This window comes from Rhizobium favelukesii (assembly GCF_000577275.2).
In the GTDB taxonomy this organism is placed as follows: domain Bacteria; phylum Pseudomonadota; class Alphaproteobacteria; order Rhizobiales; family Rhizobiaceae; genus Rhizobium; species Rhizobium favelukesii.
The window spans coordinates 2,415,118-2,470,271 of sequence record NZ_HG916852.1; the positions used below are offsets into that span (position 1 = coordinate 2,415,118).

Sequence of the window (55,154 nt, forward strand, 5' to 3'; positions counted from 1 at the left end):
GATAGTAGGAGCCCAAACGCGTTTGCTGCAGGCATAGAGCTGTCGCGCGAAACCCTGCCACCTCAGGTCCGAAAGGCTCTTAGCTCGTAGCGGGTTTTGCTTTTTAGCCAGCAGGCATCGTCCCCAGCGTGGATTTCAGACCATCGACGACGAACTGCGTGGCCAGCGCAGCCAGGATGACGCCGAGAAGGCGCGTCAGAATTGCGCGCCCTGTAACGCCGAGGAAGCGATCGAGCCTGTCGGCGATGAGCAGCGCGAGAAACAGTAGTAGCAAGCTCGACGCAATGACGACGATCAATTGCGCACGCTCGAATGAGCCCTGCATCGACCCGGCAATCAGGATCGTTGCCGAAATGGCGCCAGGTCCGGCGATCAGAGGAATCGCCAACGGAAAGACCGAAATATTATGGATGTGATCGACGGTGATCGCCGCCGTGCTCGTTTTCTCCTTGCGGTCCTGTCGCTTCTCGAACACCATTTCAAACGCGATCCAAAACAACAGAAGACCACCGGCGATGCGGAAGGCTCCGATCGATATGCCGAGCACCCCGAGCACGCTGGCCCCGAACAGGGCGAAGACGGCGAGAATGACAAAGGCGATGATCGAGCCTCGCAGCGCCACCTGCTTTCGCTGACTACGGCTCATGCCGGTGGTGAGCCCGAGAAAAATCGGTGCGAGGCCGGGCGGATCGATCGTGACAAGCAGCGTCGTAAAAGCGTTGATCAGTTGGTCGGCGCTTGCCATTGTCTCTCCATGAGCCCATATAAACGCTTGGTTTTGGGCGATTGTGATGCGGAGAAATCAATTTGGCAAATGGCGCTGCCTGGATGGCGCAAATGGCGGCGTTATAAGACCAGATTGCCCTCATAACACCGCAAAAGACTGTTCAAAACCCTCGCCAAAATTGGCTTAAGAACAGCCTTTCCGCTATAAATCTTCAAGTGATTCTAGAAGAGATCGTGATCCGTTTTGACTGAGCAAACACCCCCCGGCGGCGGGAAGCTCCCGCCAGGCATCGAGCCCATCTCCATCATGGAGGAAATGCAGCGGTCGTATCTCGATTACGCAATGAGCGTTATCGTGAGCCGCGCCCTGCCTGATGTGCGCGACGGCCTGAAGCCAGTGCACCGGCGCATCCTTTACGGCATGTCCGAACTCGGCATCGACTGGAACAAGAAATACGTCAAGTGCGCCCGCGTTACCGGGGACGTGATGGGTAAATACCATCCGCACGGCAACTCGGCGATTTACGACGCGCTGGCGCGCATGGCGCAGGACTGGTCTCTTCGCCTGCCGTTGATCGACGGCCAGGGTAATTTCGGCTCCGTCGACGGCGATCCGCCGGCGGCCGAACGCTACACCGAATGCCGTCTGGAAAAGGCAGCGCACTCGCTGCTCGACGACCTCGACAAGGAAACGGTCGATTTCCGCGACAACTATGACGGCACGCTCTCCGAACCTGTTGTCGTTCCCGCGAAGTTCCCGAACCTTCTGGTCAACGGGGCAGGCGGCATCGCTGTCGGCATGGCGACGAACATTCCGCCGCACAATCTAGTCGAAGTCATCGACGGCTGTATCGCGCTGATCGACAATCCGGCGATTGAACTGCCCGAGATCATGCAGATCATTCCGGGTCCGGACTTCCCGACCGGCGCGAAGATCCTCGGCCGCGCCGGCATCCGTTCGGCTTATGAAACCGGCCGCGGCTCGGTAATCATGCGCGGCGTTGCCGCGATCGAGCCGATGCGCGGCGATCGCGAACAGATCATCATCACCGAGATCCCGTATCAGGTGAACAAGTCGACGATGATCGAGAAGATGGCCGAACTGGTGCGCGACAAGCGCATCGAAGGCATCTCCGACCTTCGCGATGAATCCGACCGCCAGGGCTATCGCGTCGTCGTCGAACTGAAGCGCGATGCTAATGCCGACGTCATCCTGAACCAGCTCTACCGCTACACGCCGCTGCAGACCTCATTTGGCTGCAACGTGGTGGCGCTGAACGGCGGCAAGCCTGAACAGTTGACGCTGCTCGATATGCTGCGTGCCTTCGTCTCCTTCCGCGAGGAAGTCGTTAGCCGGAGAACGAAATTCCTGCTGCGCAAGGCGCGCGAGCGAGCCCACGTCTTGGTCGGCTTGGCGATTGCCGTTGCCAACATCGACGAGGTCATCCGCGTCATCCGGCAGGCGCCGGACCCGCAGACTGCGCGCGAGCAGTTGATGACGCGCCGCTGGCCGGCATCCGACGTCGAAAGCCTGATCCGCCTGATCGATGACCCGCGTCACCGCATCAACGAGGACATGACGTATAACCTCTCGGAAGAGCAGGCGCGCGCCATCCTCGAGTTGCGTTTGGCCCGTCTGACCGCTCTCGGCCGCGACGAAATCGGCGACGAACTCAACAAAATCGGCGAAGAGATCAAGGACTACCTGGAAATTCTGTCTTCGCGGATCCGTATCCAGACGATCGTTAAGGACGAGCTTGCAGCCGTTCGCGACGAATTCGGCACGCCGCGCCGCACCGAGATCATGGACGGCGGTCTTGAGATGGACGATGAGGATCTCATCGCCCGCGAAGACATGGTCGTGACCGTCTCGCATCTCGGCTACATCAAGCGGGTGCCACTGACGACCTATCGCGCCCAGCGCCGTGGCGGCAAGGGCCGTTCCGGCATGACAACGCGCGACGCGGATTTTGTTAGCCAGCTATTCGTTCTCAACACGCATACGCCGGTTCTGTTCTTCTCCTCGCGCGGTATCGTCTACAAGGAGAAGGTCTATCGTTTGCCAATCGGCACGCCGACCTCGCGCGGCAAGGCGCTGATCAACATGCTGCCGCTGGAGTCCGGCGAGCGCATCACCACCATCCTGCCGTTGCCGGAGGACGAGGATAGCTGGGACAAGCTCGACGTGATGTTCTCGACGACGCGCGGGACTGTTCGGCGCAACAAGCTTTCCGACTTCGTCCAGGTCAACCGCAACGGCAAGATCGCGATGAAGCTCGAGGAAGAGGGCGACGAAATCCTCTCCGTCGAGACCTGCACAGAGCATGACGACGTCCTTCTAACGACCGCGCTCGGCCAGTGCATTCGCTTCCCCGTCGATGACGTCCGCGTCTTCGCCGGCCGCAACTCGATCGGCGTTCGCGGCATCAACCTCGGTGACGGCGACCGCATCATTTCGATGACGATTGTCGGACACGTGGACGCCGAGCCCTGGGAGCGCGCAGCCTATCTGAAACGAGCCGCAAGCGAGCGACGCCTCACGACAGGTGACGCCGAAGAAATCTCGCTGGTCGGCGAAGAAGTGACCGAGGAAGGTCAGCTGAGCGACGAACGCTATGAGGAACTGAAAGCACGCGAGCAGTACGTCCTGACAGTTTCTGAAAAGGGCTTCGGAAAGCGCTCCTCTTCCTACGACTTCCGGATTTCCGGTCGCGGCGGCAAGGGTATCCGCGCCACCGACACCTCGAAGACGGCCGAGATTGGCGAGCTTGTGGCCGCCTTCCCGGTCAACGACGGCGACCAGATCATGCTGGTATCGGACGGCGGCCAGCTAATCCGCGTTCCCGTAGGCGGTATCCGCGTGGCGAGCCGGGCGACGAAGGGCGTTACCATCTTCTCAACTGCCAAGGATGAGAAAGTCGTATCGGTCGAGCGCATCAGCGAGCCGGAAGAAGAGGCCGAAGACGTAGCCGAGAACGGTGACGACATCGCTGCGATCCCGGAAAGCGCGCCTGACACAGAAGCTTGATATGGTGTTATTCTGACCTTGAAAAACCGGGCAGTTCCGCTGCCCGGTTTTCTTTTTGTCTGAACCCCGGAGGCGCTGCCGCTACCATCTCGATTGGCAGCGTTGCAGTCGAATGGAGAGCAGATTGATCCGGATCCTCGGTATTGGCGACGTTGCTATTTAAACGCTGCGGACCAGCCCGCGGCCTTTGCGCAGTGCGGAGGACTGGGAGGTGCTCACGGAGGATGCATGGCTTAAACGGCTGATCGACGGGCCGGTGTTCGTGGCCTTCAGGCATGATGATCCTGTTGGCATTATGAGGCTGAGCCGGCAACGTGCCAGCAAGATGGCACACCGCGCAAGGCTGATCATGGTCTACGTGTGTCGCAGCGAAAGGGGCGGCGGCTGCGCCAATCACTGTTGGAGGCGACGGTGGACTATGCACGAGAGAACGGTATCCGGCAGCTGGAGCTCGCGGTCAGCGGTGAGAATATGGCTGCCATACGGTGTTATGAGCGCGAAGGCTTCCATGAGGCCGGACGAATTCCCGGCGGTTTTATGCATGACAGCAGAGAGATCGATGACATCATCATGGTGCGGCGCATCGAGGATTAGAAAGCCTCGCGTGGACATCGTGGAACGCGGATCGCTGGCACCATCATTAGATCAGGAAAAGGCCGGACGAACGCCGTTCATCCGGCCTTCAATGGCTGTGACGTTCAATCCCAGAAGGGCGACAGCGGTTAGAACCAGCTGTGCTTTCCATCGATCTTCTTCGTTTCTTCGCTTTCATGGCGAAGAGCGGTGATGGTGGAAGCCACGGACACGACAAACATGATGCTGATAAGGGCGGTGAGCACAGTCAATATCGTGAACATGAGCAATCCTCCTGGGTTTTGCGTTCACGTTCGTTAGTATTGGCTCGTTATCGCCGCGCGTGCCGACGCATAGGGGCCATATACCTTGGACGCATCCACTTTGTGATCGTAGAGCGCGACAGTCGCTGCAAGCATACCAGTCATCATTACCATCCAAACAGCATTAATCATGGTAATCTTGTTGGGCATATCTTTTTCCTTGTGCGGCGTATCGCGTTACGCTGGTTGAGTGAACGCATGCGTGCGAAAATGGTTCCGGGGCATTGATCGGTCGTTTACCAAGGCCGATCTGAAGCGACTTTGAATACCTCGTTCATCTGGCGTTCAGAATCCTTAATCGATTTAAACGCCACGTTTCCTGTCGCATGCACAATTGTGTAGTGTTCCCGCACGCTTGGCCGAACCCAACTTGCATCCTGAAGATCTTTCACGTAGCCGTAGAAAAATTCCGCGAGCAGCGAGACGAGGACAGCGAAAACAACGAGGATGATCAGCATGAACGTTTCCGGGGAGGGCCGATGCCGGAATGACATCGGTATTGACGCTCTTCGTTATAGTGAGCTCACCTGAAGCCGCCTTGAATGCTGCGTTCATCGGCTGTTCAGTGATGGGCTATGACTTGCAGGCAGGCTTTATCCATGACAAAAGGCGTCGAAACAAACGGCTAGGCCAATGACGACAGCTTTTTATCCGGGGTCTTTCGATCCGATCACCAACGGACATCTGGATGTGCTTATCCAGGCGCTGAGCGTTGCATCCAAGGTTATCGTTGCGATCGGCGTTCATCCGGGCAAGACGCCGCTCTTTTCCTTTGACGAGAAGGCGGATCTTATTCGTAGTTCGCTCGCGGAAGCACTGCCCGAAAAAGCCGGCGATATCTCCGTTGTCGCCTTTGATAATCTCGTCGTCGACGCGGCGCGGTCCCACGGCGCGGCACTGCTCATCCGCGGCCTGCGGGACGGCACCGACCTCGACTACGAGATGCAGATGGCGGGCATGAACCGGCAGATGGCGCCAGATATCCAGACCATCTTCCTGCCGGCTGGAACGGCCTCCCGGCCCATAACCGCCACATTGGTCAGGCAAATCGCGGCAATGGGAGGCGACGTCAGTGCATTCGTGCCGGCGCCCGTCTTGAAGGCCCTTCAATCCAAGCGCAAATCCTAGGCGACCTTTGTCGCCGCAACGGAGCCAACATGAAACTTTTCTATCTCGCGTTTGCAGGCGTGCTTTATCTTGCCTCGTTCGCCGGCGACGCGTTCGCACAGTCCGGCGATACGCTGACGATCCAGCTGAAGAATGGCCCGGTCGTAATCCAGCTTATGCCGGAGGTCGCGCCGAAGCATGTCGCCCAGATCGAGGCGCTTGCTAAGAAGGGCGAGTATGACAACGTTGCCTTCCATCGCGTCATCGAAGGCTTCATGGCCCAGACCGGCGACGTGAAGTTTGGCAACATGGAAAAGGGCTTCGATGCAAGCCTCGCCGGTACCGGCGGGTCCGATATGCCTGATCTGCCGGCCGAATTCTCGAAGACGCCTTTCGTTCGCGGTACGGTCGGCATGGCCCGTTCGCAGGATCCGAACTCGGCAAATTCTCAGTTCTTCATCATGTTCGCTGACGGTTCTTTCCTCAACGGCCAATACACGGTCGTCGGTAAGGTCGTTTCCGGCATGGAGAACGTCGACAAGATCAAGCGCGGCGAAGGCCAGAATGGCGAAGTCAGCAATCCCGACCGGATGATCAAGGTCACTGTCGGCAAGAAATAAGCGTCAAGACACATAGGAGAAGAAGAATGGCCGAGATCAAGGACCCCGAAAACACCGTCATCCTGGAAACCACCAAGGGCAACGTTGTCATCCAGCTGCTGCCGGAAGTGGCACCGGAACACGTCGCCCGCATCAAGGAACTCGCTCGCGAGAAGGCCTATGACGGCGTCGTCTTCCATCGCGTCATCAACGACTTCATGGCGCAGACCGGCGACGTCAAGTTCGGCAAGAAGGGCGGCGATAGCTTCAACCCCAGCCGCGCCGGCATGGGCGGTTCTGAGAAGCCCGACCTCAAGGCGGAGTTCTCGGCGGTCAGCCACGTTCGCGGTACGTGCTCGATGGCACGCTCGCAGAATCCGAACTCGGCAAACTCGCAGTTCTTCATCTGCTTCACGGACGCTCCGTGGCTGAACAAACAGTACTCCGTCTGGGGCCAGGTCATCGAAGGCATGGATAACGTCGACAAGATCAAGAAGGGCGAGCCGGTTGTCGATCCGGACTCGATTGTCTCGATGCGGGTTGCCGCTGACGTCTGATTGTGATTTTTGCTGAAACCCGCCGTTGCGCGAAAGCGTGGGGCGGGTTTCGCTTTGCCCGGATTTGAGTGATGCGCGTAGACCTCTTTGATTTCGACCTGCCGGACGAGCGGATTGCGCTGCGGCCTGCCGACCCGCGCGACAGTGCGCGCCTGCTCGTCGTGGATCCGGCCGGCGAGGTACAGCTGTCCGACCATCGCATCAGCGATCTGCCCGATTTCCTGAGGGCAGGGGACGCGCTCGTCTTCAACGACACCAAGGTGATCCCAGCACAGCTCGAGGGCGTCCGCCATCGCGAAGGCGCCGGCGGTCAACAGGTTTCGGCGACGCTGCACATGCGCATCGGCGCCGGCCGCTGGAAAGCCTTCGCGAAGCCGGGCAAGCGCATCAAGATCGGCGATCGCATCTCCTTCGGCCATGATGGCAACAGCTGCCTGCTCGGCAAGCTTGAGTGCACCGTCGAGGAGAAGAGCGAGGGCGGCGAAGTGACGCTCGCCTTTGATCTATCCGGGCCGATGCTCGACGAGGCCATCCATTCCGTCGGACATATTCCGTTGCCACCCTATATCGCTGCCAAGCGCGCCGAGGATGAGCGCGATCGCGTCGACTATCAGACGATTTATGCTCGCGAGGAGGGCGCAGTGGCCGCTCCCACGGCCGGCCTGCACTTCACGCCCGCGCTTTTCGAAGCCATCGACAAATCAGGTGTCGAGCGGCATTTCGTGACTCTGCATGTCGGCGCCGGCACCTTCCTGCCGGTTAAGGCCGACGACACCGACGAACACAAGATGCATCTGGAAAGCGGCTATGTCAGCGCCGAGACGGCGGCAAGCCTCAATGCCGTCAGGGCGAGGGGCGGGCGCATCGTCTGCGTCGGCACCACATCGCTGCGGCTGATCGAAAGTGCTGCGCAGGAAAACGGCGAGATCCGCGCTTGGGCCGGCGCCACGGGCATCTTCATCACGCCGGGCTACCGCTTCAAGGCGGTTGACATGCTGATGACGAACTTCCATTTGCCTCGCTCGACGCTGTTTATGCTTGTTTCGGCCTTTGCCGGCTTCGAGACCATGCATGCGGCCTACCGGCACGCGATTTCGACAGGCTACCGCTTTTATTCCTATGGCGACTCCAGCCTTCTTTTCCGGAAAGACTAGATGACCGAGAACTTCCAGTTCACCCTCAAGAAGACCGATGCAGGTGCCCGACTGGGCGAAGTCTCGATGCCGCGCGGCACGGTCCGTACCCCTGCCTTCATGCCCGTTGGCACCGTCGGCACGGTCAAGGCGATGTATCTCGACCAAGTTCGCGAAACGGGCGCCGACATCATCCTCGGTAATACCTACCATCTCATGCTGCGCCCGACGGCCGAGCGTGTGGCTCGCCTCGGCGGCCTTCATAAGCTTATCCGTTGGGAGCATCCGATCCTGACTGATTCAGGTGGGTTCCAGGTGATGTCGCTCTCCGGTCTGCGCAAGCTCGACGAGCAGGGGGTGACTTTCAAGTCGCACGTCGACGGCAGCCTGCATCACATGTCGCCGGAGCGCTCGATCGAGATCCAGGGACTGCTCGGTTCCGATATTCAGATGCAGCTCGACGAATGCGTCGCGTTGCCGGCCGAGCCGCGCGAGATCGAGCGCGCCATGGAGCTTTCGCTGCGCTGGGCCGAACGATGCAAGGTCGCCTTCGGTAACCAGCCGGGCAAGGCTATGTTCGGCATCGTGCAGGGCGGGGATGTACCCTCGCTGCGGATCCGTTCCGCCGAAGCGCTGAGTGAACTCGATCTCAAGGGCTATGCGGTCGGAGGCCTCGCCGTCGGTGAACCGCAGGACGTCATGCTGAAGATGCTTGAGGAGACGCTGCCAGTTCTGCCGACAGAGAAGCCGCGCTATCTCATGGGCGTCGGCACGCCTGATGACATCCTGAAGTCCGTCGCGCGCGGCATCGACATGTTCGACTGCGTGATGCCGACCCGCTCCGGCCGGCACGGGCTTGCCTTCACCCGCCGAGGCAAAGTCAACATCCGAAATGCCCGCCACGCCGAGGATATGCGCCCGCTCGACGACCAGTCGAACTGCCCGGCCTCGCGCGACTACTCGCGCGCCTATCTGCATCATCTCGTCCGCGCCAACGAGGCGCTCGGCGGCATGCTGCTCTCCTGGCATAATCTTGCCTACTATCAGGAACTGATGCAGGGCATCCGTAAGGCCATTGCCGAAGGGCGCTTTGCCGACTTCATGGCGGAAACGCAGGAAGAATGGGCGAGGGGTGACCTGGAGCCCGTCTGAGACCGGATAGGCTCGCGGCGAAGGCATCATGGCGCACCGCAAGCCGCCTCACCGCCGCTCAGATGCCTTTGCTCTCGGTGTTCGGCACGATATGGACGCCGTTGATCTTGTAGCTTCCGTCGGGTTGACGCGCGATCTGGTAGATTGCGGTCCAATCCTTGCCGTCGCGGCCTGATATCAGAACCTCGTGGTAGATCATTGCGCCGTTGTCGATCGAGCGGCTGCGCCCGAAGGCATAGTTGCCTGGGTGATAGACCGGCTCGTAACTCTTCTTGACCATGGCGAAGAAGACATTCTTGTCGGGATAGATCGCCTTGATCCCAGGCGCGGCGTAGGAATAGGCCGCGTCGACGTCGTCGTTCAGGAACGCTTTGATCTGCGCCTCGATCATCGCGCGGGTCGTGTCGATCGGGTCCTCGGCGCGAGCGGTTGCGACAAGAGCGAGGAACGCGGCACACAGAATGAAAACTGCGAGAAAGGCGCGCATGGCAACGGCTCCGGCTGTCCTAGAGAACTCTAGGGCAGTCTACGCGCAAAGAAAGAGCATAGATCAGCAAGCGGGCGCGCTTCTTACGCTCGCGTCGCGAGACCCATATGCCGGCCTCTGTCATCCATTGCCGCAGCGTCTCCTTAGCGACCGAAATATGATGCAGTTCAATCAGCTTCTCGCGCGCTAGTGTCGGACCGAAATCCGGATAGCGGTCGCGGATCAGATCCAGCGCCGCATTGCGAAACTCCTCGCTGTGGCGCCGGTTGCTCGGCTGCGATCGCTTCTTCGAAACGAGGCCAGCTGGACCATCCCGGTCATAGGCCTGTAGTAGCCGATGGACCTGACTTCGACTAAGCGCGAGCAGCTCGGCGGCCTGGACGACGCTCAGGCGTTCATCACGGATCTTCTGAATGACTTCGAGGCGATGCAATTCTTTCTGCGACATGGTGATCATAAAGGACATGACGACTCCGACCGCTCATGGTCTCGACCAGGCTGAAGATCGTCATCCTTGCTCCCAACGTTGGCTTTGACCAGCGCGTCGAGAGGCAAGACTGTCGCATCTCTAACTGGCCCAACTGTCGCATTACTAAATAGCCCTGGAGAAGCTAACCCAAGTGCATCATGCCTGTTTTGCAGGATAGGGGATCACCCATCTTCGCGCAAATGCGCCATAAACACCTCGGTTGGCGTCCTGTATCCGAGGCATTTGCGCGGTTGATCGTTGATATGGCGCGTCAGATGGAGAAGGTCGCGTTGCGACACAATTGCCAGATCTGTGGTACCTGGCAGGTAGCGTCGAATGCGCTTGTTGGTGTTCTCGACGGTCCCTTTTTGCCAAGGCGCACTTGGGTCGCAAAACCAACTGCACGCACCGATCCCTTCTTCCAAAGCCCTGAACCCGGCAAACTCGGTACCGCGATCAAAGGTGAAGCTCTGACGCGCGTAGGCCGGTAAGGGAGAAAACGCTTTGATGATCTTGTCCATGATCGGGCGCGAGTGCCGGCTCGGATTCTTGATGAGAACAGTATAGCGGCTCTTGCGCTCGACGAGGGAGGTGACATTGGCATGGCCGAGTGGACGTTCGAAGATGAGGAGGTCGCCCTCCCAATGCCCAAACTGCGATCTATCTCCAATAAAATCAGGCCGTTGGGATATGCGGTGCGTGGCTGGAAACGCACCGTCCCGCGGCTTCCTGGAGCGCAGTGGACGACGTTTGCGGCGCGCTTCTGGCAGATACTGATAGAGACCAAGCCCATAATCTTCCTTGCTGTAGATGAAGCGATAGATTGTCTCCTTGCAAACGCGAACACGACTGACGCCGTCCGACAGCAGGCGTCCGGCAATCTGTTCGGGGGACCAGCGAGCTTCCAACTGGTTGATGATCTCTGTTCGCAAATTCGGGTGACGCCGCAGCTTTTTCAGCCGGCGACGTCGGTCCTGCGCAATGTCGTTCGCAACCGTGCTGTAGTAGCCGTCGTAGTCCGGCAGTTCACGATCGCGAAACGTGTTGCGCTTGATCTCGCGGTAAATCGTCGAGCGATGACGGCCAAGCCGACGTGCCATCTCGCTTACCGGAACTTTTGCCGCCACCAAGTGATGCAGGCGTCGGCGATCGGCGAGGGTGATCTGCGTATAGCATCCAGACATGCCAAAATCTCCATAGTGAAGCCATTGTAATCATTGGCATGTCGCACTTGGAAATAGAATGTACCCCCTTACATTCATAAATCGGATAAGATAGATTATGGAACTTCTGAGCCATTTTGTATTTGTTGCATTTGTTGCGTTTTCTTAAAATGGCCTGTTATGGGATCGTTTGAAGTCCATTCTGGCGTTGCGTTTGTGGGGCTCGCGGACCGCGGACACATGTGATGTCGAACATGTCGCGAGGCTGCTAGTTTCCTAGACGCCGCACGGCTTCTGGCCGGCCCGGACAGTACCGCGGATTTCGCCTTCCATGTCGAAGCGCTGTCCTCGAGCATCTGGTTCGAGATGTCACAAGGCTTACATCTCGGTTACCTCGTAGCGGCGCCTTCGCACCGCTCGTCCGACCTACTCCTCAGCGACTCGTGGCATCATGATCGCGGCCGTATGATGGACGCGGCCACGCCAGTTGATGTGAAATCTTGCGGGGCGTCAGGCGTTGCGAGTTCCGCCAGTTCGACATCGAAGCTCATCTGGTCGTAAGCCGGAACGACATGGTCCGGCGTTTCGGCCATAACCGTGTCGTAGTCGAGCGGCGTATGCATATGGGTCAGGATCGCCCGCTTCGGCCTCAGGCGATCGATCCAGTCGAGCGACTGCTCGAGTGATAGGTGGCTCGGGTGATAACGGTATTGCAAGGCATCGATGATGAGAACGTCGAGTTCCTGAAGCTTTTCGACAGTTTCAGGTGGAAAGTCACTGATATCACTGCAATAAGCGACATTGCCGACACGAATGCCGAGCGAGTGAATGTCGCCGTGCTGCTGCAGGTGCGGCCAGATGGAGATGGTTCCACCCGCGCCGCTGATCCGCAGCGGCACGTCGAGGCTTTCGATAACTTTCGCTTCGACGATCGGCGGATAGTTACTGCCGGGCGGCGTTTCGATGCAATAACCGAAACCCTGTCGAATGCGGTCCATGGTATCCGGCGTCGCGTGGATCGGAACCCGCTGCTGCGCGCCGTAGAAGTAGCCGCGTAGATCGTCGAGGCCATGAATGTGATCAGCATGCGCATGCGTATAGAGGACGGCGTCGATATGAGTGACGCGCGCGGCGATCATCTGCTCGCGAAAGTCCGGCCCTGTGTCGACAACGACGGTCGTGACGCCACCATTGTCGTCAAATTGCTGTACCATGAACGCCGCGCGGGTACGCCGGTTTTTCGGATTGGTTGGATCGCAGGCCCCCCAATCGCCGGTGATGCGCGGAACGCCGGGCGACGACGAACAGCCGAGAATGGTGAAACGCCGTCTGTAACCCACGCTGTCAGATCCTCGGCATCTTTGAGAAAATGCGGAATGCGTTTTCCGTCGTGATCCGTGCCATCTCGGCATAGCTGAGGCCGAGCGTCTCGGCCAGAACCTCGGCCGTGTTCACGACATAGGACGGCTCATTGCGCTTGCCGCGCCAGCGCTTCGGCGCGAGGTAGGGCGCATCGGTCTCGACAAGCAGGCGATCGTGCGGGACCGTCTTGGCAACGTCGCGAAGCTCCTCCGACTTCGGGAAGGTCAGGATGCCGGAAAAGGAGACGTAGCCGCCGAGTTCAACGCCGACCCTTGCGAGTTCGGCGCCCGACGAGAAGCAGTGAAGGATGAACGGGAACGCCCCCCTGCCCGTTTCCTCGGTCAGGATCGCCGCCATGTCTTCGTCGGCGCTGCGGCTATGGATGACCAGCGGGAGCTGCGTCTCGCGCGATGCGTCGATGTGGCGCCGCAATCCGGTCTTCTGGTCTTCCGGTTTCTGCGTGTCGTAGAAATAGTCGAGACCGGCTTCACCGATCGCCACGATCTTCTCATGGGCGTTGGCCAGCCGCACGAGATCGTCCGTCTGGATATCGAGCTCGTCGCCGGCGTTGTTCGGATGGGTGCCTACGGAGCAGAAGACCGACGGATATTTCTCAGTGATGGCGAGCAGTCCGTCGAGCTTGCGCACGCGTGTCGAAATCGTCACCATCTGCTTGACGCCAGCATCGTGAGCGCGCTTGACGATCTCGTCGCGCTCCTCCTCGAAGTCGGCGAAATCAAGATGGCAATGCGTATCGATCAGCATGACGTCCTCACGCTTCCGGCGCGATGTAACGCGGGAAGACCGGCTTCGGTGCTTCGAGCGGCGTGCCGACGACAAGGCGACCTGCTTCGCCGAGTGCCCCGAAGTCGCGCCTGTCCGCAGGCGCCGCGACGAGATCCAGAAGCTTGCCCGCAGATCCCGGCATAAAGGGCTGCAGCAGGATCGCGATCTGGCGAACGACCTCGGCGGTCACGTAGAGCACGGTGCCCATGCGCGCCGGATCTGTTTTCTTCAGCGCCCAGGGTTCCTGACCTGCGAAATAGCGATCGGTCTCCGAGACGACTGCTATGATCGAGGCCAGCGCGCGATGAATGAGCTGCTTGCCCATATCGTCGCGCGTCGAAGCGAGCAGCGCATCAGCCTGCGCCAGCATGGTCCTGTCTTCATCCGTCAGCGGACCGCATTCCGGGATCTTGCCGTCGCAATTCTTGACGATCATCGACAGCGAGCGGCTGGCGAGGTTTCCGATGCCGTTGGCGAGGTCGGAATTGATGCGGGTGCCGATCGCCTCTTCGCTGTAGCTGCCGTCCTGGCCGAAGGAAACTTCGCGCAGGAAGAAGTAGCGCACCTGATCGAGGCCAAAATGATTCACCAGATTGACCGGATCGACGACGTTGCCGAGCGACTTCGACATCTTCTCGCCCTTGTTGAGCAAGAAGCCGTGCGCGAAGACGCGCTTCGGCAGCGGCAGCTTCGCCGACATCAGAAAGGCCGGCCAGTAGACCGCGTGGAAGCGGATGATGTCCTTGCCGATGATGTGAACGTCCGCCGGCCAGTACTTCGCCCGGGGGCCGTTCTTGTTTTCGATGTATCCGGTCGCGGTGATGTAGTTGGTCAGGGCGTCGACCCAGACATACATGACATGTGACGGATCGTCCGGTACCTTGATGCCCCAATCGAAGGTCGTGCGCGAGATCGAGAGATCCTTGAGCCCTGACTTGACGAAAGAGATGACCTCGTTGCGGCGCTCGGCCGGCCCGATGAAATCCGGGTTGGCTTCATAGTGCGCCAGCAGCTTGTCCTGATACTCCGAAAGCTTGAAGAAGTAGCTTGCCTCTTCCACCCATTCGACAGGCGTGCCTTGCGGTCCGTAGCGCACGCCATCGGCGCGCAGTTCGGTCTCGTTTTCCTGATAGTAAGCCTCGTCGCGAACCGCGTACCAACCTGCATAAGAATCTTTGTAGATGTCGCCGTTCTCGGCCATCAGGTTCCAGATCTCACGCGAAGTCTCGTGATGACGCTCCTGCGTCGTGCGAATGAAATCGTCATTCGACGCGTTGAGAAGTTTCGCCATCGACTCGAATTCGCCGGAGTTGCGATCGGCAAGCTCCTGCGCCGAGATGCCTTCGGCGCGCGCCGTCTGCTGCATCTTCTGGCCATGCTCGTCGGTGCCCGTCAGAAAAAAGACATCCTTGCCGTCGAGGCGCTGGTAGCGCGCCATGGCATCCGTCGCGATCAGCTCGTAGGCATGGCCAATATGCGGCTTGCCGTTCGGGTAGGAAATCGCGGTGGTGATGTAGAAGGGTGTCTTGTCGGTCATGGCGGCCATTCTTGTCCGGCTTACTCTATAAAATTTGTCAGCCGCTCTTAGCGCATGTCATGGCGAAGCGAAATACCAAGTTTCGAAAGCATCGGCGATTTGCCGATCGCGGGCGTCCTGCACTTGACTCGATTTTAGGCGCATTCTACCCAAAGAAAACTCAAAGACGGGGCATCAGTGACGTGACATCCCCAGCACTCGGCAGCATCATTTCACGCGCAGGCTCGAGGTCGACCGTTTGACCACCCTTTCCAGTTTCGATCCCCTCTATTCGCTCTCGGGGCTTCTCGTCGGCGCTCTTGTCGGAATCACAGGCGTCGGCGGCGGATCACTGATGACGCCCTTGCTGGTGCTTGTCTTCGGCATTCATCCAGCCACAGCCGTCGGAACTGATCTGCTCTACGCTGCCGTCACCAAGACGGCCGGGACGGCAGTGCACGGCATGCACGGCAGGGTGAATTGGCGTGTTGTCGGCTGTCTTGCTGCCGGCAGCGTTCCAGCCGCCCTGCTGATGCTCTGGCTGATGGCAGGTGTCGACCGCAAGAGTGTCGACGTCGCCCACACGATCACGACAGCCCTTGGCTGGCTGCTTGTCATGACCGCATTCATGCTGGTCTTTCGCAAGCAGGTCCTGGCACTTGCGCTTCGCTCCATTGGGGAGCGCTCTTCGCCCAAGCCGATCACGATCGCCATCTGGACGACCGTGCTTGGCCTGGTGCTCGGGATCCTCGTGACCCTGACATCGGTGGGCGCAGGAGCGCTTGGCGTGACGGTGCTGCTCGTGCTTTACCCGCGCCTTGATGTTCGCGAGATCGTCGGCTCCGACATCGTCCACGCAGTGCCGCTGACGCTGATCGGTGGCATGGGCTACTGGATGATCGGCGAGATCGACTGGGGAATGCTCTTTGCCCTTCTGGTGGGCTCGATCCCCGGGATCATCGCCGGCAGCCTGATCGCGCCGAAGCTCCATGAACGGACAATCCGCATTGTACTCGCGCTGACGCTTGCCGTTGTCGCATGGAAGCTGCTCGTTACCTGATCAAGGACCGGGCTGCTTGATGTCTCCGAGGATGCTGAGGATCGTCTGCTTGCGATCCAGATTGTAGGCGTCCGAAACGCTTAGTCGCTCGCCTATGTCGGAATGCAGGCGGGCGAGCCGCTCCGCTGCAGCAACCTGGCCCGCAATCGCAGCGGCCCGTGCCTTGCGCGTCAGGTCTTCGGCGACATGGCTGGTGAAGAACTCAAAGATTGTATCGCTATCCTTGCCGGAAAGCGCATCCGCCAGCCGATGCATCGCCCTGCGGGCAGACGCTCCTTGCGCTTGCAGAACCTCGTTGTAAGCCTCGATGATCTCACCGCCGCCATAGTTCACCAGCTTCAGCGCTTCGCCTACGCTGCCGTTCGCAGCCGCAAACAGGTCGGGATCGCCGGCCTCGATGCCGAGATGTGCGAGCGCGGCGCCGAGGGCGCCGTCTTCAAGCGGCGCAAGCTTCAGTGGCAGGCACCGCGAGCGAATTGTCGGCAGCAGCTTGCCGGGCGCATGCGAAATGAGCAGGAACAGGGCGCGCTTCGGCGGCTCTTCAAGGATTTTCAGAATCGCATTCGCGGCATTGCGGTTCATGTCATCGGCCGGGTCGATAATGACGATGCGCCAATTGCCGGTGCCCGACGTTTGCGAGAAGAAGCGCCCTGCCCGTCTCACCTCATCGATCGTGATGGCAGATTTGACCTTCCCCGTCTTCTCATCAACGGGCCGCGCCAGGTAAAGCAGGTTATGCGATGCGCCCGAGGCGATCTGGCGGCTCACCGGCGAGGCCGGATCGGGATCCGCCAGCAGCTCCGGCGAACTAGCCGGATTGGGATGCGTCAAGACATGGTTTGCAAAGCGGAATGCCAGCGTTGCCTTGCCGATACCCGGTGGCCCCTCGAGCAGGATTGCGTGGTGGCCTTTGCCCGAGCGGTATGACTGCGCGAGGAATGCCTCGGCGTCTTCATGACCAAATAGCTTCATGTTCTCGGCTGGCCAAATGGCGCCGTCGAGCAATCCCGGCCGTTCATCACTCATGAGCTGCTTCCGCTACCTTCGCCGCAGCAGGATGCGACAGACGTTGCCAGATGATCTCGACAATCTCCGCGGCGATCGCTTCCTCGGTCTGCATCGCATCGATCACGCGGCAACGGTTGGGCTCCCGGGCAGCGATATCGAGAAAGGCTTCCCGGCGCTTCTCGTGGGTTTCCAGCTCTTCCTTCTCGAAGCGATCGGGGCTCACATCGCCAGCCGCACCGCGCCTGCGGGCCCGCTCCAGACCAGCCCGTGCCGGCAGATCGAGGATCAGCGTGCAATCCGGGACGATGCCGTTGACGGCGGCGCGCTGCAGCGCCTCGATGAATTCCGATTCGAGATTTCCGGTCACACCCTGATAGACGCGGGAAGAATCCATGAAACGATCGCAAAGAACCACCTTGCCACTCATGAGAGCCGGCCGGATGACTTCCTCTACGTGATCATTGCGTGCTGCTGCAAAAAGGATTGCCTCCATGCGTGTTCCGAAGGCTTCGGCAGCACCCGACAAAAGCACATGACGCACGGCTTCCGCACCTGGCGACCCGCCCGGCTCTCGCGTCAGCAGCACCTCATAGCCGCGACCACGAAGAGCCTCGGCAAGGCGACGGATTTGCGTCGACTTTCCCGCACCCTCCCCGCCTTCAAACGTTACGAACAATCCAGTACCGGATGGCAATGACTACTTCCTGCATTACGGCGCTCGCCCGCACCACTGCTGTACATCTACCGGAAGGCGGCGAAAAGCGAAACCGCCCGGCGACAACTCTCACCCTGAACGGCGAACATGGCGATCACGTGGGTTCGGGCTTATCCCACAGCCAGGAGAACAGCAACGTTTCGCCGAGCTCCATCAGAGCATCGACGGCGCGGCTGCTCAAAGAGCCGACCGCCACGGTCTCCTTCGTATAAAGCGGCACTTCACGCAACAGGCGGCCAGCCGCAAAGATGCGCAGCGTCCCTATTTCATGACCTGCCTCCACCGGGGCCATCAACGGCCAACGATAGACGATGCGCGCCGACAACCGCTCTGGATTGTTGATCGGGATATAGACGCTCACCGGTGTTTTCGCCACGAGATCGACGCTGCGCGACGTTCCACCGTAGACGCTGGCTTGGCCGATCACCTCAGCGTCGGCGAAAATCTGGCGGCTCTCGAACGCGGTGAGCCCCCATTCGAGCACGCGTTTGGCCTCTTCGGTGCGCTCCTTGTCGGAGGCAATGCCGCCCAGTGCCATAAAAAGCCGCCTGCCGTCGCGTTCGGCTGAAGCAACGATGGAATACCCTTCTCCCTCGGCAAAGCCGATCGCCAGGCCATCGACCCCCATGCCGAAACCGAGCAGCGGGTTACGGTTGCGCTGGAAAATCCTGTTCCATTCGAAATCGGGCTGCGCGAAATAGGGATAGAGGTTCGGGTAGGACTTTCGCAGTTCCGCGGCCAGCGTCACCATGTCAAGCGCAGTCGTCTTGCTCTTGCCGTCAGGCAGCCCGGTCGAATTCCCGAAGACAGATCGCTCCATGCCGAGCGTTTTGGCGCGCCGCATCATGGCCGCCGCAAAGGCCGGCTCACCACCGCTCATTCCTTCGGCGAGAATGATGCAGCTATCATTGGCGCCCTGAATGGCGACGCCCTTGATGAGATCCTCGACGCGGACATTCGACTTGAGCGCAGCAAACATTGTCGCCGTGCGCGACGGCGCGCCGCCCGTTCGCCAGGCGTATTCGGAAACGGGATATTGCGTATCGAGTGTGATCTGGTTCTTTGAGAGCGCGTCGAAGACGAGATCCACCGTCATCAGTTTCGCGAGCGACGCTGGCGAGAAGGCCTCATTCTCGTTCTTGGCAAGAAGCACGGTGCCGGTGGACGCCTCGATCATGTAGGCTTGCGCTGCCTTGGTAACAAATGACGCGTTGGTATCACTGTTTGCGGCAACGGCACCCGTTGCAAAAGGCAGAAGACAAACACAGAGGCGAACTAAACGCTTCAACACCGAAAACCCCACAGCACGGGCGACCTTGACGATGCTAACGGCGGACCGAGAGCGACGCAATGGCCGTCGCTACTCGCCGTGCGCGGCGGCCGCCTTCTGCCGCTTGAAGGACGCCAGGATGGAGTCCTGCTGCCCGTCGTTGCGAACCATCACTGCATCGAAAGCGAGTTCGACGGTAGCGGTCTTGGCACCCTCGTCCTGATACCCCATCGCGAGAGAACGCTGCCCTCCATAGGGACGTTCATATGGCAAAGGACCAAATTCCGGCAGAACGAGCATCTGCCCGGTCGTCGGCTCCGCCAACGGCGCGACGCCGCCAAAGGATGGAGAGCGCATCGGCGTCGGAACGGGCGCGGCATTGTAGCTGGCGCTCGGGGTCGAGCCGGCATAGGACGTCGCCGAGACCGGCACCGGGACACTCTCCGGTTCAGGCGTGAAGCCGCCGAAGCTCTGGAGTTGGTCTGCGGTTATGCGCTTGCTGTTGGAGGCAACCATGACGCCGGTGGCGATCTGCCCGCCGCCCGGGTTGATGCCCGGAATGCGGCTGCCCTTCGGCACATAGGAAGCCATCAGGTAGGGCATGTCGTGACCATCCATGCGGGCACGGCCAACATACTGGACGCGGACTTTTCCGGTACCACTATGCTGCAGGTCAAGCATATCCGCCGTCTTGTTGGACAGGTCGATGATGCGCCCTTCGTGATAGGGGCCACGATCGTTGACACGAACGATAATTGACGAACCATTTTCCGTATTCGTCACACGCGCATAGCTCGGCAGAGGAAACGTCGGATGCGCGGCGGAAAGGTGCATCTGGTCATAGACTTCGCCGTTTGCCGTCAGGCGACCATGAAAGGCCGAGCCGTACCATGATGCAATTCCGACCTTGCTGTACGAAAAATCTTCCTTGGGGTAATACCACTTACCCTTCACCACATATGGGTTTCCGACGAGATAACGGCCGCCGCCTTTCGGGATATTGTTGCCGGTGGCGACGCGCGGACTGGCCTTAACGCCGTATTCCTTCTCCGAGAAATATTCCTTGCCGTGAGTGCGTTTTGTCGGAGCCGGCGCCGTGCCACAAGCCGTCACCGTTGCGCAGATGAGCGACAGCCCAACCCATCGCATTCCCGTTGCGAATGACGCCGCCCCGTAGTCTCTTTTCATATGTCCCACGCCGCTCAAGACCGTTATGGTTAAGAAATCTGCCCCGATCTGGGCCAGACACCCCTAATCCCACCAACCTAACGAGACTTTAATCATGCGGCTTTCATGGCGAATTTGCGAAGCATTTCCCCGAGATAGGGAAAATTCTAACTAATATGGTTAATAGGTCACTAATTTAACACTCTAAGGAACACGCTCGGCGCGCGCCCAGCAGGCAGGTCGGCAAGGGAGCTCCTTTCCGTCGTAATCCGCCGAGCCGATAGAACCTGTTGACCTGCCCCCGAACGGCTTAAACGCTGCGTGGTCTGAGTTAACCGCGATGGGCGACAGTAGTAGAGGCGGCTCCGAAAGCCGCGTCTGCCGAGATCAGTGTCAATGCCAACGTGCAGGCGCCGACGTGAATGCGAAGCCCTTTCAGCCAGAACGAACGCTCAAAGTCTTCTCGCATCAATCGGCGACTGGGCTGGCGCACTCTAGAATATGATTGTCAAGCGGTCCTGGCATCCCGCCTTCGTACCTCAACCTGAGAAGCAGCACATCGTATCCTCTTTGCGCAGACCATGGCTAAATGCACGCCACTTTTGTCAATCTGTCGACCGATCCCCGGAACCTTTGGAGCTCCTTTTTTGTTTTCTACTCAGGAGGAGAATGTCATGTCGTCGAACGAGGCATTCAAAAGCCGGCTGACCGAGCTGGGGATCGTCTCACCCAAGCACGCGAAGGTCCGAGGGTTGAACAAACAACAACAAGAGCTAGTTTACGCCTACCGGCTGGGGAAGCTCGACGAAAAAACGTTCCAATTTCACCTTTTAGAAGATCCAGCGTTGGCCGAGTGGGTGCGACGGGTACTAGAAGCTGCAAGTCATGACCCCCTGAGAAAATGAATCGCTGACTCGTTCCCCAAACAGCACGAAGGTCGGCTCGCCAATGGGCACTGCTTGCGCGCCGTGAGGATCCGGACATTTCCATTGTTCAGGTGGAGGGCAATCCGATAGCCATCCCATTTCACTTCATAGGTCCAATCTTGACCGATCGGCGGGCGCGGCTTGAGAAGCGCGAGGCACGGTTCAACGTGAGCCGGCATTGGATCAAGGGGATGTTTCGGCTGGGAGGGGTCGCGCGGCTTCCGTGCTCGACTGCGAAGCGGCTTCTCATCTGCAATGAGGGACTTGGAACGAGGAGGCTTTTGACATCAAATAATTACGTCAGGCAAATCTTAAAAAGATAAAGAATGCGACACGACCCGAACCAGTACGATTCGAAATATAGGCGGCGAGCGCGTACGAGCGGCTGTAGTCTGTCGGAACAACGACCCGCCTGCATGGTTCCCTCCACGTTGCAATGACGCAACGACTAAGCTCGACTTTGTACATTATGCAGCGAAGCAAAGTGCTTGTGTCATCCGCTTGAGGCGGCTTGGTTGAGTTTCAGGAATGTCCGGGTCTGGCGGGTGCTGTCGATAAATATCCTGATCCCACAGGATCATGCGAACCGCACCGATGGCATCGGAGAAGGTGAACTCTGTTTTCTTGTACCAGGCGGCGGCATAGGGAAGGACGCCATGACCGAGCAGATCGCATGCCCAGAGTGTGACGAGGCTGTAGAGCGCCAGCAGCGACGGGGTCGTGCGCATGATGGCTTTGTCGTTCCACTGCCGTTGGGTTTCCACGCCAAGATGCGCTCGCGTTTCGGCGAAGGTGACCTCGATCTGCCAGCGCCGAACGAAATAGGCAATGATCTGAGCGGGCTCAAGGTTGACGTTGGTGCTCATGAACGCCTGGGGTTCACGACGGCCTGATGGATCGCGAACGAGAACCCAGCGAATTGGTCTTGGGGGCGTTCCACGCCGATACCAGAGGCCGGTTCCTGATGTGACATCAAGGGTTTTGTCGGTTTGCTTGCCGTACCAGGACGATGCGACGATGCGCTGCCACTCGGTCTTTGCGTCTTTGAGGAGCGTTTTCAGTTTCGGCAATGGCCTGCCTTTTTGCGCCGGTCGCCCGAGCGTATGTTCGTGCCGTTGATCTGGTGGAGCAAAGAGACTGGCATCCAGACGCAACCGCGTGATGAGAGTGGCCGTGTCGGGAAGAGCCGCAGCCAGTGTATGAACGGCAAAGCTGCTATCGCCGACAAAGATGATTTCGCGGCCCGGCAGCCAGCGGCAAAGCTGCAAGACGCCTTGCCTTGCCCAATCAGTCAGCAGCTTGTGCTTTCGGCCCTTCTTCTGATCATGGCGCTCAGAGGGACACAGGATCGTCAGCACCGGCAGGGCTTTAATACATTTTGCCCATGGGACAGGTGAAAGAACCATGAAGCTCAACCATCTCAAGCCGCTGGCTTTGACAAAGTGGCCATGGCTGGAGCGCACCGGGTCACGATAAATTCCACGCGCGGCGATGCGTTGGCCCCAACGCCGTTCGATTGTATCATCCATGCCAATCACGACAGGGCCCTCGGGCACGAGCCGGGCAACAATGATGGACAGCAGACGGGCCGCCAACGTGCGAGGGTTCCAGCGGGCTCGGTTGAGGAGTTGATGATAGGCGGCAAAATTACTTACCTCCGCGCGTCCGGTGATGCGCAGGCAGGCCGTCACCGTTCGCTTGCCAGGCGAAAGGAGCGCACCCATCACCAGGACCAGCAGATGCTCCCAGCTTGGCGCGGTAAACCAGAAACGAAACGGCGACAGCCATTTGCGAAGGATGTGGGGGACCGCGTCTCCCGGCTCACGGCTACAATCATGTTGTTCGCTCATCCATTCGTTCGAATCCGATCAAACGAATGGCGCAAGGCCGGGACCCTGCGGCGAATTGATTCACCCAGGGCTGCTCAGATGCCCCCGAAATCACCACCGATTTTGTACAAAGTCGAGCTAAGGAGGCGGCATGAAAGAGGCCGCGGCCGCTGAGAGAACGGATCACTGAGATGCAGGTGATGATCGAGGGACAGTCACACTTCCAGCCTAACGAAAAAAATGGTCGGCTTCCGCTGCATCGAACGCGCTTGTTTCAGTTTAGAACAATTCTTCGACAACCTCGACATGGAGTGGGAACAAATTGCAGTGTGCAGCGTTTACGGCTGGCTTGAGAAATGAAACCCCTCAAGCCCAACTCTCGACTCGGCCCCCGCAACCGCGACTGCGGGGTCTTTTGCGGCGCGTGATTGACGAGGTAACAGGAAACTCGAACCGCCTTGATGGCGCTCCTCCCCCGGGTAAGGGCGGCCCTCGATCTATACGACATAGAACAGCCATTGGTCGCCCAGGGATTCACGGAAACCGAGATCCTTGATGTACCGATCAATCTCACACACGAGTGATCGAACTTCTTCCCGGCAATCGGCTGAAAGTTCTATCAACTCGCTGGACATCTCGGTCTTAGCGCTTCGGTCCGACTAGCGATCTCGGCAGACGGGCGTAGTTTGTGGCTGTTCTGTCAGTGGCATGCAGGACAAGACGGCCCTGCCCTATGCGCAAACCCGCGAGGGCTTCCCTTCAGTGGACGTAAGCCGAACGTTACAGCCTCTGTCTAGATCGCCGCCATGTTCGCCCTGTCCTACCGGGCGATGACAGCGACCGCTATGCGACAGATGACGTCGGCAAAAGTGACACCCAGCGCCATGCTCCCGATGCCAATAACCCCGATCGCCCCTGCCCATCAGCTTCCAACGCTTCAGGTCATCGGTGACTGGACGCATTTCCGAGATGTCTTCCTGAACGGCAGCTACATTTCCTTCCACCTTTCCGACGCGATCAACGAGTTGATCCACGCGCTGATGCATCGTTGCCCGGCTTGCGACCGACTTCACTTCTGACGCGCGGAGGCGTCACGGAGGTTGCGCACTTCTGCCGGAACTTCACCCATTTGCTGGTGCGGATGGCAGTTGGCTTCAGGACCAGCACCAGCGTCGGGTGTGCGAAGTGATCGACGCGATCGTCGAAGCCGTTCATGCCGCCATTGGTCTTCGTAGTGATCGTCTCGATGTCGCCCTGATCGGCGAAGCGATTGAGGTTGTGGCTGCCCCAATACCAGAGCGGCACCAGCCCTTCCCATGGGTCGTTATCGGCTAGATCCGGATTGGCGACGAAGTCCGCCGGGTTGAAGCCCTTTGCCTCGGACCAGTCGTAGAACGCCTGATCGTTGGCTTTGCCGGTGAGCTGCACGCCGGTGCGACCCATATATTTCCGTCGCCATCGAGCGCCGGCGTGTTGCCGAGATCCGCGCGCGTGTCGTAGCAGGCCCGCGCCGGCGTCGGTCCCAGATCTCGCGATCGTATCGGAAGTCGCCGCTTTCATGCATAAGCTGCGCCAGGTACTGCACCACGCGGTGCACGCGGTCCATGCCGAAGTCCTCGCGATAGCGATCGAGCGACACCAGGACGGATTTCATGTTGGCTTCATTGACAGACTGGAGAGCGGTCGCGCGGATGTGCTGAACCGTAACGAGTACGTTCATTTGTTTTCTCCACAGATTGTGATGATTGCCGTTTTTGTTAAGCATCAAAAGACGAGCGGCGCCGGTTAGGGCGGTTCCAGCAGATAAACAAATAGTCCTAAAGTATAGTACCTAAGTACATCTGGCATCGCGCGGAAGACAGTCTAGAATTAATTGCTTCCTGTCTGGGTGAATACGACTGTCTTTTGTTCGGGATCTCATCCCACGGTATTCGGGGGCTCCCGTCCCTTTCTCAAAGGAGTGTCAGGATGTCTTATTTCAAAGATCCCAACCTGCCTCGCAATACTGCACGCCGGCGTTTTCTGGGAGTGGCGGCCGCGGCCGGTGCTCGTTTCGCGAGCGTGGCGGCCATTGCCATGGCGGCCTCATCGTCGCCAGCGCGCGCTGCGGGCCTGCATTTGGGATGGGGCAACGGCAACGGCAACTCCGGCGGCAACGGCAACTCCGGCGGAGGCGGGAGCAGCGGTGCGCAGTGCTTCCTGCGTGGTACGTCGATCCTCACGGATTGCGGTGAAAAGTATGTTGAGGATCTTCGGATTGGCGATCGCGTCGCTCTTCCGGGCGGAGACACCCGCGCGATCAAATGGGTTGGTCGCCAAGTGTTCAGGAAGGGCGGCGCGCACTGGCATGACGGTCTCGTGCCAATCCGAGTGGCGCGCCATGCGCTTGATAGTCGTACGCCACATTCGGATCTCTACCTGTCGCCTGGCCATGCGCTATTCCTGAATGGCGTTTTGATCCGCGTGAAGGATCTCGTGAATGGTACGACGATCGCACCGATCGCACCCCACGACGATATGACGATCGAGTATTACGCCGTCCTGCTCGCGACCCACGAAGTGATCCTTGCGCAGGGCGCTGCGGCAGAGACCTTCCATCCCTCGGATAGCAATCGCGAAAATTTCTCGAATTTTGCGGAATACGAACGGCTATATGCCGGTGAGGCGCGCGAGGAAATGACATCCTATGCGACAGTCCTTGGCGAGGAAGGCGGCTGGCAGCACCTAAGAGCTCTTCTTCTGCTCGGCGCTTCTCCCTTAGCGCCGATATTCGATCCATTCGAGGATGCTTGCGAGAAGATCGATGCCCGAGCCAAGGAGTTGCTGACCTGAACAGCCACTGGCTTTGCGTTGAATGCTCTCAGAACACCCTGCGGACGGGATTACACATGGCGGCCCCCTCGAACCCGGCGGCGGCCACGGCGAACCACAACTCCTCCTTGCCTGCTTCCTCGCTGCGAAGGCAACGAAACTTCGGCTCCTCGGCCTTCGTCACCTTCGCCAGACGCTCTTCGTTGCTTGGATTGAAGGCTCGTTTGTGTGTTTGAATGTTCAACGTTCAGCCCTCTTTTTGATGATGCTCCGCCCCTCCGGCGTCATGTGTACATAGGATGGTCGCCAGTTGATGGCGCCGGGGCGTAAACTCGCCTCGGCGGACCGAATTGGTACCAGTGACCATCAGGATCTAGGAAGTACTGCAGACCTTCGGTAGCGAAATGGCCTGCCATCTCGTCGAATAGCAGGTCGCAGATGAGGCCGCCGGATGGTTTCGCCGTGCTCATCGGGCGCCACGGGTTCTCCCGATCGTGCGCCTCTCGTTCTTGTCGCTCCTTGATCGTCATTGGCCATTCCCAGATAGGCAGCCGGATCGATGTGCTGACATCCCACTCCCACGTGACGCAGTTGCTTGCGGCCGGCGTGCATCAGAAGATTGCCAGCGAGCGTCTCGGGCACTCGACGACCGGAATCCCGCTTGACCTCGGGGGATGCAGGCAAACGCTGCAGAGCAAGTTGACGCAGCCATCAAAGCTGCTAAAAAGCCAGCCGTCGAGTGATCGGGTAGCAAATCGGTAGCAAACACCGATTCTTTGAAATCAACAAAATGTCGATTTCTCAACCTTATCAATTAGATGGAAGAGTGTCCGAGTGGTTTAAGGAACCGGTCTTGAAAACCGGCGTGCGGGAAACCGTACCGTGGGTTCGAATCCCACCTCTTCCGCCAAATCTCATTGATTTTGTTGTATTTTATTGAATTTTTAGACGAGAAATAGCGAGTTATCATAACGTGCTTCCAAGATCGTTTTGGCCGACTGGAACTATCCTACGTTACACCAGTTCTATCGATACAGCGCTTCAATTCCACGCTGTGGGACCAAGCATCGCCCAAATGCAGAGGTTCGCATAGGCCCGGCGCTGATTCCCCGTCCCCGCCGGGCTTTTACGAGGAACCTTTCACACCTCTGTGAGTTCTCCACCCACGCAATGAACTCCTAACAGGGCCATTGCGCGCTCTGGTTAGTCCCTCAACGCCAGCGCAAAAAGGCTCGGCGGTCCACGCGCCGGGCCTTTTCTGATGACGCCAGCTCACCGTTATAACGAATTCACGAAAAGGTTATTTCGACGGCAGAAGCAACAGTCCCGCTGCAATATAAGAAAAAAGCTGCCGGCATTCGCGCCCTCCTCACGTGGTACGCCCTGGTGCGGGCGTTGCCGTTGGTAGTGGCGAATGAAAGAGGCCAGCCCAGTCAGGGGGATCAGTCTGGCCGGCGCGCATGCCGCGCCTAGAAGAACTCGTCTCGTTTTAGGCTAGCGTAAGAAAGCCAGTCCCATTTGCCGCGGCTATCGTTGCAGGACTTACACGCTGCCGCGAAATTGTCTCTGTCGTCTTTGCCGCCATCGGGGTTGGGGAGTTCGCGATCTCGCTGCAAAGTCCGGTGTGACCGCGAATACGGTCAATCGTATTGAGAATGGCTCAGACGCGAAGCAGTCGACGATGGATGCCCTGGAGCACGCGTCGACAGCCGCCGGTGTCACCTTCATTGATGGCAACTACACGGGCTCTGGCGGTGCTGGCGTGCGCCTGACGCAGCCTACCGGCGCATCGATCGACATGAACACTGACGAAACCGTTCAGTACAAGGAGCACGTGACGAACGACGCTCCTCCTGGCGCGGGTGGCTGAGTTGCCAAGCAACGGCATCACCAAGCGAAACGTGTCGGCATCCAATGCAAAAAATGAACTAACGGACGGGTTTCCACTTTTCCTACTTGGCGTACTTGGCGGCGTAATCGTCCCGAGTGGGTTTATCGCCTACTCTGGCATTCACGTCGAAGACCTGGCTGTGAAAAGCATTTCATCCTCCGACCAGGCAACGCTTTACGCTGGATTCGGGGGCGCGGTCATGGGCGGCGTCACTTCATGGCTGCTGGCTTGGCAGACGGAGAGGCGCTCAGAAAGCCGAGAGCGGGTGAGGCAACTGGAGCTTGAAAGGGCTGCAGCATTGTCCCTGTTTCTCAAGATACAAGCAGTTTCCAATGGCTACTTCACCCATCGCGGCTACATGTGGAGCGGGCTAAACGAGGCGAACAATCACGGGCTTCTCCATGGAGAAATGTGGAAAAAGATTCGCCCACAAGCAGGAGCAACCGACGACGTTTCGAGCGTTACGTCTAATGAGTTCGTTCCCTTAGTCGAAGCGAAACGAGCAGACCTGATAAACGACTGTCAGCTCCTTTTTGCCAGATACCGATCCATTGCGGCGAGTTTGGACATTTACTCCCGAAAGCGGGAGGCGCTCCAAGAAAATATGAAGCCTTTTACGAAGCTCTCGGGGAAGAGGAAAGGTGAAGTAATTACTGTACTTCCAAAAGACCAAGCTCACGTCTTTGAATTGGCCGCGTTTGAATTGGAATCCCTAATTCGAGATATTTACAGCCACGTTATTGAGGACTTTGAGACCTCTAAGAACCTCTGTGAGGAGCTGTCTGTGGTCTTCAAAGCATATTTCAAAGAAACCGAATTCGTCACGATGTCGGCCAACGAGGCTGCGCCAGAGACCCAAGCGACCGCAGAAGAGCCCTGCCCGGTCAGTAGCTGCACGAGAGCGCGTTGGTCGGCCTGAAGCCGTCCGCGCAAGCGGGGTTCACGGAATTCCGTGGTTGATATCGAAAATCAGGCGGATTTGGATTTCGCGGCGTCGCCGTACAAGCTGAAGTAATCGCAGCCAAGCCGACCATCATTCCGGCCGCTATGAATGCCTGAAACGTGCTCATATGAGGTCTCCTCGCCGCGTTGCGTTCTAGACGCGAAAATGACGCGCCATCAAGCAGATGCGAGGGCTATCACGAACACTTGACCGCCCTCGGCCGACTCGCCTAGCTTCCGAACGCGGCCCACCAATCCGCATGCGTTCCGCCACCACCGGACAGTCACAGTCTGTCGGCGATCTCTGCCGCTCCTTGCCACCGACAAAGAATTCGCCATCACAGCCGCAGGCTATGGGTTCGATTAAAGGTACGGCGCTCTAGGCCTCTCGTTGGCCAAGAAACAGAACCCACGAGTCGGTGGTCTGTTTGGACTTCTCATGGGCGATCATTCCGTCAACTCATAAACCGCCACATTTACACGGCGTTAGTGCTATCGTGTTCTTCCTGATCGGCGTAACATGATTAGGTTGGCTCCATTTGTTTTACGGGCAGAGCCGATTGGGAGATAACATATGCTCTTGCCTTTGGCGGGAGCCATTCAATGAACTTTCTCACCCACGTGGACCTCAGCGACAACGAACTTGAAACTGTGACTGCCTCCCTCCAGGGGTGGTGCGGAGCAACCCGAACTGACCCCAACAGCCTTTCGGTGCAGACGGCCGCAGGTGTTGCCATCGATCTATTGTCGCAATTTCCGACGTTAACCGCCGCTGAGTTACTTGAATTACTGCTTCTTCGCCTTCCAGCCGCAGCAGACGAATAGCGTGCGTGGAACAACGTATCACAACGGGAGTTTAGAGAGTGGATCGCCAGGTCAGAATTTTTCTCCCCTCATGTCAAACGCTGGCCAACTGTGCGATCCGTCATTCGTCCATCGCTCCAACGTGAATTGGAGACCTTGTGTCGGCACAGGAGTGGCTCGCCTTAATCGTTGAGCGCAACCAAGCGCTCCACGCCATAGGATCGGCAGAAGAAGCCCTTGATATGCTTTTTACCAATTGGCCGGTCACGAGCGGCATCGGATTCATCCTAGCGATGGAGGCCTGCGCCGGGACCGTCACCGGCGCGGTGACCCAGGGCGAAGCCCAAGCCGCATTCCTTGCAGCGGCCCGTGATGCGAAGGTCGTCCTCAGGATCGCCTGAGCTCTACTCGGCCTCATAAACCGTGGCATTGTCCTGAACCACTAGCACTACTTTGGCAGAATTGATTTTTGGGTCATTTGGAACCTGATACGGCAGTGTGGACATCGTTGTGGTGGATGGTGGTTTGAGAGCGCGGCTATGACGGCGCGTCGGATAGCTGGCAGTGTCGGTTTAGGCGGGCCGCGTCTGTTCCTTTTTTTCCCGCTTTGCCTTGTATAGGCGCTGATGCTGCAGGAAGGCATAAGCGATCATGGTCATCAGTGCGTGTCGATGGAGGCCTTGCCATGATCGGCCTTCGAAGTGATCGAGGCCGAGTTCTTCCTTCATCTGCTGATGAGCCTGCTCACAGACCCAACGAGCTTTAATGGCCGCCGCGAGTTGTTTCAATGTCGCCGCGGTCGGCAGATTGGACAGATAATATTTGCGTTCGTCGTTTGAGCGCCACTCGCCAACCAACCAGGCTTCCTCGCCCGGCATATGCTGCTGTCCCTTGTCGAGGATACGCTGCGGACTGCCATCCGCAATTCGAATGCGGACGGCAGCAAAGCGCGCTACCAATCGACCTTTGGTGCCGCGCCGCCAGCTGAGCGTCTTCCATGTCGATGCCGCAAGGATCGTTTCGGCTGCTGTCGACAGCGTATCGGGGATTGAATGCTTGCGCGGTCGTCCATGGCCAGCAACAGGAAAGATCAATGCGACATCATGGGGATACACCTTCTGATGCTTGGGAATGCCGACCGCCCAGGTGAGATCCCGCGCACTCAAACCCTGGCGAAAAGCGGCCGACAGACCGTAACCTGCGTCAGCAAGCACGGTGCCAAACCGCACGCCCGCGGCAATCAGCCTGTCGATCTCGTCAAGCGCGATCTCCGGTTTGGTGCGGGATATGCGCAATAGCTCGGGAACACCGGCTTTTGCCATCCGATCCTGATCACTGGTCCAACTGTCGGGCAGGAACAGCCGCAGGCCAACGGGAACAGGAACCTCGTCGCGTGCCAGCGTCAATGACACCAGCGTCTGGCAGTTGGCTCTCTTGCCTAGCATCGATGCATATTGTGGTGCGACCCCAACAGAATGATCGCCCTTCTTCGGAAGAGCTGTATCATCGATCACCAGAAAAGCATCCGAAGCCCCGACTATTCTGTCAGCCTGCACCGCCAATTCCGCCTCAAGCGGACCGGCGTCCCAAATGCCATCCGAGATGAAATGATGCAGGCGGTCGTAGCGATCAGGTGCCAGGCGCTCCGCCATCGGCTCGATACTCTTGCGATCTCCCGGCCCGATCAGGCCAGAAACATAGATCGGGCACATCTGCCGACGCTTCTTGTGGCCAAGCTTTTCAACGAACGGCTTCAGCCATTCCGTCAGTGCAACATCCTGCTCTGCCATCCTTCGCACCCCTGTTGAAGTGTCAAAGATGGCCGATCATCGTTAACCGAGGATTAATCTGCCAAAGTAGTGCTAGGGCGTCGACTCATAAACTCTGACACCAGATCCGCGCCGCGACAAGTTTGACAGCGGCGAGATAGTTTTCCGGGCGCTTGTCGTAGCGTGTGGCGATACCTCTGAACTGTTTGATCTTGTTGAAAAACCGCTCCACGAGGTTTCGCTGCCGATAAACCCAGCGCGAGAATGAGAAGGAGCCCGTCCGATTTGCTTTGGGCGGGATGTTGGCCCAGGCTTTGCGCGCGGCCGCCTTAGCCCGGATGGCGTTACTGTCATAGCCCTTGTCGGCAAGCAGGATGTCGCCTTCGCCGAGGCTGTCAGTCAGCGCATCGGCTTCAGTGCAATCAGCAATCTGCCCGCCGGTCAGACGGAGCGTGACGGGCCGACCTTCAGCATCGACGAGCGCGTGGATTTTGCTCGTGAGCCCGCCGCGGGAACGTCCCATGCCACCATCGTCTTGATCCCCTTTTTTCCCGTGGCCGCGTGCTGGTGAACGCGAACACAGGTCGAGTCGATCATGACGATGTCGCCATCGTAAGCTTCTGAAACCGCTTCAAGAAGCCGATCCCAGACACCAGCCTTCCGCCAGCGGACGAAGCGGTTGTAGCAGGTGGTTGGCGGCCCATACCGCTCAGGAACTTCGTGAGCGTCCGGCGAAGGCATTTTCGCTTGGTCGAGAGGCCGATATTATAGGCCGCGTTTCATCTCGTCTGCCATAACGCGTTCGACCACATCCGGATCGCATTGTTCATCGACGAGAAACTGGCGGATTCCACCATCCCATGTCCGTATGTCGGCGAGGAGATTTTGGAGCTCGTCCACGCCGTTCTCGGTCAGGCCCTTTGTGCCGTATTCGCTGCCGTCGCGGACATAAAGCAATTCGCCTTCGCTGATATTATCCGAGTTGGCGGTCACCTCTTCGATCAACTCGAGGTTCTCGCCGATCATCTCAGCGACCTCTTTGAGGGTATAGATGATCCTTGAGCGTGCCATCACGCAGCCTCGTACCGGTCTTTTGCCGGAGTCCACTGCCACGGGAGCAGTTCATCAAGTCGATCCTTCGGATGGCTCTGGATCCTGGTCAGGACGTCTGTCAGATAGGTCTCTGGATTGTGGCCATGGAGTTTAGCTGTCTCGATGATGGTCAGGATATTGGCGATGCGCTCGCCGCCCTTGTCTGACCCAGCAAAGAGCCAATTTTTTCTTCCAATTCCGAGTGGCCTCATAGCGCGCTCAGCTATGTTGTTATCGATTTCGACACGGCCATCGTCAACGTAGACGCTCAAAGCTGCCCATCGCGAGAGAGCGTATCGCATCGCTTCTGCAAGCTTCTGTTTCTGCGGCAGCGTCGAAAGCGTCGTTTCAATCCAGGCCTTGAGGTCCGCCAGAATGGGTCTGGCGTGTTGCTGGCGCAGTGTTCGCCTCTCGTCAGCCGACATGCCGCGGATACGATCCTCGATATCGTAGAGTGCACCGATGCGCGACAGAGCCTCGTCGGCGATCGGAGATGGCTTGAGCTTGATCACATCATGGAACTTGCGGCGCACATGCGCCATGCAGGCAGCTTCGATGATCTGGTTGCCGTAAAGCTTGCTATAGCCAGCATACCCATCCGCATGCATTACGCCGCTGAAGTGAGCGAGGTGTTCAGCCGGATGCACGCCCTTTCGGTCGGGGCTATAGTAATAGGCGATCGCTCCGGGCGTGGGATCCTGGTAGCCGCTGCCATCGAACACATAGACCCAGACCCTGCCGGTCTTCGTCTTTCCTCGTCCTGGGTCGAGAACATCGACCGGCGTATCGTCCGTGTGTATTCGGTCGACGGCCGCGATATGGGCTCTGATCAGCAAGATGAGGGGCGAGAGCAGAACGGACACACGGCCAACCCAGTCCGCCATGACAGACCGGGAGATGTCTATCCCCAGCCGGTCGTACATCTCGGACAAACGGTAGAGTGGGATATGATCGTCAAATTTGGCGACCATGATGTGTGCGAGCAGTCCTGGTCCAGGTTTGCCTCGCTCGATCGGCAAGCTCGGCATCTCACCCGATACCATTGTATCGCAGTCCTTACAGACCATGCGCTTCTCGATATGCCGGACGATCTTCACAGAAGCCGGCACATGCTCCATCACCTGGACCACCTTGTCGGCCGCCTTCAGGAAGGACATGCCACCACAAGTCGGGCAACTGCAGGGCGCTGTGTACACCTGCTCTTCAGTTGGAAGGCCATCCGGCAGAGGTCTGCGTTTCGGCTTGTCGGGGGTATCATCCAGATCTGGCAGCAGGCCTTTTTCGGAACGAGCATCAGCCTCGGCGCGAGAAGCTTCGATCTCCTCGAGCATCAGTTCGAATTGCTCAATCTTCCGATCGATCTTTTCCGAGGATGCGCCGTGCTGCCGATGTCGGAGCAGTTCCAGCTGCGCACGCAGAAGACCGATGATCGAGTCGCGTTTGATGACTTCGGCTTCTTGCGCGCTGAGTTTCGCCGCCTGTTCAGCGACGAGCGCGCGCAATGCCAATAGCTCGTCCTGACTGTCCAGCGGCGGTGCTTTCATGCCCAAAAACATAGCCGATTTGCAGCGAAAGCACTAGCGTTTTGCCCCGGATGTCCCTGTAAAATATAGCTTTTAACCCGTGCGGCCAGGGGCGGAAGTCCACGCTGGTCGGCGCCAGTCAATCCCTTCAACAAGCATCGACAACTGAGCCTGCGTCAGATGCGCAACACCATCTTTCGCCGTCGGCCAAGGAAAGTATCCGCGCTCAAGAATCTTGTAGAATAGGCAGAACCCTTGGCCATCCCACCATAGAAGCTTGATCCGGTCGGCGCGCTTTCCACGGAAGCCGAAGATCGCTCCGGAACCCGGCGCTTCCTTGATCACCGCCTCGACCATAGCAGACAGACCATCGATACCGCGCCGCATATCGGTCACCCCGCAAGCCAAGTAGACCCGTACATTTCCTGTCGGCCCGATCATGCAGCCTCAACACACGCGATCAACGATGACAGCGTCTTGCGTTCAATGTCCGCCGGAACTTTCAAACTGCGACCATTTCGTAGCTGGATCTTGATAAGCGCGGGCGCCCCGCCGGCCGCCGGCATCTGCCCGAGGCTTACTTCGTTGACCAGGTGGACCGGAAGGAACGTCGCTGACACAGCGAAGTGGCTAAGCGTTTTCCGCCATAAACGGATCTGCGCAGGATAAATGTCATGGCGACGAGCGACATCACCAATCCGAACGCCCGGTTGATTGGCTTCAGCCAATATCGCCAGCTTCGCTTCCTTCGACCACCGCCGCCTACGCTCAACGCCGGAAATGATCTCCATGCGAGCCATGCCAACCTCTCAGATCTGATATTAGTGTCAGCACTAATGCTGGTTCTAATGCCAGAACATCGCCTAACTGGCTCGTTCTGCAAAATCCGCTCACCGGACGCTCACGGAACTTCCGCCCAAGGAGAGCCTGTTCGGAAGCGCCAAAGGATGCCATTCAACACCCGTCGGTCGTCGACACGGGGAACGCCGCGCGGCTTGTTGGGAAGAAGTGGCGAAATAATCGACCATTCCTGGTCCGTGAGTTCGTAGCGGCGGCGTGTCATCATGGCTCCTCATTCGGAAGCCTTGAATCACGAGGCACGCAAAACGCCAAGAACATTAATGGGTTTACGCCCTAGCATTACAGTTGCATTTTAGTTTTGAGATGAGCTCGTCGAGCGGCCGCCTGATGGGCGCGTCTCCAGCATGACCATGCGATGACGTAGGCGGGGTTTATGCGACGCTGGGCGAGTCTGATGGCGATGCGCCGGACTTCCTGGATAGACCAGCGGATCAAATCCTGATGGTCGGCATCCGCGGTCTTTTTGGGGGCGTCGCGTCATTGGCGCGGTACCGGATCACCGCCATCATGGCGAAGGCAAGCATGACGAGGGAGACGTGGCGATGCCAGCCATGCCATGACCGGGTTTCATTGTGATCGAGTCCGAGCTCGTTCTTGGCGGTCTCGAAGCTGTCTTCGATCGCCCAGCGATGGCCTTCAACGGAAACGAGCGTCTGGATGTCCGTCCCGGCCAGGCACCATGTGGTGAAGAATGCGAGATCACCGTCGCTGATATTGCGCCGGATCAGGAGGCCACGGGTCCAAAGCCCTGATGTCGTCTCGTTGTATTCGTCGGCATCGAGATCGGCGAGTTCACAGTAGGCCCAGTCATGAAGCCGCGCGCCTTTGGTGCCCTCACCGGCGGAAAGACGTTGCCATGCACTTGAATCGAGATCACGGGCGATCTCCTGCGCTGTGCCGGCGACCGGAGGCTTACCCGACCAGGAGCCGAAATGGTGGTCCGATTTAACCCCAAGAACGTAGCCTTTGCAGGCTCGACGCAGGGTCCCTTCAACGTCCCCGACGCCATAGACCGCATCTGCGGCCACCCATGAAAACGGCACATCGGCTGCCAGCGCACGCCGTATCATCTCGACAGCCAGGCCTGGCTTGGTAGCGAAGGCTGTAGCCTGAGGAACATGAGCTGCTGCCAGCCTTGCCGGATCGCCGGTCCTGCTTTTGGGCAAGTACAGGGCCCGATCGATAAAGGCATGACCGCGAACGGACACATAGGCGGCGAACACACCGATCTGGCAGTTCGTTATCTTGCCAGCCGAACCTGTATATTGACGTGCAACACCGCACGATGTCTTGCCCTGCTTGAGGAAGCCCGTCTCGTCGATGACCAGGACCGCATCATCCGTGGCGAGGTTTTCTACGACATACTCTCGCACGATGTCGCGAAGTGCGTCCGCGTCCCAGCGCCCGCGCCCCAGAATGGCTTGTTGCCGCCACGGGCCGGGATCACCGGCCGCCTCAGCACGCATCCAACCTGTCTTACGCCGCTCGTCACCCAGCAAGCCGTCCAGGAAAAGGTTCGCAGAGGCTGCAACTCGCTCCTGCGTAAACAGTCTGCGCATGCGAGCCTTCACGTCGCGCAACGATGATGCCCAAAGCTCAAGCGTCGTCTCGATTGATGCACCTGTCATCCATGACCTCCGAATCATGGAGACCCATAGATTCAGACCACAGATAGATATGCAACTGTAATGCTAGCAGCCCCTTATACGACGCATACCGCAGCTAGCACGACGGCTTCGCCGTCGAGAATGGGACTGCCGACGCCGAGCCGTTTAGCGTCAGCCTCAATCGCGGGGAAGCGATGCGTCCAGTCATGGCCACCGCGCGTGAGAATGCGCACGTTCCCATTGTTGAGATGGACGGCGATCCGATATCCATCCCATTTTGACCTCGTAAATCCAATCAGGGCCGATCGGCGGGCGCGGCTTGAGGAGCGCAAGGCACTCTTCTATGCGCGCCGGCATAGGATCGAGTGGGAGGCGGGGTTGCGACGGATCGCGCGGTTTTCGTGCGCGCGAACGGGCGGGCGCATCGGCTTCGCTGGGGAGAGGCTTTGGAGGCTTTGGAGGCTTCCAAGGAGCTTTTGTCATCCCCTCAGTCCATCAGGCATTTCCTCGAGAGTCCATACATCACTTCGGATCGGCCGCCCGGCGTCCGCCTCCTACAACTGCGCTTCTACATACGAATCAAGGAACTCCCAGCGCATGTCAAAAGTAGCGCGCGCTAAGTCGTAGTGCGAAGCGCCGGATAATGGCAAGTTTGAGATCGTCACCACGGATGGGCGCCGGAGCTGACGTGGAGCGATGCAGGCGTGCGATGCGCCGTCGCTGGTCGCAGCCCGGAGTTTGTGTGTGTAAGGGCCCCGACGCTGGCGATCCGAGCTGCGATTGTCTGCCAGAAACATTGCCTAGAGCATAGCCAAAATGGCCCCAGACTGCTGGCAGGCCCAACGTCATGTCGAACCGAAGAAAGCCGCCGGCATTCGCGCCGACGGGTGCAGTATCCTCAGGCGGGCACTGTCCGTGGCATGCCGACTAGAAATTGAAATATAGGCTCACACCTGACCTGCGATGATAGGGGTAATAGTCGCGATAGCCATAATCTCGCGGATAGCCGTAATACCGCGGACGGTAGCACGAGCCGTAATACCGGCAGTCTCGGTACGCGTACCGCCGATTCTTCCAGTGGCCATACGCATATCCATTACCATGACCGCGGTTTTTGACCTGCTCAACGTCGGCGGTGTGGATAGGTGCTGCTTTCGGCACGACGATCGGCATGGCGTTTAGCGGCAGGGCGAAAGATGCAGCCAGGACCATGGCTGCGAGTGTGGGAAAAAGCTTCTTCATCATCGGCGCATCCTTTCAGGCTGCGAGCCTGGGTTAATAGGCCTTAACCTCGGATGAACAGCTCCCGCTGCGGACTTCCCGAAAAAACACCGGCCGGCGCGCTGCTTGTGTTTGGCGCAGGTGGTGACCGCGCCGGCCGTTGGTGACTGAGAATAAAAGCGGCACGCCATCATGGCGGCCGGCGCGCATCTCGCGCCTAAAACTCGTTACGCTTCCAACTCGCGTAAAAAAGCAAGTCCCATTTGCCGCGGCTATCGTTGCAGGACTTACACGCAGCGGCAAAATTGTCTCTGTTGTCTTTGCCGCCATCGGCACGGCGGCGAAGATGTTCCAGCGTCGCAGCCCGCGGGCGTACGCTCACGCGGCTCGTAAGATATCGTCATGAACCTGCGGCGATAGCAGCACTTTCCGCCCTGCCGGTGGAATAGAATTAGCGTGTAGATGCGTCGCGTCTCGGTATCCATCGGTCGCTACCAAGTACTCGCCACGTACCGTGCGATGCGGTCGATCGGCGCAATCCATTGTGATTTCCTGAAACTGGGGGCCCATAGCGGAACATGTGCGGCCAGTGATGACGGCGCGCGCTTCGTGGAACTTGACCGCATCCAGACGCTCGAACTCATCCAGCAATCCCAAATGCCGGGGCATTCACAATGGACAAGTTGGCGGAAAACGGCGCCATTGTTGCGGGGAAGAAAGACCGAGATGGCGATATCATGTGGAAAGTGACGGACGTGGGTCTGGAAGAGGCAAAACGCGTTGACTTTTGGCACTATGGAAAGAGTGTGCCCGAGCCACATGCATTGGCTGATCGAAAAAGGCGCCGTTCGCTTGACAACAGGCTATCGCGACGAGGTTGAGACATACGCACTGACAGACGAAGGCAAGGCGGAGGCGCATCGCATCGTGAAGTGGTGGCGCCTCGCTCCCTAAGCCAAGCTTGACGGCTCAGCGACTTGGATTGCACTCAACCCATCATGTTTCTGACGGCTGACCACGGATGAATTGGCAGCTGGGGTCGGCGCTGATGGAGGTGCCGGCCTTTTCCTTTGGCACCGATCTTACCCTTGCACGCGTGCGCCTCCCATATTAGATTTTACTCATATTGCAGTTGGTAGATTAAGGAGGAAAAAATGCCAACGCCGGATGTCCTTTGGAACACCCCTGTAAATGTTCGACTTCAGAATGGCGCTGAAAAGTCTTTCGAGAGTATCCACGATACCCTGGACTTTCTCGAAAACGAATGGCCCAAAGCCCACGGTGCTTATCACGATGCAGCCGTAATCAGCTGTCGGAATGCCCTTCGGCGACAAACCCCTCCAGCAGTAAGCAAAGAGCTCTTCCTCGCGGCATGCCTGGAGGCGGGCCTTGCTGTTCGGGGCGGTAACAGGCGGTCGAACGGCGAACGTTTTTTGCCAACCGTTCATCGACATTTCTGAATGTGACGAAGCTGGAACAAAAGACAGGCAGTCGCATTTACCGCCAGAGGCATTCGCCTCGACCCTTCCTATGTCCCAGCGCTGGCCCCGCTCTTCTGGCGGGGTCTCTAGCGATGGCAACAGAGATGTTCTTCATGGAGGATGTTGTGATGTCTCGCAAACACTTCAGTCGCCGCGATGTGCCCCTGGATTCTGACGGCCTACACAAATGCCACGTAGTTCTAGATGCCATTTGCGAAGAGTTCAAAATAGAGCCTGGCTCCGAGGAGGCGGATCGCATTGCCGCAATCACCATCGAGCTTTATCAGCAGGGCGTGCGCGACGTTGGCCACCTGAAGCATATCGTCGACGCCGCACGCGGCCTCGATCTCGACCGAGATGGAACCAAGGCATAGCCCACCGCGTTTTGCGCTTCGCTCGCGGCCTTCTGGACGCGAGCATTCCGGAGCCCTGACCTTGCCCCGCCCATACTGCGGGGCTTTTTTTCGACCGCTCAATGACAGCAACGCAACTGCATGGGCTACTCCAAGCGAAGTATGTGCTAACCCGAATTGATTACGGTTTTATCTTCGCGGCTGCGGATATGGCCCATGTTTCCTGTCGATGCGAAGGTCGGCGACGTTCGCTAAAACGTGAAATTTCCCAAATTCAAGATATGGTATGATTACCCGTTCGAAGACGCTGTCGGAGAATTTATGTCATAGGGCCTGTCCGAACCCCAAATGGGCCTGATGATGGCTATCCTTCGGCGCGGCCTCATTCGTGATGGCTTTGAACATGGAAGACCCACGTTTCGATAGCTTTCGCTATGATTGGCGGCCCTTCTAGTGCGCTGCCCACATCTTCGTCCCCCTATGCCTATATTGCATACTGGTGGACCGAAGATATCGAGAACTATGGCGACGCCGTCAGGTTCCGCGCCAAGTTGCGCGCTGAGGGTGGCAACAAGATACTCCTGGAGGAATACGAGCAAATCTGTGTTCAGCTTGAGGAGGAGCTGCAGTCCTATTTTGACGCTCCCCAAGTCGACCTGCCGAGACGAATTCTCTCCCCAACCCGCTGCCATGAGCGTATGATGATTAGTGTGCTAATGATACCCTCATTGCACGCGACTTCAGGCAGACCACCCTTAACCCGCCTGAAGTCTCACCGGCGTCCTGTCGCGAAGGGCAGGACGCGTTGAGGGGCCAGGTTCTCGACAGCGATCCCCTGCGCGTACACCTAGCTGCTGAACCTCCCCTCGATTTCTTGGGCTTTGGTCCAACTAGCGATCCCGGCAGATCGGCGTAATCTATAATTGTTCTGACCCGCTGGGGAGCCAGGACAAGAAGGGAAGCTTTCGCCCCATGCGACAGCCACGTTGCAGCAACACCCTGCCGAGGGCTTCCCTTTCGATCACCGTGCTGGGATGGCTGCCTTATTCGTTTCCGGCGACTGGATATCGACTTGATGCTGCCGCCAAGTCGGGCCATCGGGGTCAGTAACTACAAGAACGCTCATTGCTCGGCCTGAACCTACCCGCGCAAGCTGGATTCACGGAAGTCCTCGGCTGGTACTGATAATCAGGCGGGTTTGGATTTCGCGGCGCCGTCGTACACGCTGAAGTAATCGCAGCCAGACCGATCAGCATTCCAGCTGCTACAAATGCCTGAAATCTGCTCATATGGCGTCCCCTCGCCGTGGCGACTTTGCGTCCTTGACGTGAAAATGCCGCCCCATCAACCAGATGCTAGGGCTATCACGAATACTTGACCGCCCTAGGACGGCCGACGCCGCCACCGGTGGCATGGGTCTATTTTGGGAAGGTGTTTTGAATGGTGGACAGGGCAACTCTGGCAGCCCTTGCATATGTCCAATCCACGCAGCCTTTAGACCCCGAGGCTGGGTGGCGTCGCGAAGATTTACAGGTTGCTTTTCTTGCTGGCATGAACCCCCATCCGCTGCCGCGTCAGCTGTCTGTGCCAGATGTGGCGCGAACATGGGGAGTTTCATCGTCGATAATCCACGATCTCGTGCGGCATCCTTGGCAGACCTGCCTTACGGCCTCAGGCATTTGCAAATGACAGTCGAACCGCGCACCGAACATGACGGGTCTTTCACCGGTGTCCATTGCGATAGTTCTCCAGAGAAGGTGGATTTCACGAAGTCCTGAATTTCATCCTGAACAGGACTGACGTCGCGTGGGATGCTGAAGCAACTGCCAGTTTGACCGGAGGTGAAGCCCAGATAGTCAAACGTGGTCCAGCCTCCGGCCTTTAGAAGAAGGGTGTCTCCCTTAAACCCCGGCGAATGGACGGCGGTTTCAATCTTCCTCAACCTGGCAGGATCCTCGTTGCAAAACCAATTTGGATTGTCTTCCTGCCAACTCTCCACCGTGCAATTGGCCCCAGCGTATACGCTCGTAATGGTATTTCCCCACGCATCGGCCTCATTCACGTCAATTATTTTAAGAAGATACGGCCAAGTGGCCTCCAAGCCTGTATCGAAAACTCGCACCATCTTGAGCGTCCCGTTGCGAAACTCTCCCTTCAGGTCAATTCCATCGGCAGCCAACTCGTCAACGATGGAGAGGAAGTCTGGGTAGGGAAGCCCGTTAACTGCAAGGAGACTTATGTTCTCTTTCACCCCACGGATATGTTCGAACTTTTTACTCCTCAGCGCCCTTATGATCCGAACCGTAGATTCAGCACCGCGTCTTTTGACTCCTCCGACAGCGACAGCATAAGCACTCGAGAGGCGACCGGCGAAATAGTCCCATCCCTTTTGGTCCGCGCCGTTCTCCATCAGCAGGTCAATCAAACGATCATCAGCCTGCCCGTACAGAGCTTCCTTCACAAAGCTTCGCTTGAATCGCCCATCGGCAAATCCATTTCCGTCGACATTCCCGCGACGTAAGATAGTGCGAGCGCTAAGAAAATCGTTCTTCCCTATGGCCGTTATCAAGGCACGACCATCATCGGTAACGGGATCTGCGATTGCAACCTTTGGCAATCCGCAAATAAGAAAGAACGGCACTAGCATCATTGCGATGAAATGCGGCCGCCGTCGCGTGATACGTCGAGGAACGACAATCATTTGCTTACCTTGAACCCGCCCTTCATGAGGCGTACCTTCCGCCGTCGCCCGCTCTAGGGCGCTGCTCATCATTCCTGATGCCCCGCGCCCTGCGGGGCTTCTTTTGCATTTTCTCGCGATCGTCAGGCAGAATGTGCAGCCCCACTTCGTGTGCCGCAATTGCGAAAGCGGCCCGCGCTGTCGCTGCATCGGTGTAGAAGTCCAGTCCCTCCAAGGACGCCATGAGTGCACGGTGGAACGATGGACGGCTTTTCCATTTGCTGCCGAGGAGTATGGCGGCGAGATCCGCGACTGTATCAGCATGCTGATATCGGCCGTTGCCTTCAATTTCGACGTCCCTCGGGCTGATAAAGACGGGGATTTCGCCATCCATACCCCTAAACTCCTTGAGTTTTCCTGACCTCGATACATGGAAGCCGGTTCGTTTTCGTCGAGAGGTTGCCCGTCCGGACGTTCTCACACGACACCGTCATTAGACTCCGAGCCCAACTTGCATTATGCTTCTAGTAGAAAAACAATAAGGACATGCAAGTGAATATTGTACTGTGGGATCGACCGATCCGCGCCGGCGGCACTTTGATCTTTGGACCGCTGGCGGCAAAAGAGTTCATGACCGCCAGTTGGCCAGAAGCAAAAGATCGTAACTTCGACAAGGCCGTGGCGGCGATCCTCGCGGCAATCCGCGGTCGAGGATCGCCGGATCTCGCGCGCGAGCGCTTTGAGAAGGCGCTGCTGTCGGCAGAGCTTGTTTAGGCCACTGAGGCTGGTTATCCGTTCGCATCCGCCATCGATCCCGCGTCACCAATCTTCTGATGCTCGGCGGCGCCTGGAATGTCGGTTTCGCCGTTTGGATTTGCGAAGAATACGGACAACACGAGCTTATGCAAAGCTCTGACGGAAGGCACGTATGCGATCCGAGTCGATGGGTAAGATGCACTGGGTGAGCCCAAACCTGACACTCGTTGCCGGCAATCTGGTGCTCATTCGAAGCGGCGCCACGGGTAAGCTAGTAGACTCGTGACCTTGCGGTGGTGGAACTGTGCACGTCGTGGTGCTGGTTGAGATGATATGGAAAACGGGGGTGTACCTGGGGGTATGCTCAGGCCCGCCTCGTGCGCAAGGCGACTGTCCTATGATCATTCAGCGAGCAATTACTTGGCATCCCTTCTCCGGCGCCGAAGCCTGAGCAGGGACGAACTCTTGCGAACTCGCGCAATATGAGGCGTTGCTCGCCCCATGCCCACAGTGCAAGCGGCGCAAACCCGTCGGCGGTGGGAGATACAAAGGAAGTTCGAAAAGGATTGACGCTGGGCCAGGTCGCCGGTCTCATGCGATGCAAATGCGGCTCTAAGGGCGCGCGATTGATGGTAGGAATCTGTCGCGATGAGCATCGAAAACCACTCGAAGGCGCCTGGCGCCAACATTCACGTAAACCACTACTGCTGTGTGGAGGGATGCGGGAAATGGGGAGGCTTCGGCCACACCTCGTCCAAGGGCGTTGAAACGCGATGGTGGTGTGCCGAGCATTATCCGTATTGGGATGACATCAAGAGAGCGCATGGACGAGATCAGTGATATGCCAGTTATCTGCTTACCATGGGCACCGCCCGTCAGTAACTGCACGAGCGGCCGTCGCTCGGCCTGAAGCCATCCGCGCAGGCTCGATTCAATGAATCGCCAGGCTGATAGCCTGATGCGGAGCCCATCGAGTTCGGGGGAGTCGCGCATGCCGATGTGAGCGCCGAAAGACTAATAATCGCTCCGGCTGCTACTAAAGCACGAAATCTGCTCATCCTTGCTTCTCCTCGCCAGGGCGGTTTACGCTGCAGGCAGCAATGTATCGCGCCATTAGGTAGATGCGAGGGGTATTACGCCGGGAAGTGGAAATAAATGACCGCCGACGAACGCTCACCCGATTTATGCGCTGCAAATGCTGGCACAAGGGAGCCAGCTGATGATGGGGAACCTGTCGCAACGCGCGTTCTCGTGGTGGACTGTCGTACGCATATCGGGACTATCTTCCCTCAAAGAGCGGTGCGGAAGCTGAAAGTTTGTTGAGCCCTCGCGCCAAGTCGTTCCCCACTTTGGGAGTCCGTTGCAGCCGCAATTATAGCGAATCAGCACGGATTCTTAAAATAACATTACTATTAATTTCAATATGATAACGGAAAATCCCGGACGCCACGCACAGCACACAATTCATCCGACATCTCTTCCGCCATTATCGCGGTTCAGGGACTTGCAAAAAATCTGTTGGTGGGTCGAGGAAGGCCAAGGTGCTCACGCAGTGTCGTGCCCTCGTAATCCAGCCTGAAAATCCCTCGCCGCTGCAGCTCGGGTACGAGCCGATCGACGACATCGCCGAGACCTTGGGGAAGATACGGGAAGACGACATTGAAACCGTCGCTACCGCACTCCACCAGCCATTTCGTCATCTGGTCGGCAATCGTTTCCGGCGTTCCTACGAAGGCAAGGCCGGAGTAGCCGCCATAGCGCTGCGCGAGCTGCCGAACGGTCAACTGCTCCTCTTGGGCAAGCTTCAGCACGTGCGCGCGGCCAGTCTTGCTGGCATTCGTCTCCGCTATGTCAGGCAACGGCCCATCCGGATCGAAGCCCGAAGCATCGTGACCAAGAGCGATCGAGAGGGATGCGATGGCGCTGTCATAGTGAACGAGGCTATCGAGACGCGCCCGCTTCGCGCGCGCCTCCTCGACGCTGTCGCCGATAACGATGAAGGCGGCCGGCAGAATCTTGAGATTGTGAGGATCCCGGCCGATCGCGGTCATGCGCCCCTTGATATCGGCATAGAGCGCCTGCGCGGCCGGTAGGTCGCGAGGCGAACAGAAGACGACTTCTGCTGTCTCGGCGGCAAGCTGGCGGCCCGGCTCGGATTGCCCCGCCTGCACGATCACCGGCCAGCCCTGCGGCGGGCGGGCGATGTTGAGCGGGCCGCGCACGCTAAGCTCCTCGCCCTTGTGATTGAGGACATGCATTCTGGCTGGATCGAAGAACTGCCCACTTTCGACATCGCGCGTAAAGGCGTCGTCGGCAAAGCTGTCCCAGAGCCCGGTAACGACGTCGTAGAATTCCCGGGCGCGGTGGTAGCGCTCGCCGTGCTCGACATGTTCCTCGAGGCCGAAATTCAGCGCGGCATCGGGATTGGCCGTCGTTACGATGTTCCAGCCCGCGCGCCCGGCGCTGATATGGTCGAGAGAAGCGAAGCGGCGGGCAACGTGATAGGGCTCGTCGAAGGTCGTCGAGGCCGTCGCAATGAGGCCGATCCGATCAGTGACGGCGGCAAGCGCCGACAGCAGCGTGAACGGCTCGAAGGAGGTTACCGTCTGGCTTCTCTTCAGAGCCTCCACGGGCATGTTGAGCACGGCAAGGTGGTCGGCCATAAAGAAGGCGTCGAATTTCGCCGCCTCCAGCTTTTGCGCAAACTCCTTCAAGTGCTTGAAGTTGAAGTTCGCGTCTCGATAGGCGCCGGGGTAGCGCCAGGCCCCTGTATGCAGGCTGACAGGACGCATGAAGGCGCCGAGGTGCAATTGCCGCTCCTGTGCCATCAAGCCCTCCCGTCCTATACCTGCCCCTGCCCGAAGACTACGCCTGTGGCTGTTTGGTCTTGCGCAGGTACGGCAATACCGTGTCAAACGAACCGAAGCGGGTTGCCGCGTCCTCGTTCGAAACGGCAGCCGTGATGATGACGTCCTCGCCCTGCTGCCAGTTCGCCGGCGTCGCAACCTGATGCTTTGCGGTCAGCTGGATGGAATCGATCGCGCGGAGGATCTCGTTGAAGTTTCTGCCCGTCGTCATCGGATAGGTGAGGATCAGCTTGATCTTCTTGTCGGGACCGATGATGAAGACCGAACGGACGGTCGCATTGTCCGCCGGCGTGCGCCCCTCCGACGTTTCTCCGGCTCCAGCGGGCAGCATGTCGTAGAGCTTGGCGACCTTCAGGTCATTGTCGCCGATCAACGGATACTCGACATCGAAGCCGGTCGCCGTCTTGATGTCGTTCTTCCACTTGCCGTGGCTTTCCACAGGATCCACGGAGATGCCGATGATCTTGGCGCCGCGCTTGCGGAATTCGGGCTCCAGTCCTGCCATCGCGCCAAGCTCGGTCGTGCAAACCGGCGTAAAGTTCTTTGGGTGCGAGAAGAGCACCGCCCAGCCATCACCGATCCAGTCGTGGAATTGGATGGGACCCTGCGTGGTGTCAGCGGTAAAATCAGGTGCGATATCGTTGATGCGGAGGCTCATGAGCGTTGACCCTTGTTGGTAAAAATGGCGTTGGTTTTCAATGACGGGTGAATTGTCTAGCCGTTTTCAGCCGCTGTTCAAGCACCTGCGTCAAAACGGTCGCCTGATGAAGGATAGCCGCAAAGCTCGCCTTATCAGCCGCAGCAATATCCACGCTCATTCTGTCGATCATTTGACAGAGCTTCTCGATCTTCGGCGCGTCAGATTGGTCGTCCAGATCATGCGCATATTCGAGGAGAACCCACGCACGACGACGAAGTGTCCGCCGGCGAGTTTCACCCGACGTCGTCGATGATCGTCTTGGCGACGCCATGAGATCCTCTACCACGCGGACGAGATCTCTCTGCCGAGAGACCGCTTTTTCTGCGGTATCTTTTCGAGATGGCGGGTCCTGGCTTTCAGCGCTTCGAAAACACGGTAGCCGCCCGGCCAACGGCCATAGCCGCTGGCGACATTGATGTGTCCGGCCAGACCGGCGTTGCGCAACTCGCTACCCCAGAGACGGGCAAAGAGCGTCAGGCGGTCGAGCGACATGTAACGATCGTTCAGGCTGCCGACGACGATGCTTGGAAACGTCAGCTCAGCCGTCGGCATCGTGCCGAAAGCAATCTGGCGGGGATGAAGCTTCTCGGTCGCGGGAAGATCGCACGGCGCCACGAGGAGCGCTCCCCTCACCCGTGCTGCGGCAGGCCGCCCGGCGAGGCTCGCTGCAAGCAGACATCCTAAGCTATGGGCCACGATGTAGGCCTCGCCGACCTCTTCGAGCACGGCCTCGAGTCTTGCCCGCCAGATTCTCAGATGCGGATGATCCCAGTCGTCCTGATGGACGAGGCGACTTTCAAGATGATCCCGCAGCCAGGCGGTTTGCCAATGCGCATCCTCTGATCCGAAGAGCCCGGGAAGAACAAGTACTGGCGTCATCATCAATCCTTATCGCGTCGTGTGAGCTATCCGTTGCTAGAGAACGCCGAGAGTGATCGCGAAGAGGAGCCCGAAGGCGAGCACCGTGGCCACAGAAGCGGCCATATCTGCCACAACACCTACAAGCCGGCTTCGCGGAGCGATGCGGCGATCATCGAAAACAGCCATGACGATCCCTCAGTACCAGGGCCCCGGAGATGGGTTCCAATAGTAGATTTCATAGTCGCGGGCCGTCGGCTCGCCGTCACTTTGCAGCTCGATCCGCGGTGCGCTCGCCGTCGGTTGCGGAGGCCCGAGGACGGCCCACCGTAGCCATAAAAGAAGAGACTGCAGCATCGGCTTCTCCTTGCATACCTTGTCAGATCAACTGGTTGCGCCTCGCATTCGAAAGCAAGTCCGCGGCGGTGGCGACGGGGCCGAACAGCATCAGCAGACGGTTTTGCTCGCGCACCGTCAGTCGATAACGGCGAGCAAAGTCGAAGACGCTCCAAAGCTCGCTTCCCATCGGCGTCTTCTCCGCACTGTCCATCTCACCATCCCCCGGATCTCACTCGGCGGCTTGAAGCGTGGCCTTTACCGACGGGAGGAAGGAGAAGGCAGCCAACTCATCGACGACAGAGCCGATGCGGCCAGACAGCGCCTCGGAGACGACTTTGTAGTCGACGAAATCGCGGTCCGAGGCATAGACGGCCGTCGGCAGCGTGTGGGCCATGAAGAAGCCGAACAGTGGCCGCAGTTGATGCTCGACAATCAGGGCATGGCGATCCCCGCCACCGGTCGCAGAGATGATGATCGGCTTGGAGCGGAGTTCGCTCGGCTCGATAAGATCGATCAGATGCTTGAAAAGGCCAGGATAGGATCCTTTGTAGGTCGGCGAGCCGACAACCAGGACATCCGCCTTGACGATATCATCGAGAACCTGGCTGGCCTGTTCATCCAGCTCGCTGCGCCATAGGGCAGTGCCCAATGATGGGCCAACGTCCTTGAGATCGTAGATCTTCGAGGAAAAGCCGTAGTTTGCAGCGGCAAGCCCGGCAATATGCTCGACCAGGGCATAGGTCTTGGACGGACGGTTGAAGCTACCGGCAATGCCCACCAATCGCAGCGACATATATCTCTCCTTCGTTATTGCATCGAGTATTGTCTATAAATTTAGTGAACAAAAGAAATGACGTTCCGTTATGAGAAGGAAGCGTGAAATTCGATGCCCTCAAACGCGCCATCGCGGCAGCTTGGCTTCCGCAGCGCCTGCTAGCCTTTTGAGCGCAAAGCCTGCGAAGCCCGCGAATGAGCACCCCTGCCCCCAGAGGGAACGATTCAAGACCGCATAGCACGCGCCGTAAGGTTGGGCGGCGGAATAGTATTTGTGGGAACCTTTGGTCGCGTTCTTCGTTAAAAGAGTGCAGCGTTTGAAATCCGCGCTGCCGGACCAGCATCGCCTATGTAGGTCCAAAAGGCCCGGTGGATTCTACCCGCCGGGCTTTTCCTTGGACATCCCTTCCCGCCCTCATTTCATGGACTGGCTCAACGCGATTCCGGTTCGTTTTGAACAACTTGCGGTCTGGCGCATTAGCTATCGTCTTCAACTAGCATTACAGTTGCATTTTAGTTTTGAGATGAGCTCGTCGAGCGGCCGCCTGATGGGCGCGTCTCCAGCATGACCATGCGATGACGTAGGCGGGGTTTATGCGACGCTGGGCGAGTCTGATGGCGATGCGCCGGACTTCCTGGATAGACCAGCGGATCAAATCCTGATGGTCGGCATCCGCGGTCTTTTTGGGGGCGTCGCGTCATTGGCGCGGTACCGGATCACCGCCATCATGGCGAAGGCAAGCATGACGAGGGAGACGTGGCGATGCCAGCCATGCCATGACCGGGTTTCATTGTGATCGAGTCCGAGCTCGTTCTTGGCGGTCTCGAAGCTGTCTTCGATCGCCCAGCGATGGCCTTCAACGGAAACGAGCGTCTGGATGTCCGTCCCGGCCAGGCACCATGTGGCGAAGAATGCGAGATCACCGTCGCTGATATTGCGCCGGATCAGGAGGCCACGGGTCCAAAGCCCTGATGTCGTCTCGTTGTATTCGTCGGCATCGAGATCGGCGAGTTCACAGTAGGCCCAGTCATGAAGCCGCGCGCCTTTGGTGCCCTCACCGGCGGAAAGACGTTGCCATGCACTTGGATCGAGATCACGGGCGATCTCCTGCGCTGTGCCGGCGACCGGAGGCTTACCCGACCAGGAGCCGAAATGGTGGTCCGATTTAACCCCAAGAACGTAGCCTTTGCAGGCTCGACGCAGGGTCCCTTCAACGTCCCCGACGCCATACACCGCATCTGCGGCCACCCATGAAAACGGCACATCGGCTGCCAGCGCACGCCGTATCATCTCGACAGCCAAGCCTGGTTTGGTAGCGAAGGCTATAGCCTGAGGAACATGAGTTGCTGCCAGCCTTGCCGGATCGCCAGTCCAGCTCTTGGGCAAGTACAGGGCTCGATCGATAAAGGCATGACCGCGAACGGACACATAGGCGGCGAACACACCGATCTGGCAGTTCGTTATCTTGCCAGCCGAACCTGTATATTGACGTGCAACACCGCACGATGTCTTGCCCTGCTTGAGGAAGCCCGTCTCGTCGATGACCAGGACCGCATCATCCGTGGCGAGGTTTTCTACGACATACTCTCGCACGATGTCGCGAAGTGCGTCCGCGTCCCAGCGCCCGCGCCCCAGAATGGCTTGTTGCCGCCACGGGCCGGGATCACCGGCCGCCTCAGCACGCATCCAACCTGTCTTACGCCGCTCGTCACCCAGCAAGCCGTCCAGGAAAAGGTTCGCAGAGGCTGCAACTCGCTCCTGCGTAAACAGTCTGCGCATGCGAGCCTTCACGTCGCGCAACGATGATGCCCAAAGCTCAAGCGTCGTCTCGATTGATGCACCTGTCATCCATGACCTCCGAATCATGGAGACCCATAGATTCAGACCACAGATAGATATGCAACTGTAATGCTAGGAAACGCCCCGATGACGATCACCGCCAAAGTTACTGCTACCTTGTGCCTGCTCATTGTATTGAGTTCGTGCGCAAACACGATCAAGGGCGTCGGGCGCGATGCGGCCAATACCGTCAATGCTACCCAGAACGCCGGCAATCGTGTCGCGCACGCTGCGTCCCGTTAATTTCATTGATGGTTCGCAGCCATTTACCGGGCCGGGCCTGATGCTTCCGGTTTGAACGCTGCTGAGGACCCGTCCTTGGCGGCCATCCCAGACTGCGTTTCGGCACGGACGTCTCAATCTGTTCGCGTCAAATCGTCCGAAATAATCGTCGGGCCTTGAAATCGCATTGATGACGGCAAAGATTCCTCTTGATGCGATGGAGGCCAAGCCATGTCGAACTATAGAGAGGAAAGGCGGTTTCGGTGTCAGGACGACGGAGGGAAAACCTACGTTGTCATTCAGCAGATCAGGATTTCTGGACAGAACGCGGCTTCGCCCAAGACCGATTATATGACGGAGGACGGCGAGATCGTGAATCGGCTCGATGAAGAACATTTCCTCCTCCTGCTCGATGGCCACATACTGCATATTCCCCATGTTTCGGATGCTGATCATTGAGCCGTAGCGTTTGTCTGCCTCGCGACGTCGATTGCGGCACCGATGGCGGCGGACCGCCGAGCATCTGATCCCCGCACATTGCAGAAATTGTGTGCGACTGTCTTTCACCGTATTCAGTTTCCGATGCATTTAACGCCCGGCCGTGCGGGGCAAGCTCCATCGAATCATAACGCTCTGTGGTCATCTCCCACATGACTGGAACATGAACGCCCGTTTCAGTGCGCATTCATTCCTCACATCTAATCTGTCGAACCAACAGCGCTCCAAAGGCGTTACGTCAGCAGATACAGATGGAGACCGATCATGAGAAAGCTTATTGTTGCAGCTGCTGGACTTGCGACGCTGCTTGTGAGCGCACCAGCTTTCGCGGACGGCGTATACTTCGAACTCGGCTCCGGAGGTCCGCGCTACTATGACGATCCGCCACCGCCCCGCTACTACAGACACGGCCCGCGCTATGCCTACGACGATGACGATTATGATCGTCCGAGCTATGCGTCCCGGCAGGTATGCTGGGAACAGCCCGACCAGAAGAAGAGCCATCATCACTACATCACCAAATACAGGACCGTCTGCGGCGACCGCTAATCCGCCGTCGCCGACGGCGTGAGAATCCCCGTCGATCTCTGGTGCGCAGACTGCGCGCCAGCATTTCAGGAGGCTCTTTTTCAAAAAGAAGCGCAAAAAGGTGATTGGCCCCGATGCCTAGGCTGCGATAGGACTTCGCGGATGATTGCCTGCCGCCGGAGTCCCTAAGTGTCGATCGCCGATATTTCCTTGTTGAGCGCCCTATTTGCCGGCGCGCTTTCGTTCCTGTCTCCTTGCGTCCTGCCTCTCGTTCCGCCCTATCTCTGCTACATGGCCGGCATTTCCGTCGAGCAGTTCCGCGGCGGCAGTGCGGTCGCCGTTGCCCCGGATGCGCGGCGGGGCGTGCTGTTTTCAGCGCTTTTCTTCACGCTCGGCTTCGCCACCGTTTTCGTGGCCCTCGGGGCTGGTGCATCCAGCATCGGCATGGCGCTTCGTCAGCATCTCGATCTCCTGGCAAAGATCGGCGGCCTGATCATCATCGTCATGGGTTTGAATTTCCTCGGGGTCTTCCGAATTGGAATTCTGGCCCGCGAGGCGCGCTTTCGGGGCACCGACAAGCCGGCGACGTTGACGGGTGCCTATGTCATGGGCCTAGCCTTCGCTTTCGGCTGGACACCCTGCATCGGCCCGGTACTCGGTGCGATCCTTGGCGTCGCAGCCTCGCGGGAGACGGTTGGCTCGGGTGCCGGGCTCCTCGCCGTCTATTCCCTCGGCCTTGCCATCCCGTTCTGGATTGCCGCTGGCTTTTCCGGTGCCTTCATGGGCTTTCTGACGCGCTTCCGCCGACATCTCGGAACGGTCGAGAAAGTCATGGGCGCGTTCCTGATCCTGACCGGCCTCGCTTTCATGTTCGGGTTCGTCAGTGACGTGGCAATCTGGTTCCAGCAGACCTTTCCAATCCTGATGAAAATCGGCTAAGCCGAAATCGCCCCCGCAGAAATTTGCATTGGAATAGCCGTTGTCCGATATCGTCAGTCTGCCTCTGCCGTTTTTCGGCCTGATCCTCATTGGCTATATCGCAGGGAAAGTGACGAAGCAGCCCGCCGACGCGCTCGGCTGGATGAACACCTTCATTATCTATGCCGCGCTGCCCGCGCTCTTCTTCAAACTCGTCTCACGCACACCCTTCGAGGATCTGACACGCATCGATTTCATCGCCACCGATCTCGCTGCGACGTATTCGATCTTCATTGTGCTGTTTGCGATCGGTCGCTGGATCCGCGGCAGTTCGCTCGCTGACTGCACGATCCAGTCGTTTGCCGGCGCTTATGGCAATATCGGTTACATGGGTCCCGGCCTCGCGTTGCTGGCTCTGGGCAAAGGTGCGGCTGTACCGGTCGCGCTTATTGTCTGCCTCGAGAACGCACTGCATTTCATCGTCGCGCCCGCGCTCATGGCGGCAGCCGGCGATGATCGGCGCTCCGCCGGGCGGCTGGCGATCGATATTGCTCGGAAAGTGGCCTTTCACCCCTTCATCCTTTCGACGGCGCTCGGCTTTGTTGCCGCAGGCTTGCACATCGATCAGCCGCTCGCCTTCCAGCGCTTCGTTGATTATCTCGCGCAGGCCGCCGCGCCTTGCGCCTTGTTTACCATGGGCGTCACGCTTGCCCTTAGGCCGCTGAAGCGCATACCCGCCGAGATCGGCTATATCGTTCCGGCCAAGCTCATCGTACATCCGATCGTGGTCTATCTCGCACTGACAGCAGTTGGCGGCGTCGAGCCGGTCTGGATCTATGCCGCGGTACTGCTCGCCGCCCTGCCGACGGCAACCAATGTCTTCGTCATCGGCCAGCAATACGGCGTCTGGCAGGAGCGCGCCTCGGCGACGATCCTGATCACGACGGCCCTTTCCGTCGTGACGGTCTCGCTCATCCTGCTTGCGATCAAATCAGGCTTTCTTCCGGCTTAGCTTTTCCTTGATAGCGCCGGGAATGTCGCGAAAGCCGCGACCGGGCTCGATGCCCTCGCGCATGACGATGCTGCGCAGTGGCGGGAGTGCCGACAGGATGTGCAGGCCGGCAGCGCGCATCACCTGAACAGGCAGAAAATCGGACAGCAACGAGCGGTTGAGAAGATCGACGCTTGCCGTGCGGGTCATGATATCGGCGCGGCGCTTGCGATCGAAACGGTCGCCGGCATCGGCGGCGATCGGCAGTTCGGGCCGTGCGCAAAGAATATCCGAAAGCGCCATGACATCGCGCAGGCTGAGGTTGAGCCCTTGTGCGCCGATCGGCGGAAAGACGTGCGAAGCCTCGCCGATCAGGGCAATCCGCCCTTTGCCGGCGCGATGTGCCATCATGCCGGAGAGCGGCCAGAGTTGCGCACCTTCCTCCACCTCCACCTTGCCGAGCAGTGACTGCATTCGCTCTTCGACGACATTGCTCAATTCGGCAAGCGAGAGTTCGTTGCGCGCAACGGCGTCGGAAGGGTTCTGGACCCAGACGAGGCTGGAGCGATTGCCCGGCAGCGGCACCTGCGTGAATGGTCCGCTTTCCGTATGGAACTCGGTCGAGATGTTCTCATGCGGCAGCGAATGTTCGAAGTTCAATACCATGGCCGATTGCGGATAGGACCAGGTGCGAACGTCTATGCCTGCGGTTTCGCGGAGCTTCGACTTGCGCCCATCGGCGCCAACCGCAAATCCAGCCGAGAGGACTTCGCCATCAGCGAGCGTGACTGTCACAGACTCAGCGCCGATATCGATCACGTCGGCAAAAGACGTGAAACGCGTGATATTGCCCTCGACCGCAATCGCAGCCTCCAGCACCTCCATCAGCGCCCTGTTCGGGAAATTGTAGCCGAAGGTCTCTAGGTCCAGTTCGACGGACCGGAAGGTGGTGATCGGCGCGCGCAGCAAGCGATTCGTGCCGTCGATGATGCGCATCGTGGAAAGCGGCGCGGCAGCCGGGCGCAGCTTATCCCAAAGGGTCAGCCTGTCGAGGAAGCGGATCGACTGATCCATGAGCGCGGTCGTGCGCCGGTCCTGGCTGGGTGACGGCGGGGCAACGAGAACCACGTTGCGTCCACCGCGTGCCAAGGCGATAGCGGCAATCATGCCGGCAAGCCCGCCGCCGACCACCGCGATTTCAAAAGTCTTCATTGCACCGTTCCGTCAATTCATCGACGGCGATCCGGTGCTTATGCAGCCGGCTTCGCCTGACGGCGCCAACTATAACCCTTGCCGGCGTCCGCGTCACGCACAGCCGGTTGATAATGATGCGGAATTCCCGGCAGGCGGCGCTCCGTCAGGCGCTTGATCGCAGTCTCATTGGTCACCGCGAAGCTGTCGATACCGACGCGCTGCATCAGCGGGATCTGATCGATCAGCACGTCACCGACGGCGCGCAGTTCGTTGGTGTATCCGAGCCGGTCGCGCAGCAGCGACGCATGGCTGAACGCGCGGCCATCATTGAACGCCGGAAAGGCGACAGCGACGATCTCAAGCCGATAAAGGTATGGCTCGAGCTTGCGCACATCGTCCGCCGGCTTGATCAGCACGCCAAAGCCGACTTCATTGCTCTCGTCGGCTTTGGCGATCAGCTCATCGAGGCCAAGAAGGGGCTTCTGCGCCTCGCCTGCCTTCACCTCTTCCGTCTCAATCACCCAGGGATCGTTCTCGACGAAGCCGGTTTCTCTCCAGATCTTGCTCATCGTCGCCTCCTTACGCCGCTTCCGCCGCCGAACCATACAGCGCGTCCTTGAACGGCTGTGGACCGACGCGGCGATAGGTGTCGAGGAAAATCTCTGACGGTTCCTTGCG

Annotated in this window: 61 protein-coding genes, 1 tRNA gene and 7 pseudogenes (1 of these 69 running past the window's edge); 25 read left to right on the forward strand and 44 right to left on the reverse strand. The window is 58.5% G+C overall.

Annotated elements, in window-relative coordinates; all coding sequences use genetic code 11:
- Positions 1-103: 103 nt before the first annotated feature.
- A complete protein-coding gene (locus LPU83_RS50535; RefSeq protein ID WP_024314871.1) occupies positions 104-745 on the reverse strand; it encodes a MarC family protein in 642 nt (213 codons plus the stop codon).
- A 225-nt stretch (positions 746-970) separates the two neighbouring features.
- Between LPU83_RS50535 and gyrA the strand changes: the two genes are divergently transcribed.
- Positions 971-3,754 carry a DNA gyrase subunit A gene (gene gyrA / locus LPU83_RS50540; RefSeq protein ID WP_082321203.1) on the forward strand — a complete coding sequence of 928 codons (2,784 nt, stop codon included), beginning with the start codon at positions 971-973 and terminating at the stop codon, positions 3,752-3,754.
- A gap of 411 nt (positions 3,755-4,165) precedes the next feature.
- Positions 4,166-4,348, forward strand: a complete 183-nt coding sequence (locus LPU83_RS75825) for a GNAT family N-acetyltransferase (RefSeq protein WP_374046198.1) — start codon at positions 4,166-4,168, stop codon at positions 4,346-4,348.
- Between the two features lie 128 nt (positions 4,349-4,476).
- On the opposite strand, the gene LPU83_RS75150 is transcribed toward LPU83_RS75825, so the two are convergent.
- The 3 genes from LPU83_RS75150 to LPU83_RS50550 form a co-directional block, all read right to left on the reverse strand.
- Positions 4,477-4,611 (reverse strand): hypothetical protein, encoded by a 135-nt coding sequence (locus LPU83_RS75150; protein ID WP_258579707.1) that lies wholly within the window; start codon positions 4,609-4,611, stop codon positions 4,477-4,479.
- A gap of 33 nt (positions 4,612-4,644) precedes the next feature.
- Positions 4,645-4,800, reverse strand: a complete 156-nt coding sequence (locus LPU83_RS73045) for a hypothetical protein (RefSeq protein WP_167371564.1) — start codon at positions 4,798-4,800, stop codon at positions 4,645-4,647.
- Between the two features lie 86 nt (positions 4,801-4,886).
- A complete protein-coding gene (locus LPU83_RS50550) occupies positions 4,887-5,108 on the reverse strand; it encodes a hypothetical protein (RefSeq protein WP_024314873.1) in 222 nt (73 codons plus the stop codon).
- A gap of 175 nt (positions 5,109-5,283) precedes the next feature.
- Here LPU83_RS50550 and coaD point away from each other — a divergent pair, with 175 nt between their 5' ends.
- From coaD to tgt, 5 genes are all read left to right on the forward strand, one after another.
- The gene (coaD, locus tag LPU83_RS50555) at positions 5,284-5,778 is read left to right on the forward strand and encodes a pantetheine-phosphate adenylyltransferase (RefSeq protein WP_024314874.1); all 495 of its coding nucleotides are present in this window, start codon (positions 5,284-5,286) and stop codon (positions 5,776-5,778) included.
- Between the two features lie 29 nt (positions 5,779-5,807).
- Positions 5,808-6,377, forward strand: a complete 570-nt coding sequence (locus LPU83_RS50560; RefSeq protein WP_024314875.1) for a peptidylprolyl isomerase — start codon at positions 5,808-5,810, stop codon at positions 6,375-6,377.
- A gap of 26 nt (positions 6,378-6,403) precedes the next feature.
- Complete coding sequence (locus LPU83_RS50565) at positions 6,404-6,913, forward strand: peptidylprolyl isomerase (protein WP_024314876.1); 510 nt, start codon at positions 6,404-6,406, stop codon at positions 6,911-6,913.
- Positions 6,914-6,984: 71 nt separating this feature from the next.
- Positions 6,985-8,067, forward strand: coding sequence for a tRNA preQ1(34) S-adenosylmethionine ribosyltransferase-isomerase QueA (queA, locus tag LPU83_RS50570; protein ID WP_024314877.1), 1,083 nt, complete (start codon positions 6,985-6,987; stop codon positions 8,065-8,067).
- On the forward strand, positions 8,068-9,198 hold the full coding sequence (gene tgt, locus LPU83_RS50575; RefSeq protein ID WP_024314878.1) for a tRNA guanosine(34) transglycosylase Tgt: 1,131 nt from the start codon (positions 8,068-8,070) through the stop codon (positions 9,196-9,198). It abuts the gene before it with no gap.
- 58 nt (positions 9,199-9,256) lie between these two features.
- Here tgt and LPU83_RS50580 read toward each other — a convergent pair whose 3' ends face one another.
- The 6 genes and pseudogenes from LPU83_RS50580 to metG all read right to left on the reverse strand — a co-directional run bounded on the left by LPU83_RS50580 (position 9,257) and on the right by metG (position 15,002).
- Positions 9,257-9,685 carry a DUF4864 domain-containing protein gene (locus LPU83_RS50580; protein WP_024314879.1) on the reverse strand — a complete coding sequence of 143 codons (429 nt, stop codon included), beginning with the start codon at positions 9,683-9,685 and terminating at the stop codon, positions 9,257-9,259.
- A 76-nt stretch (positions 9,686-9,761) separates the two neighbouring features.
- Positions 9,762-10,151: pseudogene (locus LPU83_RS50585) on the reverse strand (helix-turn-helix domain-containing protein); the annotation flags it as partial.
- A 185-nt stretch (positions 10,152-10,336) separates the two neighbouring features.
- A complete protein-coding gene (locus tag LPU83_RS50590; RefSeq protein ID WP_037069798.1) occupies positions 10,337-11,338 on the reverse strand; it encodes an IS30 family transposase in 1,002 nt (333 codons plus the stop codon).
- 428 nt (positions 11,339-11,766) lie between these two features.
- Positions 11,767-12,657 (reverse strand): MBL fold metallo-hydrolase, encoded by an 891-nt coding sequence (locus tag LPU83_RS50595; protein ID WP_024318881.1) that lies wholly within the window; start codon positions 12,655-12,657, stop codon positions 11,767-11,769.
- Between the two features lie 4 nt (positions 12,658-12,661).
- The gene (locus tag LPU83_RS50600; RefSeq protein WP_024318882.1) at positions 12,662-13,444 is read right to left on the reverse strand and encodes a TatD family hydrolase; all 783 of its coding nucleotides are present in this window, start codon (positions 13,442-13,444) and stop codon (positions 12,662-12,664) included.
- Positions 13,445-13,451: 7 nt separating this feature from the next.
- Positions 13,452-15,002 (reverse strand): methionine--tRNA ligase, encoded by a 1,551-nt coding sequence (gene metG / locus LPU83_RS50605; RefSeq protein ID WP_024318883.1) that lies wholly within the window; start codon positions 15,000-15,002, stop codon positions 13,452-13,454.
- A 238-nt stretch (positions 15,003-15,240) separates the two neighbouring features.
- Between metG and LPU83_RS50610 the strand changes: the two genes are divergently transcribed.
- Positions 15,241-16,041 carry a sulfite exporter TauE/SafE family protein gene (locus LPU83_RS50610; protein WP_024318884.1) on the forward strand — a complete coding sequence of 267 codons (801 nt, stop codon included), beginning with the start codon at positions 15,241-15,243 and terminating at the stop codon, positions 16,039-16,041.
- Here LPU83_RS50610 and LPU83_RS50615 read toward each other — a convergent pair whose 3' ends face one another.
- From LPU83_RS50615 to LPU83_RS50630, 4 genes are all read right to left on the reverse strand, one after another.
- The gene (locus LPU83_RS50615) at positions 16,042-17,067 is read right to left on the reverse strand and encodes a DNA polymerase III subunit delta' (RefSeq protein WP_024318885.1); all 1,026 of its coding nucleotides are present in this window, start codon (positions 17,065-17,067) and stop codon (positions 16,042-16,044) included.
- Positions 17,060-17,743: a dTMP kinase gene (gene tmk, locus LPU83_RS50620; protein WP_024318886.1), complete on the reverse strand. Its 684-nt coding sequence runs from the start codon at positions 17,741-17,743 to the stop codon at positions 17,060-17,062. Before tmk ends, LPU83_RS50615 begins: the two co-directional genes overlap by 8 nt.
- Before the next feature lie 115 nt (positions 17,744-17,858).
- Positions 17,859-19,055, reverse strand: a complete 1,197-nt coding sequence (locus tag LPU83_RS50625; protein WP_082321260.1) for a D-alanyl-D-alanine carboxypeptidase family protein — start codon at positions 19,053-19,055, stop codon at positions 17,859-17,861.
- Positions 19,056-19,124: 69 nt separating this feature from the next.
- Positions 19,125-20,222, reverse strand: coding sequence for a septal ring lytic transglycosylase RlpA family protein (locus LPU83_RS50630; RefSeq protein WP_024318888.1), 1,098 nt, complete (start codon positions 20,220-20,222; stop codon positions 19,125-19,127).
- Positions 20,223-20,875: 653 nt separating this feature from the next.
- Here LPU83_RS50630 and LPU83_RS50635 point away from each other — a divergent pair.
- Complete coding sequence (locus LPU83_RS50635; RefSeq protein WP_024318889.1) at positions 20,876-21,106, forward strand: hypothetical protein; 231 nt, start codon at positions 20,876-20,878, stop codon at positions 21,104-21,106.
- 62 nt (positions 21,107-21,168) lie between these two features.
- On the opposite strand, the pseudogene LPU83_RS74115 reads toward LPU83_RS50635, so the two are convergent.
- From LPU83_RS74115 to LPU83_RS50645, 3 genes and pseudogenes are all read right to left on the reverse strand, one after another.
- Positions 21,169-21,384, reverse strand: a pseudogene (locus LPU83_RS74115) (non-homologous end-joining DNA ligase); the annotation flags it as partial.
- A gap of 210 nt (positions 21,385-21,594) precedes the next feature.
- Entirely contained in the window at positions 21,595-22,977 is a 1,383-nt protein-coding gene (locus tag LPU83_RS50640) for an IS701 family transposase (protein WP_037068948.1), read from the reverse strand.
- Between the two features lie 799 nt (positions 22,978-23,776).
- Positions 23,777-24,085: pseudogene (locus LPU83_RS50645) on the reverse strand (DUF1515 family protein).
- Positions 24,086-24,514: 429 nt separating this feature from the next.
- Between LPU83_RS50645 and LPU83_RS73460 the strand changes: the two are divergent.
- Positions 24,515-24,745 carry a hypothetical protein gene (locus tag LPU83_RS73460; RefSeq protein ID WP_051166803.1) on the forward strand — a complete coding sequence of 77 codons (231 nt, stop codon included), beginning with the start codon at positions 24,515-24,517 and terminating at the stop codon, positions 24,743-24,745.
- A 179-nt stretch (positions 24,746-24,924) separates the two neighbouring features.
- Positions 24,925-25,788, forward strand: coding sequence for a Hint domain-containing protein (locus tag LPU83_RS50655; protein ID WP_037069802.1), 864 nt, complete (start codon positions 24,925-24,927; stop codon positions 25,786-25,788).
- 28 nt (positions 25,789-25,816) lie between these two features.
- Here LPU83_RS50655 and LPU83_RS50660 read toward each other — a convergent pair whose 3' ends face one another.
- Complete coding sequence (locus LPU83_RS50660; protein WP_024319155.1) at positions 25,817-26,011, reverse strand: hypothetical protein; 195 nt, start codon at positions 26,009-26,011, stop codon at positions 25,817-25,819.
- Between the two features lie 576 nt (positions 26,012-26,587).
- Between LPU83_RS50660 and LPU83_RS50665 the strand changes: the two genes are divergently transcribed.
- Positions 26,588-26,677, forward strand: a tRNA-Ser gene (locus LPU83_RS50665).
- A 559-nt stretch (positions 26,678-27,236) separates the two neighbouring features.
- On the opposite strand, the gene LPU83_RS75830 is transcribed toward LPU83_RS50665, so the two are convergent.
- Positions 27,237-27,383 carry an HNH endonuclease signature motif containing protein gene (locus tag LPU83_RS75830; RefSeq protein ID WP_112334078.1) on the reverse strand — a complete coding sequence of 49 codons (147 nt, stop codon included), beginning with the start codon at positions 27,381-27,383 and terminating at the stop codon, positions 27,237-27,239.
- Between the two features lie 8 nt (positions 27,384-27,391).
- Here LPU83_RS75830 and LPU83_RS50675 point away from each other — a divergent pair, with 8 nt between their 5' ends.
- The 4 genes from LPU83_RS50675 (at position 27,392) to LPU83_RS50690 (ending at position 29,805) form a co-directional block, all read left to right on the forward strand.
- The gene (locus tag LPU83_RS50675) at positions 27,392-27,637 is read left to right on the forward strand and encodes a hypothetical protein (RefSeq protein WP_231052288.1); all 246 of its coding nucleotides are present in this window, start codon (positions 27,392-27,394) and stop codon (positions 27,635-27,637) included.
- Between the two features lies 1 nt (position 27,638).
- On the forward strand, positions 27,639-28,577 hold the full coding sequence (locus tag LPU83_RS50680; protein WP_141652648.1) for a hypothetical protein: 939 nt from the start codon (positions 27,639-27,641) through the stop codon (positions 28,575-28,577).
- Positions 28,578-29,203: 626 nt separating this feature from the next.
- Positions 29,204-29,425, forward strand: coding sequence for a hypothetical protein (locus tag LPU83_RS50685; RefSeq protein WP_024319159.1), 222 nt, complete (start codon positions 29,204-29,206; stop codon positions 29,423-29,425).
- 137 nt (positions 29,426-29,562) lie between these two features.
- Complete coding sequence (locus tag LPU83_RS50690; RefSeq protein WP_024319160.1) at positions 29,563-29,805, forward strand: DUF982 domain-containing protein; 243 nt, start codon at positions 29,563-29,565, stop codon at positions 29,803-29,805.
- A gap of 174 nt (positions 29,806-29,979) precedes the next feature.
- Here LPU83_RS50690 and LPU83_RS50695 read toward each other — a convergent pair.
- The 11 genes and pseudogenes from LPU83_RS50695 to LPU83_RS74125 all read right to left on the reverse strand — a co-directional run.
- Positions 29,980-31,194 (reverse strand): annotated as a pseudogene (locus LPU83_RS50695) (IS701 family transposase); the annotation flags it as partial.
- An 85-nt stretch (positions 31,195-31,279) separates the two neighbouring features.
- Positions 31,280-31,893 (reverse strand): annotated as a pseudogene (locus LPU83_RS50700) (IS5 family transposase); the annotation flags it as partial.
- Between the two features lie 45 nt (positions 31,894-31,938).
- Positions 31,939-32,244, reverse strand: a complete 306-nt coding sequence (locus LPU83_RS50705) for a hypothetical protein (RefSeq protein WP_037069814.1) — start codon at positions 32,242-32,244, stop codon at positions 31,939-31,941.
- A complete protein-coding gene (gene tnpC, locus LPU83_RS50710) occupies positions 32,244-33,809 on the reverse strand; it encodes an IS66 family transposase (protein WP_037070317.1) in 1,566 nt (521 codons plus the stop codon). The genes LPU83_RS50705 and tnpC overlap by 1 nt, the downstream gene beginning before the upstream one ends.
- Positions 33,810-33,881: 72 nt before the next feature.
- Positions 33,882-34,229, reverse strand: a complete 348-nt coding sequence (gene tnpB, locus LPU83_RS50715) for an IS66 family insertion sequence element accessory protein TnpB (protein ID WP_018240454.1) — start codon at positions 34,227-34,229, stop codon at positions 33,882-33,884.
- The gene (tnpA, locus tag LPU83_RS50720) at positions 34,226-34,588 is read right to left on the reverse strand and encodes an IS66-like element accessory protein TnpA (RefSeq protein ID WP_037069819.1); all 363 of its coding nucleotides are present in this window, start codon (positions 34,586-34,588) and stop codon (positions 34,226-34,228) included. Before tnpA ends, tnpB begins: the two co-directional genes overlap by 4 nt.
- 104 nt (positions 34,589-34,692) lie before the next feature.
- A pseudogene (locus LPU83_RS50725) lies at positions 34,693-34,851 on the reverse strand (transposase); the annotation flags it as partial.
- Between the two features lie 229 nt (positions 34,852-35,080).
- Positions 35,081-36,295 (reverse strand): IS701 family transposase, encoded by a 1,215-nt coding sequence (locus LPU83_RS50730; RefSeq protein ID WP_082321206.1) that lies wholly within the window; start codon positions 36,293-36,295, stop codon positions 35,081-35,083.
- Between the two features lie 77 nt (positions 36,296-36,372).
- Positions 36,373-36,739: pseudogene (locus LPU83_RS50735) on the reverse strand (ATP-dependent DNA ligase); the annotation flags it as partial.
- A 444-nt stretch (positions 36,740-37,183) separates the two neighbouring features.
- Positions 37,184-37,501, reverse strand: coding sequence for a hypothetical protein (locus LPU83_RS50740; RefSeq protein WP_024318804.1), 318 nt, complete (start codon positions 37,499-37,501; stop codon positions 37,184-37,186).
- Positions 37,502-37,694: 193 nt separating this feature from the next.
- Entirely contained in the window at positions 37,695-37,859 is a 165-nt protein-coding gene (locus tag LPU83_RS74125) for an HNH endonuclease (protein ID WP_225039648.1), read from the reverse strand.
- Between the two features lie 772 nt (positions 37,860-38,631).
- Between LPU83_RS74125 and LPU83_RS50750 the strand changes: the two genes are divergently transcribed.
- On the forward strand, positions 38,632-38,937 hold the full coding sequence (locus tag LPU83_RS50750) for a DUF982 domain-containing protein (protein ID WP_082321207.1): 306 nt from the start codon (positions 38,632-38,634) through the stop codon (positions 38,935-38,937).
- Positions 38,938-39,086: 149 nt separating this feature from the next.
- On the forward strand, positions 39,087-39,332 hold the full coding sequence (locus tag LPU83_RS50755; protein WP_024318801.1) for a hypothetical protein: 246 nt from the start codon (positions 39,087-39,089) through the stop codon (positions 39,330-39,332).
- A 1,642-nt stretch (positions 39,333-40,974) separates the two neighbouring features.
- Here the strand turns inward: LPU83_RS50755 and LPU83_RS50760 are convergent.
- A complete protein-coding gene (locus LPU83_RS50760; RefSeq protein ID WP_231052287.1) occupies positions 40,975-42,084 on the reverse strand; it encodes a hypothetical protein in 1,110 nt (369 codons plus the stop codon).
- Between the two features lie 459 nt (positions 42,085-42,543).
- Here LPU83_RS50760 and LPU83_RS50770 point away from each other — a divergent pair, with 459 nt between their 5' ends.
- Positions 42,544-42,765 (forward strand): DUF982 domain-containing protein, encoded by a 222-nt coding sequence (locus LPU83_RS50770; protein ID WP_024318798.1) that lies wholly within the window; start codon positions 42,544-42,546, stop codon positions 42,763-42,765.
- 630 nt (positions 42,766-43,395) lie between these two features.
- Positions 43,396-43,587, forward strand: a complete 192-nt coding sequence (locus LPU83_RS50775; protein WP_082321209.1) for a hypothetical protein — start codon at positions 43,396-43,398, stop codon at positions 43,585-43,587.
- A gap of 35 nt (positions 43,588-43,622) precedes the next feature.
- On the opposite strand, the gene LPU83_RS74135 is transcribed toward LPU83_RS50775, so the two are convergent.
- From LPU83_RS74135 to LPU83_RS50805, 10 genes are all read right to left on the reverse strand, one after another.
- On the reverse strand, positions 43,623-43,805 hold the full coding sequence (locus LPU83_RS74135; protein WP_082321210.1) for a hypothetical protein: 183 nt from the start codon (positions 43,803-43,805) through the stop codon (positions 43,623-43,625).
- A 438-nt stretch (positions 43,806-44,243) separates the two neighbouring features.
- The gene (locus LPU83_RS50780) at positions 44,244-45,575 is read right to left on the reverse strand and encodes an LLM class flavin-dependent oxidoreductase (RefSeq protein WP_024318797.1); all 1,332 of its coding nucleotides are present in this window, start codon (positions 45,573-45,575) and stop codon (positions 44,244-44,246) included.
- Positions 45,576-45,612: 37 nt separating this feature from the next.
- Positions 45,613-46,272 carry a peroxiredoxin gene (locus LPU83_RS50785; RefSeq protein WP_024318796.1) on the reverse strand — a complete coding sequence of 220 codons (660 nt, stop codon included), beginning with the start codon at positions 46,270-46,272 and terminating at the stop codon, positions 45,613-45,615.
- A 37-nt stretch (positions 46,273-46,309) separates the two neighbouring features.
- The gene (locus LPU83_RS75155) at positions 46,310-46,444 is read right to left on the reverse strand and encodes a hypothetical protein (RefSeq protein WP_258579805.1); all 135 of its coding nucleotides are present in this window, start codon (positions 46,442-46,444) and stop codon (positions 46,310-46,312) included.
- Between the two features lie 149 nt (positions 46,445-46,593).
- On the reverse strand, positions 46,594-47,193 hold the full coding sequence (locus LPU83_RS50790) for an RBBP9/YdeN family alpha/beta hydrolase (RefSeq protein ID WP_024318794.1): 600 nt from the start codon (positions 47,191-47,193) through the stop codon (positions 46,594-46,596).
- A 36-nt stretch (positions 47,194-47,229) separates the two neighbouring features.
- A complete protein-coding gene (locus tag LPU83_RS75160) occupies positions 47,230-47,361 on the reverse strand; it encodes a hypothetical protein (protein WP_258579806.1) in 132 nt (43 codons plus the stop codon).
- Between the two features lie 9 nt (positions 47,362-47,370).
- The gene (locus LPU83_RS50795; RefSeq protein WP_157997356.1) at positions 47,371-47,529 is read right to left on the reverse strand and encodes a hypothetical protein; all 159 of its coding nucleotides are present in this window, start codon (positions 47,527-47,529) and stop codon (positions 47,371-47,373) included.
- A 22-nt stretch (positions 47,530-47,551) separates the two neighbouring features.
- Entirely contained in the window at positions 47,552-47,722 is a 171-nt protein-coding gene (locus LPU83_RS73055; RefSeq protein WP_167546207.1) for a hypothetical protein, read from the reverse strand.
- A gap of 18 nt (positions 47,723-47,740) precedes the next feature.
- A complete protein-coding gene (msuE, locus tag LPU83_RS50800) occupies positions 47,741-48,304 on the reverse strand; it encodes an FMN reductase (protein ID WP_024318793.1) in 564 nt (187 codons plus the stop codon).
- Positions 48,305-48,937: 633 nt separating this feature from the next.
- Positions 48,938-50,152 (reverse strand): IS701 family transposase, encoded by a 1,215-nt coding sequence (locus LPU83_RS50805; protein WP_082321211.1) that lies wholly within the window; start codon positions 50,150-50,152, stop codon positions 48,938-48,940.
- 60 nt (positions 50,153-50,212) lie between these two features.
- Between LPU83_RS50805 and LPU83_RS74140 the strand changes: the two genes are divergently transcribed.
- The 5 genes from LPU83_RS74140 to LPU83_RS50830 all read left to right on the forward strand — a co-directional run bounded on the left by LPU83_RS74140 (position 50,213) and on the right by LPU83_RS50830 (position 53,303).
- Positions 50,213-50,368 carry an entericidin domain-containing protein gene (locus LPU83_RS74140; RefSeq protein WP_024317000.1) on the forward strand — a complete coding sequence of 52 codons (156 nt, stop codon included), beginning with the start codon at positions 50,213-50,215 and terminating at the stop codon, positions 50,366-50,368.
- Between the two features lie 210 nt (positions 50,369-50,578).
- Positions 50,579-50,806: a hypothetical protein gene (locus LPU83_RS74145; RefSeq protein ID WP_024316999.1), complete on the forward strand. Its 228-nt coding sequence runs from the start codon at positions 50,579-50,581 to the stop codon at positions 50,804-50,806.
- A 303-nt stretch (positions 50,807-51,109) separates the two neighbouring features.
- Positions 51,110-51,394, forward strand: coding sequence for a hypothetical protein (locus tag LPU83_RS50820; RefSeq protein WP_024316998.1), 285 nt, complete (start codon positions 51,110-51,112; stop codon positions 51,392-51,394).
- A 168-nt stretch (positions 51,395-51,562) separates the two neighbouring features.
- A complete protein-coding gene (locus tag LPU83_RS50825; protein ID WP_024316997.1) occupies positions 51,563-52,312 on the forward strand; it encodes a cytochrome c biogenesis CcdA family protein in 750 nt (249 codons plus the stop codon).
- A gap of 40 nt (positions 52,313-52,352) precedes the next feature.
- Positions 52,353-53,303, forward strand: a complete 951-nt coding sequence (locus tag LPU83_RS50830) for an AEC family transporter (RefSeq protein ID WP_024316996.1) — start codon at positions 52,353-52,355, stop codon at positions 53,301-53,303.
- Here the strand turns inward: LPU83_RS50830 and LPU83_RS50835 are convergent.
- The 3 genes in view from LPU83_RS50835 to LPU83_RS50845 are tightly spaced (at most 38 nt apart) and all read right to left on the reverse strand, a layout consistent with a single transcriptional unit that may run on beyond the window.
- The gene (locus LPU83_RS50835; RefSeq protein ID WP_024316995.1) at positions 53,283-54,494 is read right to left on the reverse strand and encodes a UbiH/UbiF family hydroxylase; all 1,212 of its coding nucleotides are present in this window, start codon (positions 54,492-54,494) and stop codon (positions 53,283-53,285) included. The two genes, LPU83_RS50830 and LPU83_RS50835, sit on opposite strands and share 21 nt — an antisense overlap.
- Before the next feature lie 38 nt (positions 54,495-54,532).
- Positions 54,533-55,045: a DUF934 domain-containing protein gene (locus tag LPU83_RS50840; protein ID WP_024316994.1), complete on the reverse strand. Its 513-nt coding sequence runs from the start codon at positions 55,043-55,045 to the stop codon at positions 54,533-54,535.
- Between the two features lie 10 nt (positions 55,046-55,055).
- Positions 55,056-55,154 carry the end of a nitrite/sulfite reductase gene (locus LPU83_RS50845; protein WP_024316993.1) on the reverse strand. 1,572 nt of this gene lie beyond the right edge of the window, so the window shows 99 of its 1,671 coding nt (coding positions 1,573-1,671); the start codon falls outside the window, past its right edge; it ends in the stop codon at positions 55,056-55,058.

Excerpts from the sequence above, each read along its gene's own strand:
- LPU83_RS50590 (WP_037069798.1), bottom strand. The coding sequence starts at position 11,338 with ATGTCTGGATGCTATACGCAGATCACCCTCGCCGATCGCCGACGCCTG.
- LPU83_RS73460 (WP_051166803.1), top strand. The coding sequence starts at position 24,515 with ATGCATAAGCTGCGCCAGGTACTGCACCACGCGGTGCACGCGGTCCAT.
- LPU83_RS50535 (WP_024314871.1), bottom strand. The coding sequence starts at position 745 with ATGGCAAGCGCCGACCAACTGATCAACGCTTTTACGACGCTGCTTGTC.
- tnpA (WP_037069819.1), bottom strand. The coding sequence starts at position 34,588 with ATGGCTCGCATGGAGATCATTTCCGGCGTTGAGCGTAGGCGGCGGTGG.
- LPU83_RS50560 (WP_024314875.1), top strand. The coding sequence starts at position 5,808 with ATGAAACTTTTCTATCTCGCGTTTGCAGGCGTGCTTTATCTTGCCTCG.
- LPU83_RS50775 (WP_082321209.1), top strand. The coding sequence starts at position 43,396 with ATGAGCATCGAAAACCACTCGAAGGCGCCTGGCGCCAACATTCACGTA.
- LPU83_RS50655 (WP_037069802.1), top strand. The coding sequence starts at position 24,925 with ATGTCTTATTTCAAAGATCCCAACCTGCCTCGCAATACTGCACGCCGG.
- LPU83_RS50615 (WP_024318885.1), bottom strand. The coding sequence starts at position 17,067 with ATGAGTGATGAACGGCCGGGATTGCTCGACGGCGCCATTTGGCCAGCC.
- LPU83_RS50600 (WP_024318882.1), bottom strand. The coding sequence starts at position 13,444 with ATGCTGATCGATACGCATTGCCATCTTGATTTCGCCGACTTCGAGGAG.
- tgt (WP_024314878.1), top strand. The coding sequence starts at position 8,068 with ATGACCGAGAACTTCCAGTTCACCCTCAAGAAGACCGATGCAGGTGCC.
- LPU83_RS75150 (WP_258579707.1), bottom strand. The coding sequence starts at position 4,611 with ATGTTCACGATATTGACTGTGCTCACCGCCCTTATCAGCATCATGTTT.
- LPU83_RS50750 (WP_082321207.1), top strand. The coding sequence starts at position 38,632 with ATGCCAACGCCGGATGTCCTTTGGAACACCCCTGTAAATGTTCGACTT.
- LPU83_RS50730 (WP_082321206.1), bottom strand. The coding sequence starts at position 36,295 with ATGATTCGGAGGTCATGGATGACAGGTGCATCAATCGAGACGACGCTT.
- LPU83_RS50790 (WP_024318794.1), bottom strand. The coding sequence starts at position 47,193 with ATGACGCCAGTACTTGTTCTTCCCGGGCTCTTCGGATCAGAGGATGCG.
- LPU83_RS50630 (WP_024318888.1), bottom strand. The coding sequence starts at position 20,222 with ATGAAAAGAGACTACGGGGCGGCGTCATTCGCAACGGGAATGCGATGG.
- LPU83_RS50820 (WP_024316998.1), top strand. The coding sequence starts at position 51,110 with ATGAGAAAGCTTATTGTTGCAGCTGCTGGACTTGCGACGCTGCTTGTG.
- LPU83_RS75155 (WP_258579805.1), bottom strand. The coding sequence starts at position 46,444 with ATGATCGACAGAATGAGCGTGGATATTGCTGCGGCTGATAAGGCGAGC.
- LPU83_RS50705 (WP_037069814.1), bottom strand. The coding sequence starts at position 32,244 with ATGGCACGCTCAAGGATCATCTATACCCTCAAAGAGGTCGCTGAGATG.
- metG (WP_024318883.1), bottom strand. The coding sequence starts at position 15,002 with ATGACCGACAAGACACCCTTCTACATCACCACCGCGATTTCCTACCCG.
- LPU83_RS50805 (WP_082321211.1), bottom strand. The coding sequence starts at position 50,152 with ATGATTCGGAGGTCATGGATGACAGGTGCATCAATCGAGACGACGCTT.
- LPU83_RS50835 (WP_024316995.1), bottom strand. The coding sequence starts at position 54,494 with ATGAAGACTTTTGAAATCGCGGTGGTCGGCGGCGGGCTTGCCGGCATG.
- LPU83_RS50565 (WP_024314876.1), top strand. The coding sequence starts at position 6,404 with ATGGCCGAGATCAAGGACCCCGAAAACACCGTCATCCTGGAAACCACC.
- queA (WP_024314877.1), top strand. The coding sequence starts at position 6,985 with ATGCGCGTAGACCTCTTTGATTTCGACCTGCCGGACGAGCGGATTGCG.
- LPU83_RS50780 (WP_024318797.1), bottom strand. The coding sequence starts at position 45,575 with ATGGCACAGGAGCGGCAATTGCACCTCGGCGCCTTCATGCGTCCTGTC.
- tnpC (WP_037070317.1), bottom strand. The coding sequence starts at position 33,809 with ATGAAAGCACCGCCGCTGGACAGTCAGGACGAGCTATTGGCATTGCGC.
- LPU83_RS50785 (WP_024318796.1), bottom strand. The coding sequence starts at position 46,272 with ATGAGCCTCCGCATCAACGATATCGCACCTGATTTTACCGCTGACACC.
- LPU83_RS73055 (WP_167546207.1), bottom strand. The coding sequence starts at position 47,722 with ATGGACAGTGCGGAGAAGACGCCGATGGGAAGCGAGCTTTGGAGCGTC.
- LPU83_RS74145 (WP_024316999.1), top strand. The coding sequence starts at position 50,579 with ATGTCGAACTATAGAGAGGAAAGGCGGTTTCGGTGTCAGGACGACGGA.
- LPU83_RS50795 (WP_157997356.1), bottom strand. The coding sequence starts at position 47,529 with ATGCTGCAGTCTCTTCTTTTATGGCTACGGTGGGCCGTCCTCGGGCCT.
- coaD (WP_024314874.1), top strand. The coding sequence starts at position 5,284 with ATGACGACAGCTTTTTATCCGGGGTCTTTCGATCCGATCACCAACGGA.
- LPU83_RS50840 (WP_024316994.1), bottom strand. The coding sequence starts at position 55,045 with ATGAGCAAGATCTGGAGAGAAACCGGCTTCGTCGAGAACGATCCCTGG.
- LPU83_RS50685 (WP_024319159.1), top strand. The coding sequence starts at position 29,204 with ATGAACTTTCTCACCCACGTGGACCTCAGCGACAACGAACTTGAAACT.
- LPU83_RS50760 (WP_231052287.1), bottom strand. The coding sequence starts at position 42,084 with ATGATGAGCAGCGCCCTAGAGCGGGCGACGGCGGAAGGTACGCCTCAT.
- LPU83_RS50635 (WP_024318889.1), top strand. The coding sequence starts at position 20,876 with ATGTCGTCGAACGAGGCATTCAAAAGCCGGCTGACCGAGCTGGGGATC.
- LPU83_RS74135 (WP_082321210.1), bottom strand. The coding sequence starts at position 43,805 with ATGAGCAGATTTCGTGCTTTAGTAGCAGCCGGAGCGATTATTAGTCTT.
- LPU83_RS75160 (WP_258579806.1), bottom strand. The coding sequence starts at position 47,361 with ATGGCTGTTTTCGATGATCGCCGCATCGCTCCGCGAAGCCGGCTTGTA.
- LPU83_RS50550 (WP_024314873.1), bottom strand. The coding sequence starts at position 5,108 with ATGCTGATCATCCTCGTTGTTTTCGCTGTCCTCGTCTCGCTGCTCGCG.
- LPU83_RS50640 (WP_037068948.1), bottom strand. The coding sequence starts at position 22,977 with ATGAGCGAACAACATGATTGTAGCCGTGAGCCGGGAGACGCGGTCCCC.
- LPU83_RS73045 (WP_167371564.1), bottom strand. The coding sequence starts at position 4,800 with ATGCCCAACAAGATTACCATGATTAATGCTGTTTGGATGGTAATGATG.
- LPU83_RS74140 (WP_024317000.1), top strand. The coding sequence starts at position 50,213 with ATGACGATCACCGCCAAAGTTACTGCTACCTTGTGCCTGCTCATTGTA.
- LPU83_RS50755 (WP_024318801.1), top strand. The coding sequence starts at position 39,087 with ATGTCTCGCAAACACTTCAGTCGCCGCGATGTGCCCCTGGATTCTGAC.
- LPU83_RS50740 (WP_024318804.1), bottom strand. The coding sequence starts at position 37,501 with ATGATGAAGAAGCTTTTTCCCACACTCGCAGCCATGGTCCTGGCTGCA.
- msuE (WP_024318793.1), bottom strand. The coding sequence starts at position 48,304 with ATGTCGCTGCGATTGGTGGGCATTGCCGGTAGCTTCAACCGTCCGTCC.
- LPU83_RS50580 (WP_024314879.1), bottom strand. The coding sequence starts at position 9,685 with ATGCGCGCCTTTCTCGCAGTTTTCATTCTGTGTGCCGCGTTCCTCGCT.
- tnpB (WP_018240454.1), bottom strand. The coding sequence starts at position 34,229 with ATGATCGGGCCGACAGGAAATGTACGGGTCTACTTGGCTTGCGGGGTG.